This is a genomic window from Paracoccus denitrificans (assembly GCF_900100045.1).
Lineage (GTDB): Bacteria > Pseudomonadota > Alphaproteobacteria > Rhodobacterales > Rhodobacteraceae > Paracoccus > Paracoccus denitrificans.
In genome coordinates this window covers 56374-114044 of sequence record NZ_FNEA01000013.1, presented here as the reverse complement: position 1 = coordinate 114044, position 57671 = coordinate 56374, and the positions used below count along the sequence as shown (strand labels likewise).

49 protein-coding genes and 9 pseudogenes (2 of these 58 only partly in view) are annotated in these 57671 nt (G+C 62.3%); 24 read left to right on the top strand and 34 right to left on the bottom strand.

All coding sequences use genetic code 11. The features are described 5' to 3' along the window. The 4 genes from BLT64_RS13260 to BLT64_RS13245 form a co-directional block, all read left to right on the top strand. Nucleotides 1–511: the final stretch of a tyrosine-type recombinase/integrase gene (locus BLT64_RS13260; RefSeq protein ID WP_011749359.1), read on the top strand. Its footprint begins 644 nt before the window's first position; the window shows 511 of its 1155 coding nt (coding positions 645–1155); its start codon lies beyond the left edge, outside the window; its stop codon occupies nt 509–511. Nucleotides 512–624: 113 nt separating this feature from the next. Continuing rightward, entirely contained in the window at nt 625–1083 is a 459-nt protein-coding gene (locus tag BLT64_RS13255) for a hypothetical protein (protein ID WP_024844882.1), read from the top strand. 302 nt (nt 1084–1385) lie between these two features. Further along, nucleotides 1386–2279, top strand: a complete 894-nt coding sequence (locus BLT64_RS26040; RefSeq protein WP_011749357.1) for a helix-turn-helix domain-containing protein — start codon at nt 1386–1388, stop codon at nt 2277–2279. Between the two features lie 45 nt (nt 2280–2324). After that, nucleotides 2325–2927 carry a hypothetical protein gene (locus BLT64_RS13245; RefSeq protein WP_011749356.1) on the top strand — a complete coding sequence of 201 codons (603 nt, stop codon included), beginning with the start codon at nt 2325–2327 and terminating at the stop codon, nt 2925–2927. Nucleotides 2928–2941: 14 nt separating this feature from the next. Here the strand turns inward: BLT64_RS13245 and BLT64_RS13240 are convergent, their stop codons facing one another. From BLT64_RS13240 to BLT64_RS13220, 5 genes are all read right to left on the bottom strand, one after another. Next, the gene (locus tag BLT64_RS13240) at nt 2942–3997 is read right to left on the bottom strand and encodes a transporter substrate-binding domain-containing protein (RefSeq protein ID WP_197025569.1); all 1056 of its coding nucleotides are present in this window, start codon (nt 3995–3997) and stop codon (nt 2942–2944) included. A 241-nt stretch (nt 3998–4238) separates the two neighbouring features. Next, the gene (locus BLT64_RS13235) at nt 4239–5093 is read right to left on the bottom strand and encodes a hypothetical protein (protein WP_049792383.1); all 855 of its coding nucleotides are present in this window, start codon (nt 5091–5093) and stop codon (nt 4239–4241) included. Between the two features lie 25 nt (nt 5094–5118). After that, on the bottom strand, nt 5119–5526 hold the full coding sequence (locus BLT64_RS13230) for a lysozyme inhibitor LprI family protein (RefSeq protein WP_011749353.1): 408 nt from the start codon (nt 5524–5526) through the stop codon (nt 5119–5121). A 190-nt stretch (nt 5527–5716) separates the two neighbouring features. Next, nucleotides 5717–6085 carry a hypothetical protein gene (locus BLT64_RS13225; RefSeq protein WP_011749352.1) on the bottom strand — a complete coding sequence of 123 codons (369 nt, stop codon included), beginning with the start codon at nt 6083–6085 and terminating at the stop codon, nt 5717–5719. Nucleotides 6086–6124: 39 nt separating this feature from the next. After that, complete coding sequence (locus BLT64_RS13220) at nt 6125–6736, bottom strand: outer membrane protein (protein WP_011749351.1); 612 nt, start codon at nt 6734–6736, stop codon at nt 6125–6127. 329 nt (nt 6737–7065) lie between these two features. Here BLT64_RS13220 and BLT64_RS13215 point away from each other — a divergent pair, with 329 nt between their 5' ends. The 3 genes from BLT64_RS13215 (at nt 7066) to BLT64_RS13205 (ending at nt 12458) form a co-directional block, all read left to right on the top strand. Continuing rightward, nucleotides 7066–10560, top strand: a complete 3495-nt coding sequence (locus BLT64_RS13215) for an autotransporter outer membrane beta-barrel domain-containing protein (RefSeq protein ID WP_011749350.1) — start codon at nt 7066–7068, stop codon at nt 10558–10560. 465 nt (nt 10561–11025) lie between these two features. Then, entirely contained in the window at nt 11026–11694 is a 669-nt protein-coding gene (locus BLT64_RS13210) for a DUF3011 domain-containing protein (RefSeq protein WP_197025573.1), read from the top strand. Between the two features lie 290 nt (nt 11695–11984). Continuing rightward, nucleotides 11985–12458: a DUF4357 domain-containing protein gene (locus BLT64_RS13205; protein ID WP_011749348.1), complete on the top strand. Its 474-nt coding sequence runs from the start codon at nt 11985–11987 to the stop codon at nt 12456–12458. A gap of 4 nt (nt 12459–12462) precedes the next feature. Here the strand turns inward: BLT64_RS13205 and tnpA are convergent, their stop codons facing one another. From tnpA to BLT64_RS26405, 4 genes and pseudogenes are all read right to left on the bottom strand, one after another. Continuing rightward, on the bottom strand, nt 12463–12879 hold the full coding sequence (tnpA, locus tag BLT64_RS13200) for an IS200/IS605 family transposase (protein ID WP_011749347.1): 417 nt from the start codon (nt 12877–12879) through the stop codon (nt 12463–12465). A gap of 441 nt (nt 12880–13320) precedes the next feature. Then, a complete protein-coding gene (locus tag BLT64_RS13195) occupies nt 13321–14397 on the bottom strand; it encodes a DUF2793 domain-containing protein (protein WP_011749346.1) in 1077 nt (358 codons plus the stop codon). Nucleotides 14398–14407: 10 nt separating this feature from the next. Next, a pseudogene (locus BLT64_RS13190) lies at nt 14408–17398 on the bottom strand (baseplate multidomain protein megatron); the annotation flags it as partial. Beyond that, nucleotides 17395–17808 (bottom strand): hypothetical protein, encoded by a 414-nt coding sequence (locus tag BLT64_RS26405; protein WP_011749344.1) that lies wholly within the window; start codon nt 17806–17808, stop codon nt 17395–17397. The pseudogene BLT64_RS13190 and the gene BLT64_RS26405, both read right to left, overlap by 4 nt. Before the next feature lie 170 nt (nt 17809–17978). On the opposite strand from BLT64_RS26405, the gene BLT64_RS13180 reads away from it, so the two are divergent. The 5 genes from BLT64_RS13180 (at nt 17979) to BLT64_RS13160 (ending at nt 24561) form a co-directional block, all read left to right on the top strand. Beyond that, nucleotides 17979–18950, top strand: a complete 972-nt coding sequence (locus BLT64_RS13180) for a Bug family tripartite tricarboxylate transporter substrate binding protein (protein WP_011749343.1) — start codon at nt 17979–17981, stop codon at nt 18948–18950. Nucleotides 18951–19001: 51 nt separating this feature from the next. Further along, a complete protein-coding gene (locus BLT64_RS13175; RefSeq protein ID WP_011749342.1) occupies nt 19002–19472 on the top strand; it encodes a tripartite tricarboxylate transporter TctB family protein in 471 nt (156 codons plus the stop codon). Between the two features lie 10 nt (nt 19473–19482). After that, nucleotides 19483–20982, top strand: coding sequence for a tripartite tricarboxylate transporter permease (locus BLT64_RS13170; RefSeq protein ID WP_011749341.1), 1500 nt, complete (start codon nt 19483–19485; stop codon nt 20980–20982). A gap of 86 nt (nt 20983–21068) precedes the next feature. Then, nucleotides 21069–21941 carry a GntR family transcriptional regulator gene (locus BLT64_RS13165; RefSeq protein ID WP_011749340.1) on the top strand — a complete coding sequence of 291 codons (873 nt, stop codon included), beginning with the start codon at nt 21069–21071 and terminating at the stop codon, nt 21939–21941. A gap of 55 nt (nt 21942–21996) precedes the next feature. Continuing rightward, on the top strand, nt 21997–24561 hold the full coding sequence (locus tag BLT64_RS13160) for an aconitate hydratase AcnA (protein WP_011749339.1): 2565 nt from the start codon (nt 21997–21999) through the stop codon (nt 24559–24561). A gap of 114 nt (nt 24562–24675) precedes the next feature. Here BLT64_RS13160 and BLT64_RS13155 read toward each other — a convergent pair. The 4 genes and pseudogenes from BLT64_RS13155 to BLT64_RS27385 form a co-directional block, all read right to left on the bottom strand. Then, nucleotides 24676–25023, bottom strand: a pseudogene (locus tag BLT64_RS13155) (IS110 family transposase); the annotation flags it as partial. Between the two features lie 202 nt (nt 25024–25225). Next, nucleotides 25226–25648 (bottom strand): LysR substrate-binding domain-containing protein, encoded by a 423-nt coding sequence (locus BLT64_RS13150; RefSeq protein WP_011749337.1) that lies wholly within the window; start codon nt 25646–25648, stop codon nt 25226–25228. A gap of 170 nt (nt 25649–25818) precedes the next feature. Continuing rightward, nucleotides 25819–26718 (bottom strand): DMT family transporter, encoded by a 900-nt coding sequence (locus tag BLT64_RS13145; protein ID WP_011749336.1) that lies wholly within the window; start codon nt 26716–26718, stop codon nt 25819–25821. 103 nt (nt 26719–26821) lie between these two features. Then, the gene (locus BLT64_RS27385; protein WP_231000905.1) at nt 26822–27094 is read right to left on the bottom strand and encodes a DUF2285 domain-containing protein; all 273 of its coding nucleotides are present in this window, start codon (nt 27092–27094) and stop codon (nt 26822–26824) included. Nucleotides 27095–27308: 214 nt separating this feature from the next. Here BLT64_RS27385 and BLT64_RS13135 point away from each other — a divergent pair, with 214 nt between their 5' ends. Together BLT64_RS13135 and BLT64_RS13130 are read left to right on the top strand one after the other, a co-directional pair. Continuing rightward, on the top strand, nt 27309–27563 hold the full coding sequence (locus BLT64_RS13135; protein ID WP_024844905.1) for a ribbon-helix-helix domain-containing protein: 255 nt from the start codon (nt 27309–27311) through the stop codon (nt 27561–27563). A 4-nt stretch (nt 27564–27567) separates the two neighbouring features. Next, nucleotides 27568–27879, top strand: a complete 312-nt coding sequence (locus tag BLT64_RS13130) for a type II toxin-antitoxin system RelE/ParE family toxin (RefSeq protein WP_011749333.1) — start codon at nt 27568–27570, stop codon at nt 27877–27879. A gap of 439 nt (nt 27880–28318) precedes the next feature. Here BLT64_RS13130 and BLT64_RS26400 read toward each other — a convergent pair whose 3' ends face one another. From BLT64_RS26400 to BLT64_RS13105, 4 genes are all read right to left on the bottom strand, one after another. After that, nucleotides 28319–30301 (bottom strand): hypothetical protein, encoded by a 1983-nt coding sequence (locus BLT64_RS26400; protein WP_011749332.1) that lies wholly within the window; start codon nt 30299–30301, stop codon nt 28319–28321. A gap of 95 nt (nt 30302–30396) precedes the next feature. Further along, nucleotides 30397–30591: a hypothetical protein gene (locus tag BLT64_RS13115; protein ID WP_036764897.1), complete on the bottom strand. Its 195-nt coding sequence runs from the start codon at nt 30589–30591 to the stop codon at nt 30397–30399. Between the two features lie 88 nt (nt 30592–30679). Beyond that, the gene (locus BLT64_RS13110; protein WP_011749330.1) at nt 30680–31195 is read right to left on the bottom strand and encodes a hypothetical protein; all 516 of its coding nucleotides are present in this window, start codon (nt 31193–31195) and stop codon (nt 30680–30682) included. A 29-nt stretch (nt 31196–31224) separates the two neighbouring features. Then, entirely contained in the window at nt 31225–33183 is a 1959-nt protein-coding gene (locus BLT64_RS13105; protein WP_157137446.1) for an autotransporter family protein, read from the bottom strand. 24 nt (nt 33184–33207) lie between these two features. Here BLT64_RS13105 and BLT64_RS13095 point away from each other — a divergent pair. After that, a pseudogene (locus tag BLT64_RS13095) lies at nt 33208–33722 on the top strand (IS5 family transposase); the annotation flags it as partial. A gap of 294 nt (nt 33723–34016) precedes the next feature. Here BLT64_RS13095 and iaaH read toward each other — a convergent pair. The 13 genes from iaaH to BLT64_RS13035 form a co-directional block, all read right to left on the bottom strand. After that, nucleotides 34017–35438: an indoleacetamide hydrolase gene (iaaH, locus tag BLT64_RS13090; protein WP_011749327.1), complete on the bottom strand. Its 1422-nt coding sequence runs from the start codon at nt 35436–35438 to the stop codon at nt 34017–34019. Then, nucleotides 35426–36442, bottom strand: coding sequence for a branched-chain amino acid ABC transporter permease (locus BLT64_RS13085; RefSeq protein ID WP_011749326.1), 1017 nt, complete (start codon nt 36440–36442; stop codon nt 35426–35428). Before BLT64_RS13085 ends, iaaH begins: the two co-directional genes overlap by 13 nt. Further along, nucleotides 36439–37317 carry a branched-chain amino acid ABC transporter permease gene (locus BLT64_RS13080; RefSeq protein WP_011749325.1) on the bottom strand — a complete coding sequence of 293 codons (879 nt, stop codon included), beginning with the start codon at nt 37315–37317 and terminating at the stop codon, nt 36439–36441. Before BLT64_RS13080 ends, BLT64_RS13085 begins: the two co-directional genes overlap by 4 nt. A gap of 3 nt (nt 37318–37320) precedes the next feature. After that, on the bottom strand, nt 37321–38019 hold the full coding sequence (locus BLT64_RS13075) for an ABC transporter ATP-binding protein (protein ID WP_197029419.1): 699 nt from the start codon (nt 38017–38019) through the stop codon (nt 37321–37323). 4 nt (nt 38020–38023) lie between these two features. Next, nucleotides 38024–38836, bottom strand: coding sequence for an ABC transporter ATP-binding protein (locus BLT64_RS13070; protein WP_011749323.1), 813 nt, complete (start codon nt 38834–38836; stop codon nt 38024–38026). A 2-nt stretch (nt 38837–38838) separates the two neighbouring features. Beyond that, the gene (locus tag BLT64_RS13065; protein WP_128493035.1) at nt 38839–40146 is read right to left on the bottom strand and encodes an ABC transporter substrate-binding protein; all 1308 of its coding nucleotides are present in this window, start codon (nt 40144–40146) and stop codon (nt 38839–38841) included. Nucleotides 40147–40177: 31 nt separating this feature from the next. Continuing rightward, on the bottom strand, nt 40178–41605 hold the full coding sequence (locus BLT64_RS13060) for an amidase (RefSeq protein WP_011749321.1): 1428 nt from the start codon (nt 41603–41605) through the stop codon (nt 40178–40180). Continuing rightward, nucleotides 41595–42986 (bottom strand): aminotransferase, encoded by a 1392-nt coding sequence (locus tag BLT64_RS13055; RefSeq protein WP_011749320.1) that lies wholly within the window; start codon nt 42984–42986, stop codon nt 41595–41597. The genes BLT64_RS13060 and BLT64_RS13055 overlap by 11 nt, the downstream gene beginning before the upstream one ends. Beyond that, the gene (locus BLT64_RS13050; RefSeq protein WP_011749319.1) at nt 42983–43381 is read right to left on the bottom strand and encodes a RidA family protein; all 399 of its coding nucleotides are present in this window, start codon (nt 43379–43381) and stop codon (nt 42983–42985) included. The genes BLT64_RS13055 and BLT64_RS13050 overlap by 4 nt, the downstream gene beginning before the upstream one ends. A gap of 12 nt (nt 43382–43393) precedes the next feature. Next, nucleotides 43394–44149: an IclR family transcriptional regulator gene (locus BLT64_RS13045; protein WP_011749318.1), complete on the bottom strand. Its 756-nt coding sequence runs from the start codon at nt 44147–44149 to the stop codon at nt 43394–43396. After that, nucleotides 44149–46176, bottom strand: a complete 2028-nt coding sequence (locus tag BLT64_RS13040; RefSeq protein WP_197025571.1) for an alpha-ketoacid dehydrogenase subunit alpha/beta — start codon at nt 46174–46176, stop codon at nt 44149–44151. Before BLT64_RS13040 ends, BLT64_RS13045 begins: the two co-directional genes overlap by 1 nt. Nucleotides 46177–46590: 414 nt before the next feature. After that, on the bottom strand, nt 46591–46875 hold the full coding sequence (locus tag BLT64_RS26395) for a hypothetical protein (RefSeq protein WP_128493034.1): 285 nt from the start codon (nt 46873–46875) through the stop codon (nt 46591–46593). A 40-nt stretch (nt 46876–46915) separates the two neighbouring features. Beyond that, nucleotides 46916–48436 carry an FAD-dependent oxidoreductase gene (locus BLT64_RS13035; RefSeq protein ID WP_011749316.1) on the bottom strand — a complete coding sequence of 507 codons (1521 nt, stop codon included), beginning with the start codon at nt 48434–48436 and terminating at the stop codon, nt 46916–46918. An 85-nt stretch (nt 48437–48521) separates the two neighbouring features. On the opposite strand from BLT64_RS13035, the gene BLT64_RS13030 reads away from it, so the two are divergent. Next, nucleotides 48522–48968: a MarR family winged helix-turn-helix transcriptional regulator gene (locus BLT64_RS13030; RefSeq protein ID WP_197029418.1), complete on the top strand. Its 447-nt coding sequence runs from the start codon at nt 48522–48524 to the stop codon at nt 48966–48968. A gap of 24 nt (nt 48969–48992) precedes the next feature. Here BLT64_RS13030 and BLT64_RS13025 read toward each other — a convergent pair whose 3' ends face one another. Next, on the bottom strand, nt 48993–49838 hold the full coding sequence (locus BLT64_RS13025; RefSeq protein WP_011749314.1) for a quinone oxidoreductase family protein: 846 nt from the start codon (nt 49836–49838) through the stop codon (nt 48993–48995). A 311-nt stretch (nt 49839–50149) separates the two neighbouring features. On the opposite strand from BLT64_RS13025, the gene BLT64_RS13020 reads away from it, so the two are divergent. The 4 genes and pseudogenes from BLT64_RS13020 to istB form a co-directional block, all read left to right on the top strand. Then, nucleotides 50150–51382, top strand: a complete 1233-nt coding sequence (locus BLT64_RS13020) for an MFS transporter (RefSeq protein ID WP_011749313.1) — start codon at nt 50150–50152, stop codon at nt 51380–51382. Nucleotides 51383–51406: 24 nt separating this feature from the next. Continuing rightward, a complete protein-coding gene (locus BLT64_RS13015; RefSeq protein ID WP_011749312.1) occupies nt 51407–52624 on the top strand; it encodes an MFS transporter in 1218 nt (405 codons plus the stop codon). A gap of 184 nt (nt 52625–52808) precedes the next feature. Continuing rightward, nucleotides 52809–52979: pseudogene (locus BLT64_RS27630) on the top strand (DUF4405 domain-containing protein); the annotation flags it as partial. Between the two features lie 41 nt (nt 52980–53020). Then, nucleotides 53021–53485, top strand: a pseudogene (gene istB, locus BLT64_RS13005) (IS21-like element helper ATPase IstB); the annotation flags it as partial. A 117-nt stretch (nt 53486–53602) separates the two neighbouring features. On the opposite strand, the gene BLT64_RS27380 reads toward istB, so the two are convergent. Continuing rightward, entirely contained in the window at nt 53603–54439 is an 837-nt protein-coding gene (locus BLT64_RS27380; RefSeq protein WP_231486813.1) for a recombinase family protein, read from the bottom strand. Between the two features lie 52 nt (nt 54440–54491). Continuing rightward, a pseudogene (locus BLT64_RS27375) lies at nt 54492–54923 on the bottom strand (recombinase family protein); the annotation flags it as partial. A gap of 47 nt (nt 54924–54970) precedes the next feature. Between BLT64_RS27375 and BLT64_RS26865 the strand changes: the two are divergent. From BLT64_RS26865 to BLT64_RS12990, 3 genes and pseudogenes are all read left to right on the top strand, one after another. Then, nucleotides 54971–55402, top strand: coding sequence for a hypothetical protein (locus tag BLT64_RS26865; protein ID WP_028710128.1), 432 nt, complete (start codon nt 54971–54973; stop codon nt 55400–55402). Continuing rightward, a pseudogene (locus BLT64_RS12995) lies at nt 55396–55611 on the top strand (transposase domain-containing protein); the annotation flags it as partial. The gene BLT64_RS26865 and the pseudogene BLT64_RS12995, both read left to right, overlap by 7 nt. Before the next feature lie 29 nt (nt 55612–55640). After that, nucleotides 55641–56087 (top strand): annotated as a pseudogene (locus tag BLT64_RS12990) (IS5 family transposase); the annotation flags it as partial. 260 nt (nt 56088–56347) lie between these two features. Here the strand turns inward: BLT64_RS12990 and BLT64_RS27370 are convergent. Then, nucleotides 56348–56695: pseudogene (locus BLT64_RS27370) on the bottom strand (hypothetical protein); the annotation flags it as partial. An 885-nt stretch (nt 56696–57580) separates the two neighbouring features. Here BLT64_RS27370 and BLT64_RS12980 point away from each other — a divergent pair. Then, nucleotides 57581–57671: the 5' portion of a BCCT family transporter gene (locus tag BLT64_RS12980; RefSeq protein ID WP_011749308.1), read on the top strand. 1574 nt of this gene lie beyond the right edge of the window; the window shows 91 of its 1665 coding nt (coding positions 1–91); its start codon is at nt 57581–57583; its stop codon lies off the right edge, out of view.

The window sequence follows — 57671 nt, the reverse complement described above, 5'->3', positions numbered from 1 at the left end:
CGAGATGGAAACGGAGGGCATCGAGCTGACCTCGGCCATCCTCGCCGCGCGGCTGCTGATCCTGACCGGCTGCCGGTTGAACGAGATCATGACCCTGCAATGGGACCATGTCGATCTGGAGGGCCGCGCCCTGCGCCTGCCCGACAGCAAGACCGGCGCCAAGATCGTTCATCTCGGCCAGCCGGTGGTGGAGCTGCTGCGGGACGCCCCGCGCATCAAGGGCAACCCATGGGTGATCCCCGGCACCCTGCCCGGCAAGCGGCTGAGCGACCTGCAGCCCTTCTGGCAGCGCGTCCGCGCCCGCGCCGGGGTCAAGGACGTCCGCATCCACGACCTGCGCCACACCTTCGCCTCGACGGCCGTCGCCGCCGGTCAGGGCCTGCCGATGATCGGCAAGCTGCTCGGCCACACGCAGGCCCAGACCACCGCCCGCTACGCCCATCTCGCCGCCGAGCCGGTGAAGATGGCCGCCGATGCGGTGGCGCAGAACTTGCGACAATCCTTGGGATAGTTGAGCTCGGGCTCGAAGGATCACGCTATGCGACACAGTCCTGACCGAGGGCGGCGGGATTGATCCGGAGGGGTGATTCCCATCGTCGCGCGACTGACCGGGCCGGCGGGAGCATGGACGCTCGCGCTCGTCTGGACGAACTGAAAGATCCGCGCGCGACGTGCACTGTCTCGTGCTCGTGGTCGTCTCCCGGCGTTTCCGGGCTCCCTTGTTCAGGACCGAGCTCGACGGTCCGGGCAACAGCACGACCGCGACCCGGATCGCGCTGTCTCGCGCATTTCCCGGTCTCGACGCTCCAGCTTCTGGTCACGGATCGCGAGTTCGTCGGGACCGAGTGCGTAAAGTTCCTGAATAATGGCATTATCAAGTTCGCGATCCGCCTGCACGAGGACCGTTTCGCCAAAGGCGAAACCCAGTTCGACCGGGTCACTATCGAGGACGGCTGCGATCTGACGCTCTTCGCCTGGCGCACCACGCTCATGCTGGACCTATCCTGGAAGCAGCATGCCACCTGCCAGGAAAAGGTGTCAGCAATTGGCTTGCTTTTTGCCATTCTCGGCGCCGTGGGGTAGGATGCGAGAATTTCAAGCTTTCGGAGATTTGGCATGACCTGGGTTCGATCCAACCAAGCTGGGCCGTCTGCTCGCCCGACTGACACCGCAAGAGCTTCGACAGGCCGGGAAGGGCGAGGCGCGAGAGCGGGCGAAGGCCACGCGGCGATTTTCGCTGCCCTGCGGCCCATCATGGCTCGCAACGTCGTGCACTGCACGGACGGCCACGCATCATACGAACGGATCGCCAAGTGCGAATGTAGCTACCCAAATGGAACCACCACCGGGATGCCCGGGACGCATCCGAACTGTCTGGATGGAAAATGAAGATTGAGAGCCGGCAAAACTCATCAGATTGCTTGCCTCCCCGAGCGATTGATATTTTTCCCCCGCAATGGGGTCGGAAATATTATAGCCCATACGTTGACCTAATGCTAACACAAACAAGGGAAGGCAAGATAGAGTTTGCCGCCAGCTCGAATTTCATCCTCGTCCTCCTGACGCCGCAGGCACGGAGGAAAACCATGCTGAGCTCATCTCGCCGTCAGGAATATTCCGCATCTCCGGGCACGGTGGAATTGGTGCCAGCCGGAGAAAACTACACAGCAGAATGGTCGGAGCCGAAAGAGAACATACTTCTTTCTGTCACGCCTGAGAAATTGAACAACCTGAGCATCAGGGAATACGATCTTGAATTATCAGATCCCCCATTGTTCAAGGTTGGAGATGTGGATCCAATTGCACACAAAATAGCCATGTTGCTAAGGAATGGAATCATCAATGACGGGGATAATCATCTTTACCTGGAGTCCCTCAGCATGGCATTGCTTTCCCACCTCATCAGACGAATGACCAATGCCGACAACCGAGTGGATCACAACCCGAAGCGAGGCGGACTGGCATCACATATTCGGCGCAGGGTTGTCGAGCATATACACGAAAACATCCATCGCAGGATAACGATCAGTGAACTTTCCGACATATCCGGTATGTCTTGCGGGCATTTTTCGCGTAGTTTCGGCGTGGAGATGGGTGTGTCCCCGCATCAATACGTTATGAAACTGAGGGCCGAGCGTGCAATGTCATCTATTGCCAATACAGATTCGCACATCTCGCAGATAGCGAACGCGCATGGCTTCTCTAGCCAGTCTCACATGATGGTTGTCATGAAGAAATTTTTCGGCACAACACCGGGAGAGTTGAGGCGGAAGCGATAACGACGCCCTGCATATGAGATCATAACTTCATAATTGTGAAATAGCATGAACGACATTCATGGCACGATCAATGGTCCTGAGGTCTTCACTCATGTCCGCATTATTCTTGGTATGGTGTTAGGGCTCAGTGTTAGTCGTTTAATCACGGGGATGACACGTTTCATACAACACCCTGGCCGAGAGAGGATATACCTTCCACACTTCACATGGGCCTTGTTTCTTGTCTTGTTCATCATCCACTTCTGGTGGTTCGAATTCGCGCTCGCTCATCGCCAGGACTGGTCATTCAACATATATATCTTCCTGATATTTTATGCCTTCTTGTTCGTCGCGATGTCGGCCGTCATCTTTCCAGATAAGATGGATGAGTATCTTGGCTTTGAGGACTATTTCAAGAAGCGTCGGCGTAGTTTTTATATCCTGTTGCTGATGTTACTGACAGTTGACGTTGTCGACACCTTGATCAAAGGCGGCGATTATTATTACCACCGATACGGTTGGTATTATCCAATCAGGCAAGCAATCCTGATCGCCGGCACCTTAGCTGCACTGGCATGGAGATCAGACCGCTATCATGCCATTTTCGCCGTATTTGCCATCATATTCGAGGCAATTTGGATTATTAGCCTGTTCGAGACGATTGGCTGATCGTCAGGTGAAGGTCAATTTCTGCTGCCGAAGTACTCCAACCTCAGGTTCCCTAACGTACCGTCTTCCTGAAGGTCCAGAAGCTCCAGTGTAGTCGGTGTCGTCAGGTTGCTTTCATGCGGGAAGGCAAAGCCGTATTTGTCCGGATGAAACAAGTTGCCGACAACCGCCAGGTTATCCTTCTGATGTGTAAGGACATAATGTTCAAGGATGGGCGCGTCTCCCACCACCGCGTCCAGTCGCCCCTCGCGCAGTGCGACAACCGAAGCATCGATATTGACGTATGAACGCGTGGCGATACCCATATCACGCATATATTGCTCAGCAACGCTGCCGGAAAGGACACCAACCGTGTTGCCGGGCAGGTCCGACAGCGCGGAGATGCCTTGGGTCAGTGACACGGTGGTCATGACGCTCGTCACCGAAGAAGTAATATAGGCGATGACCGCGACGCCGACGATAAGCCAGAGAGCCTGCCAGATGCGCCCGACCCAGCCGAACAGGTTCTTGCGCGCAGTTCGTCCCGAGGTGATAATCAACATCACCTGATAGAAACTTTCCGCGATGGATTCACGCCATCGTCTGGGATGATCCGGATCAAATCGCCGATCAAAAAGTGACAGGCCAACAGTAGCGATCAGGATCATTGACAGTAGAAATATGTAGGCGCGGAGGTGGCCGGCATTCTGAAGCCCGTTCAGCATGCCTCGAAACCCGCCCCCCCCCTGACTGGGCACCATGATCCTTAACCCGGCATCATACCACGGCTGGGTGAATGCGATGAGCTCGGCACGTTCACGGGTAATGGTCAGATTGGTAACGGCCGCATCCACCTCGCCACTGGCCGTGGCACGGACCAGTGAGCCGAAGGTTGGATAAGTGGCATAGCGAAAAGCCAGATCCATCCGGTCGGCAACAGTTTCCCAGAGATCGATTGCCATGCCGGAATAGTTGCCATCGTCGTGTTCCTCGACGAAAGGTGGGCTGACATAGACTCCGACCACCAATTCTTCCGGCGGCGCATCCTGCGCGTCGCTGCGCGCCGCAAGTAATGCCAGAAGCAGTGACATGACGACAGGCATCAATATACGCGTCAACCGGCTATCCTCCTCGAGGTCATGAGATCCATCGTGGTCGCCGGGGTCGCTGTGAGCAGTTCCGGGTATCGAAGGACCTGCAAGCAGCCGCCGACAACCATAACTCAGATTTGGTGGTGATCTGTTGGTGGCAGTTCCATTCTGATACGCGTGCGATTGGTTGCGATGAGAAGTCGTGGCCAGAGAAACCGGGGGATTTCCCAAAGCGCGCATGTCATGGCTTCAGCTCGGCATCGACCTCCTCTTCGATCAGCGTGCAGTGCAGCGCGACGGGCATGGACTGAATGACATCGTCAAGTGGGCCGTCAATGAAATCGCAACTTATGAGATTGTCGTCGCCGCTGATGCGAGCAGTGAAAACATTGACATTGACATTAGGTCGGCCCTCTATCCATTCGAGGTCACTTTCGCCAACCTGATTGCCGCTGATCTTAGCGATTCCCGGCGAAGCCGGCACCTGCACGGTCTCCGTGCCAAGGTCAAATCGCCCGACATCATCAGAGAATTCCTTACCTTTTTCAGAAGGATCGCCATAGTAGGAGGCTGATACGACAACCTCCTCATGCAGCGCGGTCAGACGTTCCTCTGCCTTGGTCGAGAAGATCAGATCGACCGTGAAACCGAATGGAGAATCTGCACTATCGTCGAAGCTGACCTGGTCGGCGAAGCAGGTCGCAAGATTATGTGGCGCCCCCAGATCTTCGGCCCATTTTATGACTTGTGGGACTTCGGAAGCTTCGGCAATGCCGCCCCACACATCCTTGAACTGCTTCTTGCCACCAACCTCTTGGAAAAAGAACATTCCCATATCAGCAGTGGGAATGGATGCGTTCACAGCGCTCCAGTGACCGCTTCCCAGGAACGATTCAACCTCGACATCTGAGGGTTTGAAACGCTCGGATGGCTTCAGATCCTTGGAAAAGGCGTCGACGATCAGGTGGGCATATTCTCTGGCGCGCTTATCGGTCAGATTGGTGTCGATACCCGCGCAGGGATCAACCCCCTCAGCCAGGGCAGGTGCGGCGGTTGCGGCAAGGACTATCACGATGCTTGTGAAACAGGCCGTCATTCTCACTGTATACACTCCCAAGCTGTTAATCGGCGAACGGAACGGGACAGGTCATATCGCCCTCTTCGCATTCCAGATACTGTCGCAGTTCATATGCGCGCTTCTGCGTCAGGTCGGCCAGGCACAGATCGTGCGCCATGGGATAGGCGCTGCCACCGGCTGTTGCCGAAGCGGCGAAGGCGCATTCCGCATCGCGAAACGTGATCCAGGCGCGCTGTGAATCGCGCAGAAGATGCCGCGCGTCCACGTCATCAGCCAGTCGCTGTCTGATTTCATGGAAATACTTGTTCAAATCCGCGTCGGATTTCTCATAGGCTTGCGCCGCGCAGCGGTTCATTGAAGCCTGGTCCACCGCCTTATCCATGCACTGATCCGCCTGCGCGGCAGACAGGGATAACGTGCAGAATATCGCTGCCAGGACGATATGTTTCATAGACGTCTCCATATTCTTAGTGACAGCATTCCTCGCATCTCCGGCAAGAGAAATATTAACCCAAGTGATAACCTATAAAACCAGATTAATCGCGATAACGTTAGAGGCTCGCCTCTGCGCAAGCGAGCCTGCGGGTTCTTTGGGGGCCTTCTCCAAGCGGCTTGTCGTGCCTGCCTTGACCGGCTAGGCGTTATGTCCGCTGGAAGACCATTCCGCAATTCTTGGCGGCCGAAACCTGCTCGATCGCCTGCATCTGACCACGCAGTTGTGCAACCTCCGATGTGGTCTGGTCATTCCCGTGAACGAACAGAAGTGCCGGCCAGAACACCACCAGCCCCGCCGCCATAGCAACTTCGTCGCGGGTTTGATGGCGGCGCTGGACATTCGCCGCATCATGCGCGCGATTCGAGACAGTGATAGCCTCGGATGCCAGTTGCTGGCAGGACATGTTCTGATAGGTTGCAGCCGAAGTATAGCCCGCACGAATATTGTCAGGGTTCTCGGCACATGCCGCAAGGGTGCAAGCGACGCCAATAGCGGATAGCATTTTGAGCTTCATCGTGTTTCCTTTCCAAGATGCTCCGCAAGGAGCAAAGTTTCAGAATCGGTAGGACACGCGGAACCGAACGGACCCGCCATCAACTTCCATGTTGTCGGGATCGTTCTTGAAGTCACTGAAACGATAGCCTTCCCAGGACCCGCCGACCAGCCACTTGTCGGATACGGCATAATCGGCGCCGATGCCGAAAACTGCACCGCCGCTTTTTCCATGGGCACGGTCGGCGCCCTCGGTCCGGACATGCGCATAGCCTGCCAAGCCATAGACCAGCCAATTATTATGGGCATACCCCACCTTGGCGCGAACCGTCATCAGACGTTCGACCTGCCAGACATCATTGTCGGCGCTGGAGTGATCGAAGGTAATCTCTCCACCGATGACCATGTTGTTGTGAAGCTGGTGGTTATAGCCGGCATGGATCCCGTAGACGCCGCCGGTCGCGTCATCGACGCCGTCGCGATTTACCGAGAAATCCGAATAGCTCATCTGCATACCGGCATAGAAACCGGTCCAGGTGTTGCTGTGGCTCAGCGCAGGCGCCGCGGGCGCGATCACGGGCGCTTCAATGACCGGAGCCGTATACGAACCAGCATTTGCCGCGCCGCCAATGGCCAGCGCTGCAATCGACATGACACCAAGTCGTTTCATCATTTATTCTCCAAATAGTTAGTATACAGAAACAGGCCGATAGCCCCCCACTCTGCCTTTGTCCGGGCATATTATCCCACAGCATCGAGCCGCAACCTCGAGCACCTGCACAGCCGCCGAATATGTGCGTTCCGTTATAAAATGTGCGAATCATGATAGTCATAGCGGGATGACGACCGCCAGGAATATGTATTGTCTTGCTGGTATGACCGGATCCTGGCTGTGCGGCTGCTGGCGAAGACGATGTTGAACACCGGTGGAAAACCGGGGTGCGACTTCGGGGCGCGTCGCGGCATCCGCGCCGGGTGATTTCGCATAAGGAAAGACGCGACATGGTGACGTGCAATACGATTGGGAATCGCAAGTTCCTGCTCAGACGGCTTGGCGGGTCGACGGCTGGGCTGGCTCTGCTTGTCGGGCTGGGCCTGGCATCATCTCCGGCCTTATCCGATCCAAGGTCAGTCCCACTTGATTACCTGTATGTTAAGGACGACAAGGGGAATGACGAGCTCAGTCGCATCACCATCTGGGTTTCCACAAATGATGGTCAGCGACGGCAGATGCTGTTCGACACCGGTTCGGATAGCGCCAATATGCAGCTCGGTTCCGATGTCAGCGGGGTGAAACCGACACCGGGCACTGAGCCCCGAGGCTATTTCTATGGTGACGGCACCTATGGCTACCTGTTGCAGCAGGTCGATGTAGATGACATCGCCTATCATGCAGCAGACGGCTCCGAGAGCTTTACCCTGCCGGTTGCGGGGCAATCCACCTATCAGGTGGCGCGGATCGTCGATGTCATTTACACGGCCGATTACACGGGGCCGGAAAAGCCGATGCTGAGCGCGGATCCTGTCTATGTCGTTACCAACGAGGATGGGTCGAAGACAGCCTATTATGCCGACCTCAATGCCCGCAAGCAGATGGCACAGGACAAGCCCATTGACGATGGCGGAACCCTTTGGGGAACCTTCGGTGCCGGCGACTACCTGGGCCGCGAATGGGCAAGCACATCGGGGCTGATCGGGCGGGCGACGAAGACGGGCTATGTCATTGCCGCCAACGGCAATACCGAGTCGGGCAAGCAGGGTCTTACACCGGGTTGTTCCCCCTGCCTGATCGTGGATGTGAATTCTGCGGTTCGTGCACAGTTCACCTCGGTCATGCCCTGGGGCGACAAGAATGGCGACGACGCCAAGGGTACCTTGCCTAACTTCCCCGGATCTGGCGCACCTGCCTCTGCCGAGTTCGAGGGGAATTACACCCTGGCATTCGGTGACGATGATGCCGCCCCCAGCCTCACCAAGGTTGCCACGTTGCTGGACACCGGAACACCAGGCGGTGGGCAGATCACCATCAGCACGGCGCGTCTGAATGCCCTTGTCGCGTCCGGGGTCAGGGTCGACATCGACAAGGATGGCAACAAGACGATCCCTTCGCTGAATCTTGTGGCGGGGGAGGGTATGCCGGTCGGTCTTTCCAACATTGATGTCGTCGAGATCGAGGGGAACGCAGACACGCCGGTGCAGTTCATAGCTGGTATGGACTTCTTTGTGAGCCAGTCGGTCATGTATGACCTGGAAAACCAGTCCACCGCCTATACGCCATATTTTGTCAGCGCCAACAATTTCACCACGGATACCCCTGCTGTGGACGAAATCGGGCTGTCGCGGGTAACGGCAGAGATGGGCAGCCCGTTTCCCATGAAGGATGATGACGGGACCGAATACACCGTTGGCTATTTCGGCGCGGCCGGGGTGATCTCGGGCGCTGGCGATCTGACGGTGGCAAAACACGCCCAGTTGCGGCTTTCCAATGCCAACACCTATACCGGTCAGACCGTGATTGAGACGGATGGCAAGCTCGAACTGGCCGGCATCGGCAGCATCGAAACCTCGTCGCGGGTGGTGGCGGATGGCACGCTGGACATCGGCGACAAGGGTAATCGCATCGCATTCTGGGGGGTGTCAGATGCGTATAATGATGCGCGGATTCGCAGCCTGTCCGGCTCTGGCACGGTGCTGCTTTACGACCGCAATCTGGTGCTGACGGCGGCGCAGGACAGTTTCAGAGGGACGATCACCGACCTTGACGCGGAAAACACGCATCACGGCGGCGGCCTGATCGTTCAGGGTGGCGTGCAGACGCTGGCCGGCAACAATCAGTATACCGGTGCGACCAGGATCAATACCGGTGCAGGATTGGTCCTGACCTCGAAAGGGTCGCTTGCCAGTAAGGTTCTTGTTTCCGGCGGTTTTGCCAATGACGGCACCGTGAATGATCATACGACCGTGCAGAATGGCGGCACGGCAGGCGGCACGGGCACCTTCCACGGCTTGACGGTAGCCGATGGCGGCGCGGTAGCCACAGGCGGCGCGGTACCGTTGAAGGTTGAAGGAAGCTTTACCCAGCAGGCAGGCTCGACCCTCGTATTCGGTCCGGTGGCTGGGGGTGCCCAACCCGGTATCGCTGTCTCGGATCAGGCGTTGATCGAAAATGGCGCAAGCGTAACACTTGACCGCGCCACGGCTGGGCGACTGTCGCTGGGACGCGAGTATCTGTTGCTGGACGCAACTGGCGGCGTCTCTGGTGGTTATAACATGCTGGCGGGGGATCTGGTGACGGATGCACCGTTCCTCAGCTTTGCGCTGAACAATTCTCCTGCCAATGTTGTGCTGGAGGTGAGGCGTTCGGATATCGCCTTCGCCGATGTGGCACAAAGCGCGAACCAGGCTTCTTCGGCTTTCGGGCTGGAGTCACTGGGCAGCGGCAACCCGCTTTATGATGAGGCACTTTATCTAGGTGCCTCTGAGGCGGCGAGCGCCTTCGACTCGGTCTCGGGCGAGATCCATGCATCAATGCAGGGGGCGTTGATCGACGAAAGCCACTTTCTGCGCGATGCGGTAAACGGACGTCTGCGCGCAGCATTCGGGACGGTCGGCGCCTCGAAGAGTGGCGTAATGGCCTTGACCGCCGACGGGGCGGTCGATGCCGTCGCCACGATTGATGGGCCGGTCTATTGGGGCCATGCCTTTGGCGCCCGGGGTCGGACAGATGGCGATGGCAATGCTGCGCAGCTTGACCGCAGAACCCACGGCCTTGTCCTTGGCTATGATGCGCCAGTCGAGGATTGGCGGCTGGGCGGCGTGCTGGCGATGAGCGACAGCTCGTATGACGTGGATGATCGAGTTTCCTCAGGATCAGGAAACGGGATCCATCTCGGGGCCTATGCCGGCACGGAATGGGGGCAGACTGCCCTGCGTGCCGGGTTGACCTATTCGGATTACCGCTTGAAGACAGATCGCCACGCCGCCATCGGTGAAATGGCCGCGCCGCTCTCGTCGAAATATAATGGGCATGTCTGGCAAGCGTTTGCGGAGGTCGGCCACCGTGTCGATCACGGCAACATGGCACTGGAGCCCTATGCCGGGCTGGCCCATGTCCGGTTGCGCACAGACAGCTTCGCCGAACGTGGCGGCAGCATGGCGCTTGGGGGTGCAGAAGGGGTGATGAACACGACCTTCACCATGATCGGGTTGCGCGCGGCTACGACGATCAGATCTGCTGAGCATGACCTCGCGGTCAGCGGCGGAATCGGCTGGCGCCATGCCTTCGGTGACGTTGACCCGGAACTGGCAATGGCCTTTGCCGGGGGCGCAAACTTCGACATCGCCGGCGCGGCAATTGCCCGCAACGCGGCTGTGCTGGACCTGGGCGTCGACATGAACCTTGGAAAGAAGGCAATCATGCGACTGGACTATCAGGGCCAGCTTGCCTCGGACGCGCGCGAGCACCGCCTTGGCGCCACCTTCAGTATGCGTTTCTAGAGACGGGAACATCCGAAGGACCGGAATGAGACGCTAACCCAGATGACGCGATAAGACCAGCCAGCGTCATCCTGCTTTCACACGAATACCACCTCAGGAGAACATCAATGCGGACCGGACTTCTTATTGTGCTTTTGGCAATCGCCCCTCTGGCGGCCTGTGACGAATCCAGTGGCTATGACGATTATGATGGCTGTCACGGCGTCGGCTGCTTGGTCGATAACCCCGATGATCCAGACAATTGGCCGATCTGCTCGGACGGGGCGCAGCGCCAAGACTGCCGAAACGCGCCCCTCGGTTACTGAACAGTCGCTTCCAATGCCTCCTCCGCCGATGGTTGGGGGAGGCACGACATGCGGGTGATTTCAGGTTTCCACTGAAGGTGCCACGCGGGGGCGCGGTCAGCAAAGCAGGAAACGATCAGGTGCATGATGGTGCCAGAGCTTCGATCCTGACGATAAGGACATGGAAATGCTACGGAAAAAATCAGCTTCTCTTGTGCGGCGCGATCTGATTGCCCGCTACGCCATTTTTGCGCTGTTGGGGGCGGGGATAAACATCGCCGCAGCCGCTCCAGTGATGGCCGAGGCCACGGTAGAGTGTCATTCGAGGAATCATAAATATGATGAATGCTGGGCTGGACCGCTGAAGAAGCCGCAACTCATCCATCAAATATCGAACGCTTCGTGCATTCTGAACAAGACTTGGGGTTACAATCCAAAAAGCCAATACATCTGGGTTGCCCAAGGCTGCGCCGGCGTCTTTGCCGATGTCGCCGGCTATCATCATGGCCGTGGTGGTGGTCACGATGCAAATGCTCGTGCTTATGACGATCACGGCCATGACGTCGGTGCTGTCGTCGGCGCCGCCGTTATCGGCGCTCTTGTCGGCAGCATGACCAGCGATGAGCACAACCACCGAGGTCACGCCCACACGACCACCAACAACTATTACCAGGTCAATGATTACAGCGGCTGTCACGGGATCGGTTGTTATGTCGACAATCCGGACGCGGACGATGAAATCGACCCCAGGCCGCAATTTGATGCGCAGGGAGAGCCAAACTTTGATGAGGACGGCAACTATCAAGGCTGTCATGGCATGGGTTGCCTGGTCGACGATCCGGACGAATAATACGACAAATGCGCCATCCTGCCTCCCCGACGAAGCGGACGGCAAGCTCCGTGTCGGTAAGCGGATCCTTGCACAGAACCGACGCCACAATCGGACTCAGCCCGATAGCAGCGGTGTGCCGTTCAGGGCGATGGTAGATCAGCAAGGACGAGAACCTGACGAAAAGCCATGCGCGCTATGTCGAGGCCTGCCTGATCCGCAGCACAGGCAGCAATCCACGCTGGTCGCATCCGAACAGCAAGCTTCCCGCCGGGGATGCTGGCAAACTGCCACTTCCCGACCGGGCGGCAATGGACGAATTCGTGGATCAGACCAAAACGCTGGTCGGCGCATTGGGCTGGGATCTGTTTCGAGAGATGAGGGGGCGCATCGCCGACCTGGCGACTATCGCTCCCTCCGTTCCTGCGCTCAGCCCTTCCCCCGGCCTGCTGTTCTTTTTCCGCGGTGCGGGCTTCGCCGCCGAGATGGAGCTCGGGGCCTCCGGTGATTTCGTTGTTCTTGCGGGTTCCCGAGCGCGGGTCGATACAGCCGCCACGATTCCGCGCGGAACCAGTGCCCTGCGCAAGACGCTGCTCGACTCGGGCGTGTTGAAGCAGGAAGAGGATTTCCTCGACTTTACCAGCGATTACAGCTTTTCTTCCGCGTCAGCGGCGGCAGCTGCCATATGTGGAAGCAGCGTGAACGGGCGAAACTCTTGGAAGCTTCCAGATGGCAGGACCTTGCTGATTGGGAGGCGGACCAAGGCGAGGTACCAGAAGCACTGAACGACTACCGGCTGGCGCCGGTAGGATCAGCGATGTGATTTTCGAGGTACTGAAGTACGATGTCTTCGGTGATGGCGCCGTTGGTGGTTGAAAAATAGCCCCTACCCCAGAACCGGCAGCCCCAGTAGCGCTTGCGGATCTGCGGAAATTCCCGCTGCACCCGATAAGACGAACGGCCCTTCATCTTGCGCACCAGATCCGAGATGGCGAGCCTGGGCGGCACCGACACGAACATGTGGACGTGGTCGCTCGACAGCACCCCGCGCAAGATGTCGACCCCGTTCTCGCGGCACACCTGGCGGCAGATGTCGCGCACCCTGAGCCGCAGCGGCCCGATCCGCACCTTGTAGCGATACTTCGTCGACCAGACGATGTGATAGCGATGATAGAAAACGCAGTGCTTGCCGGTGTCATAGTGCATGATCCTATCCTCCCGAAATGAGCCCTTGCCCCGGCTGCGGCTCATTTCGGGAGGATAGGATCATAAGCCGATTCTTCGCGCTGAAGCAGGTCCGACTGGAAGTCGGAGGGTTGTACCCAGACGTGGATACTCAACAGTTCCATAAACTCAGAGAGCACAGGGGCCGATCAATGATATCGGCTTTCTTGCTCTCCTCGTGAATTCACTTTGCTTGGCCACAGAGTCCGAGATCCCCGGCATAGGCAGCCGGGCACAATTGTGCCCGTTTCGACGCGGGACAGACGCGGCATCCCGTGCGATCATCCGCCTGCAGCGAATCCCTGCCGCTTTTTGAAACCGTGAATCCGTGAACCGGGCCGGGCGTGACGCTGCGGTCGAGGCGCCTCATGTCTCCTGCGGAAAGATCCTCGGCCCGTCTTTCACCTATCCCCCTCCCGCCGCTCAGCCGATCTTCGCGCCCCAAAAGCTCGTGTGATCGGCAGCGAAATACCCGTCCGCCGCGCGGAAGGTGCCCTGCAGTTCGACCGTGTCGCCTTGCGCGAGCGGGACCATGGTCTGCAGCCAGAGCGCCGTCGCCTCGGAGGCGTGCGCCCCGGAAACCTCGCCCCGCGATCCCCAGATCTCCGTCGAGCCGTTCAGCACCAGCCGCCCGCGCATGCGCGCATTGGTGCTGGCGTTGACCTTGTAGAGCAGCGTGGCGCCGAAGAGGTAGGTGCCTGCGGCGGGCGCAACGAAATGGTTGTTGCCGGCGTCGAACGCGCTCTGGTCGTTATAGTCGGTGTTGTTGATGCCGATCTTCGTCCAGGTGTCGACGGCGACATAGTTGTCGTAGTTGGTATGGCCCTTGAAGCGCGGCAGCCGGGGCTGGTCGACGATGCCGGTCGCGTTGTCGACGATCAGCCCATCGAAGAAGGTGCTGCCGTCGGCGGAGACCGCGAGCCGGAACCTGTCCGAACCGAACAGGCCCATCAGCGCCTTGGTGACATAGCCGGTCTGGAAGGTAAGCCCGAGGTCGCGACCGGCGGCTTCCTTGTTCATGGTGTAGAAGAGATCGCCCGTGCCGCCTTCCGCGACAGTCTTCGCGGTCCAGAGCGCGGCGTTGAGCTTGGCCGAGAACGGATTGGCCGGGTCGGCCGTGGTGCCCAGCCCCAGCAACGCAAGGTTCTGCAGCGCAGCGGGAGTGGTCCCGACCCAGCCTGCGCCGTCGTAGACCAGCAGCAGCCCCTCGTCCTCGACCCACGCCCGCCAGCCGGTCCGTGGCGGAAGGCGAAGCCAGGCCCCGTCGGTCCAGAGCGCGACGTTCAGGTCCCAGCCTGTCCACGCCCCGATGGCGCCCGACGCCACAATGTAGCGGTCACCGTCGGCGGGGCTGCCGGGAGGCGCGGTCAGATCCCGGTCTAGAACCGAGAGCTGCACGAGCCCGTCGAGCAGCCGCAGCGCCTCGTTGTGGGTGACATGCTTCTGGGCCTGCGCCGCCAGAATGTAGGGCAGCAGGAGATGGGTGGTGGCGTCGGACATGGGATGGCCTTCAGAAGGTGAGGGTGACGATCTGCGCCGCGCCCCGCCCGACGAGGGCGGAGAGCTGGAAGATGCGAATGGTGAGGGTGTTGCCGGGGCCGAGCGGTGCGCCCCAATCGGCGGTCTGCTGGGCGGCGGTGTAGAGCGCGTTGGTGGTGCCCGTGCCGAGCACCCGCTTCACGGCGGCGCCGTCGAGGATCTCGACCTGGTAAGCTTCAACTTCCTCGGCGAGCGGCACTTCGACCGCGCCCCAGTTGTCGGCCGAGAGCACGCGGGACCGCCGCGTCCAGCGGATTGTGAGGTCGGCCGGTGTGCGCGGCGTGCGCCATGGCTGCTCGACATGGGCGACCGAGAACGGCCGCAGCCCCATGCCCACCGGCGTGAAGCTCTGCGCCACATAGGTCTCGTCGCTGACCGGGCGGCTCGCCGGGCCGATGCGCCAGTTCCAGGGGATGCCGAGATCGGCCTCGGCGATGGGCAGCGGTTTCAACGAGGCGTCCAGCACCGCCATGCGGGCACCGGCCGGGGTCGGGTTGCCCATCGCACCCTCGGTGCCGCGCTGGCCGCGCAGGAGCCGGGTCAGGCGGTAGCGACCGGGCGCCAGCAGTTCGGCCACGCCCGCCTGCACGATCTCCCAAGCGCCGGGTGCGCTCTCGACGGCGAGCGCGTTCGCACCGCCGAACAAGGTCAGGTCGGTGACGCTCTCCAGCGTGCCGGTCAGCAGATCGATGACCAGAGCGTTGCCGAGGTCGAAGCGCGACGTCGGCCCCGCGTAGAAGTCCGAGACCAGCGCGCCGAGGCGGGCTCGCGCGCCGAAGCTGGTCAGCAGTTCGAACCCGTCCGTCGAAGGACTGCGGAACACCGCCATCTCGCCCGGCCAGGGCACGGCGTGCGCGCCGACCAGCGGCCGATGCGCGGGCTGGTCCTCGGTCAGCTGCGGCAGGTCCATCAGCACCGCATCCGGCGCCCCGAACACGACAGCGCGCGTCAGCGACGCCGCGCGGGGATCGCCGGGCGGCAGGTCGTAGGTCGCCCGGTCCTGGCGGACCGCCTCGATACCGCGGGCTTCGGCATCCGCGACGGAGACGAGACGGAACTCGATCTCCCGCCCGTCATGGGCGAGCCGGATGACGTCGGCGGGATCGAGCGCAAGCCGCGAGGGCGGCAGGCGGAACGCCGCCGTCTCGCGCCCCACCCACGCCTCCATCAGTGCGCGGCGGCAGCGGCGCTCGGCCTCCTCGGGCGGCACCGCCATCGGGAAGGATTCCGAGGCGATCCGGGTCGTGTCCACCGTGATGCGCCGCGCCTCGACGAGGGCGGCGTCGTAATCCTCGTCGGCACGGGCCAGCTGCCATTTCAGCGCCTGCGGCAGCTCGGTCTCCTGGCCGCGCGTCAGTTCCAGCACGTCGCCCTCGCGTGTGGCGACAAGATCGTCGGGCGCGACGGTCGCGATGGAGGCCCGGCCGCGCATGACAAAGCGGATCACGTCCTCGGTCTCGACGGCATCGAAGCCGAAATGCCGTGCAAGCGTGGTGATCGAGGCACGCGGGCTTTCCAGCGCCCCGATGACAAAGCCCTCGACCGCGCCCCACAGGCCGGTGACGTCGATGCGGCTTTCGGGCAACCCGACGCGCAGGCACAGGTGCCGGACGAGGGCCGCGAGCGAGACCGCGCCCAGCCGCCCGGTGAGCCAATGGCCGAGCCGCCAGTTCGGACCATCGGTCCAGACGCCGGTCAGTGCCGGGAAGAAGGGATAGGGCCGCGCGTCCCAGGTCCAGGCGGCGCATTCGGGGACATGCACCATCCGGCCTCCGTAGACGGTAGACAGCGGGTTGTTCGCGCCCTGACCCCACCAGAGATACGTCGCCTCCAGATAGGCGCGCTGGATGGCGTCGTCGCGCCAGCCGCGCGAGAAGTACGGCGTGAAGCTCTCTGACGACTTCGGATCAAAAAAGACATTCGGCTGGTTGGTGCCGCGGTCGATGGCCGGGCAGCCGAGCTCGGTGAACCAGATCGGCTTCGACTGCGGCACCCATGCCGTCGGCGTGCCGCTCTCGACCCCACCCGGGCGGTTGTAATGCGGGTTAGACCACCAGGCGAGCAGATCCTTGTATCGGAAGACCCATGGCTTGTCGTGGGCGCCGTCGGTAATCGGGGTGCGGACCTGCGCGGTGCGGTCGGCGGCCGAGGAGTAGAACCAGTCGAACCCTTCGCCGCCGGCGATGTGCGCCTGAAGGTAGGCCCGGTCGTAGATGGCAGGCCAGCCATCGGCGGCGTCGGCATGCTCGAACCCGTCGCGCCAGTCGGACAGTGGCATGTAGTTGTCGATGCCGACGAAATCGATCTCGGGATCGGCCCAGAGCGGATCGAGATGGAAGAACATGTCGCCGCTGCCATCGCCTGGCTGGTGCCCGAAATACTCCGACCAGTCGGCCGCGTAGCTGATCTTCGTGCCCGGCCCGAGGATGGCGCGCACGGCTGCCGCCAGATCACGGAAGGCCTGCACGGCGGGGTAGCTGCTGGCGCCCGAGCGGATGGTGGTCAGCCCGCGCATCTCCGAGCCGATCAGGAAGGCATCGACGCCCCCGGCGGCCGCACAGAGATGGGCATAGTGCAGGATCATCCGGCGCAGGCCCCAGTCACCGGCAGGGCCGGTCCAGTTGACGGTTTCGCCAGATACGGAGAAGTTCGCGGGTGTAGCCCCGCCGAATAGCGCCGCGACCTGCGTCGCCGCCGTCGGGGTCTTGTCGACGCTCCCCGCGAACCCCGCAGCCGGAGAACAGGTGATCCGGCCCCGCCACGGGAAGGCAGGTTGGCCGGTCTCGGCGGCGTTGTCGGAATAGGGGTTCGGCAGGGTGTTGCCGGGCGGAACGTCCATCAGGATGAAGGGATAGAAGGTTACCCGCAGCCTGCGCGCCTTCATCTCCTGGATCGCCTGCACCACGGCGAAGTCGGAGGGTGTACCGCCATAGACCGGGCGGTCCTGATCGTCGCGGTTCACACCCCCGGCAAGGCGCGAACCTCGGTCCCCAGCTCCTTGGCCGTCGCCTTGTCGCGCTTGTAGGCCAAGGCGAAGTCGCGTGCCATCGCGGTCAGGTCCAGCCCGTGGTTCGGATCGGTCGGATCCTTCAGCCCCTTGTCGCGGAACTGATCCAGCAGGAAGGCCATGCCCTCGAATCCGTTGCCGCCGTGGCTGTAGCCGGAATGGGTCAGAAAACCGACCATGGCCTTGTTGATCTGGACCCGGTCCGGCGTCTGCGGCCCATCCGCCGAAACCGCGCCCTTGGCACCCTGCGCCGTGATCGACCCTGGCCCGTTTGAGATCAGCAGGCCGATCAGGATCTGAACATAAAGCGCCTCGGTCGGGTCAGGCTTCTTGCCGGTCATGGCGAGACAGCAGATATCGGCCATGGTCCAGCGCGAGGAACGCTCTTCGCGCGGGATACCCCAGTGGCTGCCCGGCTGGTGATGCCGGACCGGTAGAGCCCTTCTTACCGCTCCCGATTTGCATTATTGCATTTTATAATCTCATCATGCATTAATGGAGTCGAGCCGGTTACGGCGACTCAAGGGAGGAAACCATGACATATCTTCACTCCGGGCTGGCGGCAGCCTGGATGATGGCCGCTGCTGCCGTTCTGCCCGCAACGTCGGTGCAAGCGCAGGATCTTGAACTGACGATCACCGCCCCGGCCGGTGCCGGCGGCGGCTGGGACGCGGCCGCGCGGTCGCTGCAAGAAGTGATGATGGCAACCGGCAAAGCGCGCAGCGTGCAGGTCGTCAACGTCCCCGGTGCGGGCGGCACGGTGGGGCTGGCGCAATTCGTCCAGGGCGCCAAGGGCAGCCCGGATCAGATGCTGGTCGGCGGCATCACCATGGTCGGCGCAATCATCACCAACAAGGCGCCCCATGACCTTACCAAGGTCACGCCCATCGCCCGGCTGACCGGCGATCCGCTGGTCATCGTCGTGCCGGCGTCGTCCCCCTATCAGACCATGGCGGACCTGATGGAGGGCATCAGGCAAGATGTCGAGCGCACGATCTGGGCCGGCGGCTCGGCCGGGGGCGCGGATCACATCCTGGCAGCACTTGTGACCCAGGCGGCCGGCATCGACCCTGCCAAGGTGAACTACATCGCCTATTCCGGCGGCGGCGAATCGCTGGCCGCCATGCTGGGCGGACAGGTGACGGCCGGGGTCTCGGGATATGGCGAATGGCAGGGGCAGATCGAATCCGGCGACCTGCGGGCGCTGGCAATCTCTTATCCCGAGCCCATCGAGGGCATCGCCGCCCAGCCGCTGAAAGCGCAGGGCATCGACATCGAGCTGGTGAACTGGCGCGGCATCTTCGCCGGCCCCGACATCAGCGCCGAGGACAAGGCCGTGCTGGAAAAAGCTGTCGGCAAGACCGTGCAGTCGCCCGAGTGGCAGGAACTCATCAAGGCGCGCGGATGGTCGGACTATTACGCCCCCTCGGCCGAATTCGCCGGTTTCCTGACGTCCGAGACCGGGCGCGTCCATTCGATCCTCAATTCCATCGGCCTCGCCGACTGACCGCAGCGGGGGCCCTGCGCCCCCGTGCCCCTGACGATGGGAGGCAACGTCTTGTCCACACCGACCGCCAGCAGCCTGCACAGGCCCACGCTCGTCATCGGCGCAGCGCTTCTTGCGCTGGCCTTCGTCACCTGGCGCGACGCCAGTACCATGCAGATCCGTGCTGGCTATGGCATGGGGGCCGATGCCGCCTCCTATTTCGTCGCGGCCTTCCTTGCACTCATGGGCGCCGGCCACATCCTTGCCGCCTTTCGCTGGCAGGGCGACGCCAGCCCCAGCGACTGGAAAGCGGTGGGCTGGGTCGCGCTCGGCCTTGGCAGCCTGGTCGCAGCGCTATGGTTCGGGGCCGGCTTCATCCTGGGCTCCACCCTGCTCTTCGCCTTCACGGCCCGGGCCTTTGGCCGCAAGGCGTTTCCGGCCGATCTGGCGCTGGGTTTCGTGCTGGCGACGGTCATCTTCCTGCTGTTCAACAAGCTGCTGACGCTGGCCCTGCCCATGGGCCCGTTCGAGCGGCTGTTCTGAGAGGGGCGCCATGGATTCGCTCATCCACCTGATGCATGGTTTCGGCACCGCGCTGGACCCGATGAACCTGATGTTCGCGGCCATCGGCGTCCTGCTGGGCACTGCCGTCGGCGTGCTGCCGGGGATCGGCCCGGCCCTGACGGTCGCCCTGCTGCTGCCGATCACCTTCAAGCTGGACCCGGGCGGCTCGCTCATCATGTTCGCGGGCATCTATTACGGCGGCATGTATGGCGGCTCGACCACCGCGATCCTGCTGAACACGCCCGGCGAAAGCGCCTCGGTCGTCACGGCGCTCGAGGGCAACCAGATGGCCCGGCGCGGTCGCGGCGGCCCGGCGCTGGCGACCGCCGCAATCGGCTCTTTCGTCGCGGCGCTGATCGCCACGGCGGGGCTCGCGTTCTTTGCGCCGATCCTGGTTAAGGTGGCGGTGAAGTTCGGGCCTTGGGACTATTTCGGGCTGATGCTGATCGCCTTCGTCACCGTCTCGGCCACCTTCGGCTCGTCGCCCCTGCGCGGATTGACCAGCCTGGGCATCGGCTTGTGGCTGGGGCTGATCGGTATCGACCAGTTGACCGGGCAGACGCGGCTGGCCTTCGGCGTGCCGAACCTGCTGGACGGGATCGAGGTCACGACGCTGGCCGTGGGCCTGTTCGCCCTGGGGGAATGCCTGTTCGTCGCCTCGCGCCACCTGTTCAACGACGAAAAGCCCATGGCGATCAAGGGCTCGATCTGGATGTCGCGCGAGGATTGGCGGCGGTCGTGGAAGCCCTGGCTGCGCGGCACGGCGGTCGGCTTCCCCATCGGCGCCCTGCCAGCCGGCGGCGCCGAGATCCCGACCTTCCTCAGCTACACGATGGAGCGGAAGCTGGCGGAAAAGCCCGAGGAATTCGGCCAGGGCGCCATCGAGGGCGTGGCCGGCCCCGAGGCGGCCAACAACGCCTCGGCCGCGGGAACGCTGGTGCCGCTCTTGACGCTGGGCCTTCCGACCTCGGCCACGGCGGCAGTCATGCTGGCCGGGTTCCAGCAATACAACCTGCAACCCGGCCCGCTGCTTTTCGTGCAGCATCCGGCGCTGGTCTGGGGCCTCGTCGCCTCACTCTTCATAGCCAATATCATGCTGCTGGTGCTGAACCTGCCGCTGGTCGGGCTTTGGGTGCGGCTGCTGAAGATCCCGCTGCCCTGGCTTTACGCCGGCATCCTGGTCTTTGCCTGCATGGGCACCATCGCCGCCAATCCTTCGGTGGTCGAGCTGATGCTGCTGGTCGGTTTCGGCCTGCTGGGCTTCGTCATGCGGCGATACGACTATCCGGTCGCGCCGGTGGTGGTGGGCCTGATCCTGGGCCCGCTCGCCGACAGCCAGCTACGCCGCGCGCTGCAGATGAGCCTGGGCGACCCAATGATCCTGCTGCAGCATCCCGGCTCGGCCACGATGATCGCCATTGCCACGCTGGCGCTGGTCGCCCCCTTCCTCTTCAAGGGCCTGGCCCGGTTCCGGCAGGACGAGGATTGATCGCAGACAAGGCGCGGCCGCAGGGCCGCGCCTCTTGCATGACGGTATCCCGCCCCTGATATTGCGGGCAATCCGAAGGAGAGCCCATGGCGCGCGTCAGCCTGTCCCCCCAGATCATCGCCCGGATCGTCGATCACGCGCGGGCGCAGAACATGCAGGCCGGCCAGCACCTGCCGGCCCAGCTTCTGGCCGACAGCTTCAAGGTCTCGCGCCAGCCCATCGTCAGCGCGCTGAAGAAGCTGGAGCAGATGGGCATCGTCCAGTCCGAGCCGAACCGCGGCTATTTCCTGGCCTGCAATGCCGATGAAATCCCCGAGATGGACACGGATGCGGCCGCCGATGACGCGCTTTACGACCGCATCGCCGCCGATTGCCTGGCCCGCCGGCTGCCCGACCGGCTCAGCGAGAACGAGCTGATGCGGCTTTACGGCGTGGCGCGCGGGCGGCTGCTGCGCGTGTTGCACCAGATCGCCGACGAGGGCTGGATCGAGCGACTGCCCGGCAACGGCTGGGAATTCCGCGAGATCCTGACCTCGCGCAAGGCCTATTCCGAGGCCTACCAGTTCCGCGCCGCCATCGAGATGCAGGCGCTGCTGCTGCCGAGCTTCCGCATCGACCAAGCGGCCTTTGCCGATGCCCGCCGCCACCAGCAGGAACTGCTGGCGAGCTATGAAAGCGAAAGCCGGCAAAAGGTGTTCGGCACCAATATCGAGTTCCACGAGATGCTGATGACCTGCGCCAGCAACGAATTCTTCCTGGACGCGGTGCGGCGGGTGAACCGGGTGCGCCGGCTGATGGAATATTCGATCACCCACGACCGCTCGCGCCTGCCGCAGCAATGCCGCGAGCATCTGCAGATCCTCGACCTGATCGAACAGCGCGACATGCAGGCCGCCGCGACCTTCCTTTACAGCCATATCCGCGAGGCCGGGAACATCAAGGCGGCGTTGTTTGAGTAATTGCATTTCATAATTAGATAATGCTATCCCTCTCTCATCAGCAGGGAGGAAGCGCATGCCGTTCGCCAGCACGATTCGGGGCCAGAAGATCATCGACCTGCCCGCCGCCGCGGGTGCCGACCTGATCCGCCTGCCGCATATCCATCGCCTGCTGCTGGAAAACGTGCTGCGCAATGCGCCCGACCCGCAGGCCGCCCGTGCCGCGATCCTCGCCTGGCTGGAAACCGGCCGCTCGGAGGCCGAGATCCCCTTCCTGCCCGGCCGCGTGCTGATGCACGACACCACATGCGGCCCGGCGCTGGTCGATATCGCCGCCATGCGCTCGGCCCTGGCCGAGGCCGGGCATGACCCGCAGCTTCTGAACCCGGTGCTGCCGGTCGATGTCTCGACCGATCATTCGCTGGCGGTGGACGCCTATGCCGCGCCCGGCGCCATGGCCCGCAACATCCAGAACGAATACCGCCGCAATGCCGAGCGTTACCGCTTCATGAAATGGGCCACGAACAGTCTGTCGAATTTCCGCGTCCACCCGCCGGGAACCGGCATCATGCACACGCTGAACCTGGAACGGCTGGCGACGGTGGTGACGGAACGCGACGGCTGGATCATGCCCGACACGCTGATCGGCACCGACAGCCATACGCCGATGATCAACGGCATCGGCGTGCTGGCCTGGGGCGTCGGCGGAATCGAGGCGGAAAGCGTGATGTTCGGCATGCCGGTGATGCTGCGCGTGCCCGAAGTGGTGGGCGTGCGCCTGACCGGGCGGCTGCGCGAGGGCGTGACCGCGACCGACCTGGCCCTGACCGTGACCGAAACCCTGCGCCGCATCGACCTGGCCGACCGTTTCGTCGAGTTCTTCGGACCCGGCGTCTCGGCGCTCTCGGCCGGGGATCGCGCGGTCGTCGCCAACATGACGCCGGAATTCGGCGGCAATTCCGGCTTCTTCCCGGTCGATCAGGCGACCATCGCCTATCTGCACCAGACCGGCCGCACGCCCGCACATTGCGCGCTGGTCGAGGAATACTGCCGCCGCCAGAGCCTGTGGTTCGATCCAAGCCAGAGCCCGGTCTTTACCGAAGTGGTCGCGTTGGACCTGGGCGCGGTCGAGGTCAGCGTCGCCGGTCCGCGCCGGCCGCAGGACCGCATCCCGGCCTCGGCCACCGCCCAGGCCACGGCGGCGATGCGCGGCCATGCGCCCCTCCCCGCCCCGCCGGGCCAGGCCCCGGACGGCGCCGTCGCCATCGCCGCCATCACCAGTTGCACCAATACCAGCGACCCGCGCCTGCTGGTCGCCGCGGGCCTGGTCGCGCGCAAGGCCCGCGGCCTGGGGCTGCGCCCGCCCGCCCATGTCAAGACCTCGCTGGCGCCGGGATCGCCCACCGCGCAACGCTATCTGGAGCGCGCGGGCCTGCTGGAGGATCTGGAGGCCGTCGGTTTCGGCATCGTCGGCTATGGCTGCACCACCTGCATCGGCAATTCCGGTCCGCTACCCGATACGGCCGTCGAGGCGCAGGCCGCGGGACGGCTGCAGGTCGCGGTCCTGTCGGGCAATCGCAACTTTCCCGGCCGGGTGCATCCGCAGCTGGAGGCAGGCTTTCTAGCCTCGCCGCCGCTGGTCGTCGCCTTCGCCCTGGCCGGAGACATCGAACGCGACATCCTGCACGACGAGATCGCGCCGGGCGTGGGGCTGGCCGATCTCTGGCCCTCGGGGGCCGAGATCGACGCGGCTCTGGCCCGTGCGCAGGATGCCGACGACTATGCCGCCGCCTATGACCAGGCCGAGGCGAGCGGGCTCTGGCGCGACCTCGACGCCCCGGACGCGCCGCTGTTTCCCTGGGATCCGGCCTCGACCTATATCCGCCGGCCGCCCTTCGCGGGTTTCGCCGGCACGCGGCCGCGACAGATCGTGGCAGCGCCGATCCTGGTGCTGGGCGACGACATCACCACCGACCACATCTCGCCCGCCGGCGCCATCCCGGCCGACAGCGAGGCCGGCCGCTACCTGATCGAGCGCAGCGAAAGGCCCGACGACCTCAACGTCTTCTCCTCGCGGCGCGGCAATTGGCAGGCGATGCTGCGCGGGCTCTTCACCAACAAATCGGTGCGCAACCTGCTGGCCGAGGACATCCCGCCCGGCAGCACCATCCTGCCCGACGGGCGGATCCTGCCGCTCTGGCGCGCGGCCGAGCATTACCGCGAGAGCTCCACCCCGGTCGTCATCGTCGCGGGCAAGCGTTACGGCATGGGCTCGTCGCGCGACTGGGCGGCCAAGGGGGCGGCGCTTCTGGGCACGCGGGCGGTGCTGGCGACAAGCTTCGAGCGCATCCACCGCTCGAACCTGATCGGCATGGGCATCCTGCCGCTGCGCCTACCCGCGGGAATATCGCCGCAGTCCCTGGCGCTGACGGTCTCGGACCGGATCGGGATCACGCTCGATCCGTCGCGGCTGCAACCGCGCGCGCCTGTCGCGGTGGCGATCCATCGTGCCTCGGGCACGGTCGAGGAATTCGACGCCACCGCCGCCATCGAGACCAGCATTGAGGTCGAGACGCTGGCCAAGGACGGTTTGATGCCGCTGATCCTCGACCGCGCGGCTCGGGCCGAGGCGGCTAACTGATCCAACGAAGGGATCCGGTGGTGCGGAGAAGCGCACCATCGCCAGCCAGCGCCGATACGCACCCGTCCAGCCCTTCTTGCCGGGATAGATCCGGCCGTGTCGCAACAGGAAGCCCTGAAGGTGCTGGCGCGCCTTGCCCGCTACCTGCATCGCCGTCGAACGTGCCCGCACCAGATCGCGCATCGCCTCATGCGCGGCATCCGGCACCCAGACCGCCGCCAACTCATCGGCCCGGTGGAGCTTGGCCAGCATCACGGCATCGCGGCGATCGGTCTTCACCCGTTCACCCGCCTTCATCGAGATCAGGGACGGCGCCACCACGATGCAATCGTGCCCCAGCTCGACGAGCTGACGATAGAGGCCATAGCCGCAGGGACCCGCCTCATAGCAGAAATGCAGCCGCTCCCCGCGGGCCGCCAGCTTCTCAGCCAGTTTGCGGACCTGATCAGCACGATGCAGCACCGTCCCCCAGTGGCGGAGCCTCTCAAAAATGCGCTGAGGCCATGCTCGGTCATGGGGTCGCTGTCCGCTCAACCACTCTGCAGCTGGTGCTGCGGCTACTTACATCCTCTTTCTCAACCATCCCCCGATCGACCAGATCCGCAATGTCGCGAAATACGGTATCGTGAAAGCAGGGACAGCGTATCCGCGCCACGGATCGGGCTCACGCCGAGTGTTGCGGTTGTAGCTGGTTCAATTCCTCCCTTATCGCGACGATGACACGATCTCGCACCAGATTTACGCGCTGGAGCGCCCGAGACTGTGCATGGGTCAGCAGCCAGAGTTCGGACTCCGAGCGGAACAAATCGGGCATTCCCGGCGCAAAGCCGGCAGGGACGGCGATGAAGTCGGGCAGCACCGCCCAGCCGGCGCCTTGTCGGACTGCCTCGGCCTGGGCGGCAAAGGATGTAAGGCGCAGTGATGGGCGAACCCCAGGACAATGGCTCGCGAGCCAATTGGCCATGGCCAGATAGGTCAGGTCCTCGGTCCAGCCTATGACCTGGTGCCGATGCAGATCCTCCGGCACATCCGGGTAGCCGTTTCGCCGGACATAGTCCTCCGAAGCATAGAGCCCGAAACGGATCACGGCCAGCCGCCCCTACGAGCAGGGCATCGCCGCCGGAGGGTTCATTCAGGCAAGGACTGCTTCGGATTGATCGCGCAAAGGCGCCTGCGGAAGACAGCGGGACCGCGTCTACTTTCGCCGTCGCAGGATTACCGAGGTTCCATGCCGACGGTTCCAGACGTCCAGCGACATCACGGCGTACGTGGGTAAGGCGGGGTCGATAGGCGCCCCCTGCCCGCACGCTGGTGAACCAGCAGCGAGCCCAGCCCCGAGATCGCGATCAGCACCAGCCCCGCCAGTGATACGAGATCGGGCCAATCGCCGAAGACGACAATCCCGAGTGCCGTGGCCGAAATCAGCTGGCTGTAGACCAGGGGCGCGATCAGACTGGCCTCGGCCTTCCTGCTGGCCATCACCAGCAGGAAGTTGCCCAGGGCCGAGCCGACGGCGCTGACCAGAAGAAGCGCAAGCAGGAGCATGTCCGGCACGGGAAAATCGGATTGCAGGCCGAAGGGCGTCAGGACCACGGCTCCGATCAGCAGTTGCGAGATCAGCAGGAAGCGCGGCCGGAAGGCTCCCGCCAGGGTGCGGGTCATGACCAGATAGGCGCCGTAGAATGTTCCCGCCGCCAGGGCGAAAGCCATGCCGGCGGAGCTGCCGAAACCGGGTTTCACCACAAGCATCACGCCGGCGAAGCCAAGTCCCAGCAGGAGACTTCTCTGCGCCGATGGCCGCTCGCCCAGAAACAGGATCGCCAGGACATAGGACACGACCGGGCCGACGAAGAAGGCTCCGAAGACATTGGCGATCGGTTCCGTCTTCAGGGCCGTCAGGATGCAGCAGATCCCGCAAACGATGAATCCCGCCCTCAGCAGAACGCGCCAGTCCAGCAAGGCCGGCAGTTCCTGCCGGGTCAATCCGCTGAACGGAAGCAGCATCAGCGCGGCCAGGAGGAACCGCGACCATGCCACGATAAAGGGATCCACCCCGCCGCCGGTCAGCAGTTTGCCCGCCGTATCTCCGATGACCACGCAGGTCACCGCGATGAAGACTGTCGCGATCAGTCGTAGCAAATCCGGCGTATTGGTCATGATCGTTCTCGGGAAGCGGAATTGAGGCGGGCATCTGGTTCGGGGCAGACCTTGCGACGTTGCGCGAAGGATTGGAAGGCCACCGTCCCGACAGTCCCGACAGCTACTTCCGCCGTCGCCGCCGCAGCAGGCGGCGATAACCGCCCCCGATCATGGCGCGGGCATCCCTGACGAAGCCCATGACCGCGTCACGCAGCGCGGAAGTCTTCCAGGCCTCTGCGCGGACCCGGTCTGCGCCGTAGATCGCGCCGGCGATCTCGCGATAGCTCGCCCCGCTCAAAGGTCGGTGCGAACACTCGCATTGACCGGGCGGTCGCCTCGGTCGAGCCGTACTCCACTTGGAATGAAGGGGCCGTTCATCAGCGTCAGCGTTCACTTGTTACGCTCGCTCGCGCTGTCTGGGGCCTTCCGGAGCAGGCTGCTTCAATCGGTTGATAGCCGCAGCGCGGCGATTTTGATAGCGTAGCCGAGCTCACTTGCGGAGATTAGAAATGTCAATCTCCGCAGGTGATGCGGAGATTGGCTACATGGCGTGCCTTGCCTACGTGTTCATCCTTGTTTATCTTGAAGACAAGCAGATGGAGGCCACCATGTCCCAGACCACGACCATGACAGTCCGCATCAGCGGCGCACTGAGCGAGTTCGTGGCGTCGAACGTCGGAGAGAACGGGGCCTACGAGAACATCAGCGAATACGTCCGCGACCTGATCCGACGCGACAAGGAGCGGGCAGAGCGGGAGGCGTTTGATCGCCTGAAGGCTGAGCTGACACGCGCCTTCGCTGCTCCGGAGGAGAGCTATCGCCCGTTGACGGCGGCCGAGGTCATCGCCCGGAACCGGGGCTGACCACGTGGCCATTCGCGTCCAGGAGGCCGCATCGCTGCGGCTTGACGAGATCTACAGATACACGCGCGACCGGTGGGGCGCCGAGCAGGCGGATCGGTACATCACCGACCTCTTCGCGGCGTTCGACCAGATCGAACGCCATGGCGTTGTTTCACGCCCCATCCCGGCCGAGTTTGGGGTCGAAGGCTTCTACTTCCGGCACGCGCATCATTTCGTGTACTGGCGGCGTCTGTCGAACGGGGACGTCGGCATCGTGACGATCCTGCACGAGCGAATGCACCAGATGGACAGGTTTCGGGATGATGTTCCGAAGTGACGGATGGCTCCGGCGACGATTATCCGCCCCGTCGAAGGGGGCTCGCAAAACGTTGACCAGGTGTTGACAAGAAATCCAAACGACTAAAGCCGAGCGTTATGCTCGGCTTTGAAGTCTTTGATCTTACGTGTATTTTTTGTTGCGGGGGCGCGCAACCGCCGCAACCTACCTGAGCTTCGATGCGCTGTGTGATTTAGTCGTAGTGAATCCGGCTGTTGTTTCTCACCCAGCACTGAGCCGGCTCAGTGCTGGGTGAGAACCCGCTCGAACTCTTCTGTATTCTCGCTTGGCATCGGCGCCGCTTCAGGTTCACCTGCAAACCACTGGATCAAACAGCTAACAGGATCGAATCCGAACCGTGTCGGCGGCCGCCATCACCGGCATGCAGAATGCAGCCCGAAATGGCTGGCGGCCATGGCCGAGGCGCTCGACGACGAGTTCAGCGGCTTACCCGGTGGACAGCGCTGATCGCGCCATTCCCGGAAAGCTCGCCCCCTTCGTGGACCGTCACCGTGCCGGACACCTGCCCGTCCACGCTCAACTTCCCGTGGACCGAGACATCGCCGGCAAGCTGGCCGGTGACGTGCATTTCGGCGCCGCTGGCCACTTCCGTCAGGCCGGAATAATCATTGTCGCCCGCAATGGTCAGTTTACCTCCGGCAAGCACCAGCCCGCCGCCGAGATTTTTGCCATTGTCATCATAGTCGGTAATCGAACCGCCTATCGTCCCTGTTGCTGCCGTCACGACCAGGCGCCTGGAGCCAAGAACAATGTCACCACCACCCGAAATATCGCGAATAACGGCGTCACCGAAGGATTTATCCACACCCCATTGCGTCATGTAAGCGCCCTTCTGGTCGATAAATAAATTTCCTTCGTTGAAAACATGCGCAGATTTCTCGATACTGCCAAGCCCGGCCAGATGCAGATAACCATCTTTGGCAATGCGTGTTGCTCCGGTATAGGTGTTGATGGCGGTCATGCGCACATTCGAATCTTTTTCGATCGTGAAATCACCCTGCCCGGACAGATTGCCGGCCAGGCCAACCCATCCAACGCTGCCGACATCCCCGTTGACAACACCGAGATGTGGAATATTCACACCGGCGTCAGTTGAAAAACCGCTGGCAGTGACGAAATAAGGCGTAAAGGCGGTTATGCGGTTTTCCAGATCGAACATCATCGAGTTCGACTGAAAAAAAGGCAACCCGATGGTCAGAGAATTCCCGCTGCCCTCATCGGACAACCGGCTGATATCAACATCGTCATATTCCAGATCGTTCAGCTTATCGTCAAAGCCATAGAACTTGATATCAACGGTATCATCGCCATATTTTTCAAGTCGATAACCTTTAGACCGGAATTTCGCCAGCATCCCATCGGAATCAACATAAATGAATTCAGGTGTTCCTGTATCAAAGAGAATGGGCCCACGGAAGTCAATGGCCCGCTTCTTTTTCCCAACCGGAACAGATATTGTATAGCGGTAGTTCCCGTCATGCACATTCGAAGCGTTTGCGCCGGAACCGGGGAACTGCCGCATGGAAAATTCATAGTCCAGCTTTCCCCACGGCATCAGCGCCGTGAATTGCGCACGTATCTGCGGGGTGAGATGCAGGGAAAGACAGGGCGCACGACCCGGCGTCTTACTATCCCCCATATTCGCATTGGCGGCTATGACATAGCCAGTTTTTGTCTGACTGGCGGGGGCCGAAATATAGGTTTTGTCGTCTGTAAAATTTCCCGCGCCGAATGTGCCGTAAAATGGTGGGTGATCGCTTGGCTGATCATGTATTATGCGGTCACGCACCTCCATATCGGCGTAATACGCGACCCCGTCACTGTGCCCGATCGGCGTGGCCGATACCTTGTGATTTTTGTAACCGTCGCTACCCTGACTGTAGACCCAGTCGATGATACGCCCGGCAACATGTTTGCCGGGTATGACCGCCACGGGTTTATCCGGCGCGTCCGGATCATAGTAGGCAATGCTTCCGAACTGGATTTCCTGCATCCAATAGCCATAAGAGCCGTCACCATAGGCATACAGATCGGGCTTGTGCCCCGCCAGCGGCTGCACATCGGACATGGCCTCATCAAACTGCCCGACAAACAAATCAGAGCCGGTATCAAACTGATAAAGCCGCGGATGCGCGTCATTAACTCCGACCATTATGCCAAGTGAATTGAAATCCGTTGCGTCGTCATCCGACGGCACATGCTTCAGCGGAATCCCGATGGGCTGAACCGGATCAGCGCCGGCTGAAAAGGAAAAGGTCATCAGAGCCAGACCGGATACGGCGCAGACCAGAACCGACCGGCCCCGAAGAATTACGCAGCCTTCAGTCCGGGTGCTCCGTATAAGCGCCCCTAGTGCCATTCCCACACCGTTCCATTGTTGCGTGAAATATGCCCCGGGCATGCCGTCTCCTTTAATCGCTTGATGTATTCACCCCGCACCGCGACGACTGCCGCGATACGCCGCCACTCATGGCGACGGCGTATACGCAGGTTTCGTCAATAGCCGAGCGGCGCGTAGCTGCAATCCGGATGCCGCGCACCATCCGAACAGAGCGGCCAGTTATTGGGATCATCGGGATCGTCCACCAGAAGGCCGACACCATGACCGCCGGTATATCCATCAGACCCGGAATCGTCGCAGGCCGCCAAAGGGCCAATTGCAAGCAGCAGAACAAGAAGCCAGTTGCGCATAATATTATTGTCTCCTGTTATTACTATTGAAGGAACTGTCGGTTGCCTCGGTGCATGTTCCGCCCCGTTTCATCTCTGCCTGCCGGAGTCATGGCTTGACCTCGGTTTCCGGGTTTTCCGTGATCAGGCCGCAACGCAGATACACCGGCCCGGACCTCAAGCTGGAAACGGCACCGTCGATGAAATCGCAGGCCAAAATATTGTCATCATGGCTTTTGCGCGAGGAAAAGAGATTGACGTTCACCATCGGCCCGCCACTGATCAGCCGCAGTCGATCGGCGCTGACCGTTTTACCGGTCACATGAACCGTCCGCGCACCGTCTGGAAGATTGATATCCTCGGCTCCCAGATCTACCATCCCCATTGCGTTGGTGTGTTTCTCATCACCGGGATGGGGTTCGCCATAATAAGTGGCCGACAACGAGATCCCCTCATGGGTGGACTTGAGCGCGGCTTCGGCTTTGGACGACAGGCTGATGGCGACATCAAATCCCAGCGCGTGTTTTTCCGTCGCAAAAACCGGCAGGGCGGACAGACCGGCCAGCAAAGCGGCCAGAGGGAGGGAGTACAGCCCCCCTCTGATAGTTATGTAACCAGATGCCATTGCTTTCTCCTTGGTATTCAGACACGGCGTCAGAACTGCATGCCGAGAGTGGCGCCCAGCCGATGCTCGCGCGCATCCGTGGCAAGCTGGCCCTGATAGTCCAGCCTCAGATTGGTATTGCGGCCAAGTTCCATATCGACCCCCATATCCAGCACCGCCGCATTGCGGGCAATCGGCGCCGCCGCCACGTTGAAGCCCGTGCCCCCTGCAAAGGCCATCGCCAGCTCCGGGCGCGCGTCGCCAAAGGCGTGACGCCAGCCGATGCCGCTACTGACGGTCAGTTTGTGGGTCGCCGCCTCGATGGTCGTGGCCGCGCGCACCCCGATTGTGGCGAAGGTCGTGTCCATCTTGCCTTCCGCACCGGCAAGCGCCGTTTCACCGCCGTTTTCGGCGAAACTGTCGGTGCGCATCCAGACATGGGCAAGCCCGGCATAGGGTTCCAGCGCCATCGTGCCATGGTCGAGCCGGTGGCCGACCTCGGCAAAGGCCTGCCAGACATGCCCGTTATATTTGGACGACAGCCTTTCGTTGATCGTGCCAAGGCTGGTGCTGCGGTTCGCCTTCAGCCGAAGCGTCGAATAGACAAGCCCGCTGCGCAGCGCGGTCTGCCCCCATTGCGTGCCGGCATAGACCCCGAGGTGGATACCCCGGCCCGAACCCGACGAGGCACGGCCGTCCAACCCATAGGAGCTGTCGCTCATCGCCAGAACGCCACCCAGACGCCAGTTTTGAACCGGCGCGTCATAGCCCAAAACCACACCGTTGGTCCGGCTGTCACGACGTGCCGCATTGCCGTCGCCATCGGCCTCACCCCGGCCGCCGAAGGCGTGGCCCCAATAGACCGGGCCGTCGGTGGTCGCCTCGGCAGAGACAGGCCCATATGCGGTCAGGGCCTGCACGCCCCCTTTGTATGCGCCAACCGTGCCAAAGGCGGCCCGCAAGCGCCCGTTCACCGCATCGCGCAGGAAGTGTCTTTCCTCGGCCACTGCCCCCAGCATCGCGGTATGGATTTCACCCGAGAGCGAATCAAAGGCCGCAGGCAGATCCGAAGCCTCGGCAGCGGTCATATAGGCAACCTCGTCATGCAACTCATTGCCGCTGCCAAGCGCCTCCAGCTCGTTGGCGACGGCAATCTGGTTGGCGCTGTGCGCAACCTCGGCAAAGACGATATCGGACCGTTCAACCCCCAGCGCGACGCCGGAAGAAGTCTTGTCCAGCGCGAAGGACAGGAAAGGCGCATCGGTGACCAGATCGCCGGTCAGGCTGCCATAGTTGCCGACAAGGCCACCCGCAGCGGTAACCAGCGCATATTCGCGCCCCACCGCCAGCCGACCGGTCGTAACGCGGTCCAGCGTGATGCTTGCCCCGTCTTCGATCACGGCCCGCCCCCCGACAGCGATAGCGGGCTGGATGCCGTTCTCGACCGGCGCGAAGACAAGCGTAGAGCCGGCCTTCTGGGTAAATTCGCTTCCGACCGTCAGGGGCGTCTTGCCATTGGTGGCCACCGTGCCGCCGCCCAGGACCGTCAGCGCGCTATAGCTGCCGGAACCGCCGGTCATACCGCCATCCTGCACGATGGTATCACCCGCGACATCGCCATCGTTGACGAAGCCACCGGAAACCAGCACGTCGCTTGCAAGGCTTCCTGTCGAGGTCAGGACCAGCCCAGCACCGGCGTCGACCTTGGTCGCGCCGAAATAGACATTCGCACCCGACAGCGTCTGCACACCGCCCTGAACCGTCAGGCCGCCTTTAAGGTGCCTCCCCTCGCTGTCGACAGAACTGATAGTCCCGCTGAACGTGTCCTGTGCCGCAGTCAGCACTAGATCGCTATCATAGATAAAGACCGAACCCGACCCGGCCAGATTGCGGATCTTCGCATCATTATAGGCATCCGACACCCCCCAGAACGCGATTTCGTTGCCCTTGTTTTCAAGATCAAGCGCGCCATCCACGATCACCCGCGACGAGTTTTCGATACTGCCCATGCCGACCAGTTCAATCGTGCCGCGGTCCCGCATGCACTGCAAATGATCGATAGCACCGTGGTCCGCGCCCATCATCAGGCAGCGGGCGCTAAAGGGGGACTCCGCGACAGGGTTTTGGCCGTTCGCGTGGTGGCTTCACGACCAAGATCCACCTCCTCGTCAACGCAGCAGGGCTGCCTATGAGGACGGAGATCACCGCGGGGCAAACCTCCGACTATCTCGGCTTCGATCTGGGCATGGCCGACAATCTGCCGACACCAAGTGTTCTGCTGGCCGACCGAGGCTATGATGCTGACAGCATTCGGAAATCCATGGGAAAACGCGATGTCTTGCCCGTCATCCCCATGCGCAAATCACGAAAAAAACGCATTGCCGTCGACCGGTCCTTGTATCGTCTTCGAAACCTTGTCGAACGGTGCTTCAACAAGCTTAAGAACGCCCGCCGCGTTGCCACCCGTTACGACAAGACTGCGGAGAGCTTCCTGGGCTTCATCGATATCACGCCGATACGCCTTTGGGTCCGCCATTTGTCAACATGACCTAAAACTCAGATGTTCCGCAGCAGCAATTGCATAACGCAAGGCGCGAAGATCGAAAGGTAGTCCGGGACCGGGCCACTTCTGCGAACCAGCCCCGGAGGATATCTCATCATCGATTTCCGAAACCATACTCGGCCCACACTATCATCACGTATCCCTTGATAGTAATATAATTATTTTGGCCGCATCTCTTGAAATTAAATTCATGACAAACAATTCATGCGTCATGCCGCACACTCAGCGCCACACCCTTGAGTTTTTTACCAAAAATTCACATTAAAATAACCGACAGACTTACACTTGATTTGAAATTTCACGCTCGATTGAAACTCCAATTCCGAGAACATCCCGATCCGAACCAACCGGCCCGTCAATTTCAATTCCAACCGGCAAACCACTCTGCGTCCATCCAACAGGAATACTCAATCCCGGCAATCCAGCGTTAGCACCCGGATCAGTATTTCGAACAAGCGTATCAAAAATCTCCCGATCTTCACCGTTTATCTTTACTTTTCCGAACGCGCTTTCGATGTCGATATATGTTGCTGGAATTGGAACCGTTGGAAAAATCAAAGCCGCGAGGCCATTTTTTTGAAACGCTCCATCATAAATCCGGCACAGCTCAGGACGATAATTTTGAATTGCATCACGATAATTTTTGTCAGAGCTTTCCGAGGTTACAACCTCAAAAGCGGCTCGCACATCAGGGTTCACAATCTGACGAAAAATATCCATGATAGAGATGTCTGATCGGCCATTTGCAGCGAGCCAAACGGGAATATCTTCGCGCGGCTCATGCAGCACAACCGGCGCGGATACCTGCCGCCATACATCACGGAGCCTAGGCAGGCTAACAGAAACCAGCTCAGCCCCCGCCTTCGCGAGCTTGCCACATAGCTCACGGCAGACACGTTCAACATCAGGATCAAGGTCGATCCAGAAACAATCGGGGACGCCCAAGCGCACGCCTTTGAGCGATTTGGCAGTGACCGGATCAGTTCCAGTTATTACAGCGTCCAGAAGCGCCAAATCTTCGACAGACACCGCCATCGGGCCGGGCGTATCGTTGGTGTGACTGATTGGCAGAACCCCCTGCGAGGAATATCTGCGTTCAGTGCCTCCCGCGCCGACCGATGGCCGAAGGCCCGCGATACCGCAAAGCGCGGCAGGTATGCGAACAGAACCAGAGGTATCTGTTCCAAGCCCGGCAGAGACAATACCCGCCGCAATAGCGGCAGCTGTACCACCCGAGGAACCCCCGCTAATCCGGGCCGGATCATGCGGATTTCGGACCGCCGGTATAGGGGTAAAGTTGGTATTCGTGACTCCGAAAGCCAGTTCGTGCAGATTGGTTTTACCTAGCAGAACTGCCTGAGACTGAAGCAGCTTCTGCAAAACCGGCGCCGTCGCCTTTGCACGCAGCTGGGCCAATGCGGGTGTGGCACCGCTAGTGACCCATCCTTCGACATCGATGTTATCCTTCACACCGATCGGAAGTCCCGCCAGTATTGGCATCTGCGCCCCCTCTGTTCTCGCCCTATCGACGGCTCGGGCTTGTTGCAGCGCCAGGTCAGGCTCAACGGTCAAAAAGGCATTGAGATGACCTAAATCTCCGGCCCGCCGGATCGCGCGGGTCATCATGGCCTCTGCAGTCGTCTCACCGCTGCGCAGCTGGCGGAGCTGCTCTGTCATGGTCACGGGCTTCAGCGCTGACATGATTTCTCTCCTTCGGTCCCAGATGACTTTGCAAGACGTGTCGAGATGTCGTGGAACAGGCCGGTCAGGCCCCTGGGCATCAACACGACACAGGCAACGAGGATCAGCCCCATGCCGATATCGCGGAAGTCCCCAAGTTCGCGCATAGCCTCATCCGCCAGCATCAGCACGGCCGCGCCAATCACCGGCCCCCAGACCGTGCCTATTCCGCCCACGATGATCATCGATAGCAAAAAGAGCAGGTGCTGGAAGGAAAACACCACCGGGCCGACCACGCCCGTATTGACCGCATAGAAGGCACCGGCAAGGCCGGTAAAGAAGGCCGAGAGACCGAAGATCCAGAGTTGATAGCGGAAGCGGTCAACGCCCCGGGCAGCGGCATAGACCGGGTTGTCGCGCAAGGCCCGGAAGGCGAGCCCCATAGGACTGTGGATGATCATGATCGAGAAGAGGATCGCGGCGCTCAGCAACAAAAGCCCAACATAGTAGTTGCCGACATAGAAGCCCGCGCCCAGCCAGTCGCGAAACCCCAGATCGCCAAAGCGGGAAAAGCCGCGCACCCCGCCCATCAGCGGCATACAGCCCGCCGGCGGATTGGTAAAACAATCGGTATCATTCACGATCAGCACATAGAGGACCTGCGAAACGCAGATCGTCAGCAGCGCGACATAGGGGCCGTAGAGCCTCAGGCAGGCGATGCCGAGGATGATACTCGCGACCACTGCCACAACCGCGCCTGCAGGCATTGCCAGCAGCATAGATGTACCGAGGTAATAGCCAAGCATCGCGGTCACATAGGCGCCGATGGCAAAGATCGCGACCTGGGCCAGCGAGAAGATCCCGCCGATCCCGAAGACCAGATTCCACTGCACCACCACCGTGGCCCAAATAAAGAAAAAGGTGGTCTGGGTTATCGAGTAACGCATCCCAGAAATCATAGGCCAGAAAAGCGCAACACAGGCGAAGAGGCCGCAAAGAAGAAGATCACGACGCATGGCAGTCATAGACGAACCCCCTGTTGGCGCCCGAACACGCCCTGAGGCTTCCAGATCAGCACCACGATGACGAGAAGAAGCAAAAGCGCAAAGCTGAAGCGAACCCCGATTGTATATTGCACCACTGCCTCGAAGAGACCGATGAACAGGGCAGCGATCACACTGCCAGGCACCCTGCCAAGCCCGGCGACCACGCAGATGATGAAGGCTTTCAGCATCGGATCACCCCCCATATTCGGCAGGAGGCTGGACAGCGATGACACGGTGATTCCGGAAATCGCGGCAAGCCCGCCGGAAATTCCCAGCACCAGCGCATAGACCACACCAATCCGCACCCCCATCAGCCGCGCGGCATCACGGTTCTGCGCTGTGGCGCGGATCGCCCTGCCGATCCGGCTCTTTTGCAAAAGCAGCGCCAGCGCGGCCATCAGCAGCATCGACAGCACAAGGATCAGCAGATTTTGGATCGGCAGATGCACCCCTGCGAGGGAGAACCCGCCCTGCACCGCTAACGGTTGCGGCTTTGGCTGCGGCCCGAAGGCCATCAGGATTACGCTCTCCAGCATGGCGCCAAACCCGATGGTCGCGATGAAGATGCGGGTCTCGAACCCCTCGGACTGCAGCATGGGCTTTGCGATCAGCAGATAGATCAGCACCCCCACCGCCGCACAGACCAGCACCGCCGCGAGCATTCCGGCAACCGGCGGCAGGCCGAAACCGGTCACCATGAACCAGGCCATATAGCCGCCCAGAGCCATAAGCGCGCCATGGCTCATATTCAGCATATTCATCGCGCCGAAGACCAGCGCCAGCCCAACCGTGGAAATCGCATAGACCGCGCCCAGCGTCAGGCCCGAGGCGAGAATCTGTAAAAGAACATCCATCGCTCATACCCCCAGATAGGTTTCAAGAAGCTCGGATCGGCCCGAAAGCTCAGCGCCGGTGCCGCTCCAGGCGAGAGTGCCATGGTCCAGCAGATGCACCTGATCGGCGATGACAGCGGCCCGCATGGCGTTTTCCTCGACGAGGAGAATGCTGCGCCCGGCGCGGCGCAGACCCGCGATGACTTCGTAAATCTGCTCAATGACGATGGGGGCCAGCCCCAGCGAGGGCTCATCCAGCATCAGCACCCGCCCCGAGGCCATCAGCCCGCGCCCGATGCCAACCATCCGCCGCTCGCCGCCCGACAAAGTGCGCGCAATCTGGCTCTGACGGTCGCGCAATTTCGGAAGGAGGGTGAAGACCTCCTCCAGCACGGATTTTTCCTGCCTGGCGGCCGCAGGTAGAAAGGCGCCCATGCGCAGGTTTTCCAGAACCGTCATATCGGGAAAGAGCAAATCGCCCTGTGGCACATGGACAATCCCGCGCGCGACGATGGTTTCGGCGCCCAGCCCGGAAATCCGTTCCGCCCCGAGGCGGATTTCACCGGACTTCGGCCGGATCAGCCCGGAAATCGCTCTTAAGAGCGTGGTCTTGCCATGGCCATTGGGCCCGATAAGGGCGGTCAGCCGGCCCGCCTCTGCCCGCAAGCTCAGATCCTGGAGGACAGACTGATGGCCATAGCCGGCGGTCAGATGCGAGATCACAAGTTCATCCGGCATGGCGCGCCTCCGTCCGGTCTGCGGCGAGGCGCGCGACATCCTTGCCGGCGCTCTGGCCAAGATAGACCTCGACCACATCCGGGTCGCGGGAAATACCCGCCGCATCGCCCTCGTAAAGCTTCCTGCCATGGTGCAGGATCATCACACGGGTGGACAGCTGCACCAGAAAGCGCATGACATGTTCGATCAGAACGACCGTCACCCCATCCGCCGCCACCTGGCCCACGACATCGGCCACCTGGTCGATCTCGCGCTGTGTCAGCCCGCCGACGGGTTCATCCAACAAGAGGAGTTTCGGTGACATCGCCAGCGCTCCGGCGATCATCAGCAGCTTGCGGTCGATCACCGGAAGCTTGGCCGCCGCGCGATCCGCGCTTGCCTCGAGGCCCACGCGGCACAGCGCATCCTGCACCTGGTCGCTGACCTCTGAGGGCACCCGAAAGCCGGGGATCCGGCGCGGGGCCCTGCCGTAATAGGCCGCGACCAGCACGTTCTCGCGCACGCTCAGACTGTCGAAACCGGTATTTAGCTGAAACACCCGGGCCAGTCCGGCATGGCAGCGCCCGACAGGCGACAGCCCGGTGATATCGCGGCCCTCAAGCGCAATCGTGCCGGATGTGACAGCGGTCTGCCCGGAGATCATCTCGAAAAGCGTGGTTTTTCCTGCCCCATTCGGCCCCCCGATGCCAAGGACCTCACCGGCGGCAAGGTCGAAGCTCAACTCGCTGACAGCAGCCAGCGAGCCAAACTTCTTCGTGACATTCCGGCAGGACAGGAGAGGTGTTTCCCTGACCTGAAACATTCTCACCCCCTGATCCAGGGCGGCGTGATGAAACCGGCCTTTGCATAGGGCCAAGGGGCGATCAGGACCGGCTCTGCAGTATGGTCCTGGATCTGCAGGAACTGATGTGGCATCCCAAGCGAAGGATCATCCGTGCCGCCCGGATAAGAGGCCGCAGCCTGCTCGCCGGGCATGAAACGTGTCGTGCCGTTCGGGCCACGGTGAATCATCGCCCGGATGCGTTCGGCCACTTTGCGGTTCTGCTCCTCCTCCCCCGGGGCACCGGAGCCACCGGCGAGTGCCGCCGCAGCCGCCCAGATCCAAGCCGCATTATAGGACTGGACCCCGGAATTATGCCCCGCGTCATCGCCAAAACGCGCCTTGTAGCGGGCTTCGAAATCAAGGCCGATCTCGTCCTGCAGCGCGCCGATCACGGTCGAGAAGACTACCCCTGCGGCGGCCGGTCCGGCGATGTCGCGGAAGGATTTCACCGAGGGGCCATATTGCATATAGATCAGGCTCGGCGTCGGATTGGTCATGAACTGAACCATGAACTGCGCCAAATCAGCCGGGAAATAGTGCGTGACCACGATCACGCCGGGCGGGTCCTGGCGCAGCTTGGACAGCGTTGGCCCCCATTCCGAAATCGGCACATTTACAGTCTCATAGAGGCTGACCTCCCAGCCAAGCTCCGCCGCGCCCTCTCGCACCACATTGGCAATGTTCGAGGAATAGGTCCCCGCTGAAAGAATGATCGCCAGTTTGCGGTTGGCGGGCGCGAATGTTCCGCCATCGGTCAGGGAGGATAGAAACTTCAGCAGGCCCGAGCCATACCATGTTTCCGACGGATCGGTCTGGAAGGAACCGAAATAGCGCTCCGGGTCAGAGCCGATCAGCACCCCATGCCCACTGGAGGTGTCATTGTGCATATAGATGATGCCGGCATCCGCAATAGCGTCCTGCACTGCAGACCCCGATCCGGTATTATAGCCGTTGATCACGGCATGAACGCCGTAGCGGTCGATCAGGCGCTGCACGGCCTGCACATTGGTTGCGTCGCCCATCTGTTTCGTGTCTTCGAAATGCGGCTCCAGCGGGCGGCCAAGAATGCCGCCAAGCGCGTTGATCTCGTCGCAGGCCATGATCAGCCCGTTGCGGAATTCCACGCCGTCAGCGGCGGCGAAATCGGTCAGCGGCGCAGCCTGACCAATGGGGACCGGCTCGCCCGAGGCCTCTGCCCGGGCGGCATTCGCGCCCGACAAGACTGCGGCAGCCCCGGCCAGCCAGGCCGACCCTTTAAGCATGCCTCTCCGATGGATGCGATGACCCATGTTGTAACTCCCTGTTGTGTTTGGTTTTTGCTTAGATCTTGTGCCTAGGCATCGCCCAGGGGTTTGCGGCTTCAAGCTGCGCTGCGAGGTTGAAGATGAGCGCTTCGTCATTCAGCTTCGCCGTCAACTGGATGCCTATGGGAAGCCCCTCATTCGACACGGTCATCGGCAAGCTGGCAGAAGGCAGGCCGGTGACATTGGCGGGCGCAGTGAACATGAAGGAGTCGAGCACCCGGTTCCAGGCCGTTTCCCCGCCCAGGACACCCGCATCAAAATAGCCAAGCCGGGGCGGCGTGAAGGGCAGGACCGGCGAAAGCCAGATATCCTGTGTGGCAAAGAACTGCCCCATGGCCCGCGCCATTCCCTGAAAGATCACAAGATCCCGGATGTAATCTACCGCCCGGCGCGAGATCCCAAGAGCGAAGAGATGCTGGTTAAAGGGCTCAAGCTCGCGCAACAGAACTTCGGGGTCCGCGTCCCGGGCCTCCGCAATCGCGCTGAGGCCCCGGGTCACGGTCATCGGCCAGAAGGTGGAGAGCGCCGCGCGGAAGGCGGCGCCGTCGAAGGGCAACGTGACCTCCTCGACCTGATGACCAAGATCACGCAAGAGCACCGCCGCCCGCAGAGCCGCAGCTTGACATTCCGGCGCGGCGCTGGTGCCGTCCGGCGCATCGAGCGTCAGGCCGATCCGCAGCCCCTTGCGCGGTCTGGCGATGGCGGCAAGGAAGCCTTCCGGCGGCTCGGGGGCGATATAGGGGTCTCCCGGCAGGGCTCCGGCGGTGGCGTCGAGCACCGCCGCACTGTCCCGCACGGATCGCGAAACCACATGTTCCGCCGTGATGCCACCGATGGCCTCGCCAACATCCGGCCCGAGCGTGACCCGGGCCCGCGAAGGCTTCAGCCCGAAGAGACCGCAGCATGAGGCCGGGATGCGGATGGATCCGGCGCCATCATTGGCATGGGCCACCGCGACATATCCCGCCGCGACCGCCGCCGCCGAGCCACCCGAAGACCCGCCCGGCGTATGACCGGTATTCCAGGGGTTACGCGTGGGGCCGCGCCAGACCGGCTCGGTCGTGCCCATGGTGACCATTTCCGGCACATTGGTCTTGCCGAGCGTCACAAACCCCGCCTGGCGATAGCGAGCCATCAGTGCGCTGTCATGGTCGATCAAGTTGTGCTCCAGCAGCTTTGCGCTGCCGGTGGTCGGGGTTCCCGCCATATGGCAGTAAAAGTCCTTCACCAGAAAGGGCACGCCGCGAAACGGCCCCGGCGGCAGATCGGCTGATGCCATATCGAGCGCCTGATCGAAAAAGCGCTGCGTCACCGCATTGAGCACGGGCTCCCCGGCCTCGATCCTCGCAATCGCGGCGCGGGCCAGCTCTGCCGCGCTGACATCGCCCTTCGCGACGGCCGCAGCCTGCGCTGTCGCATCGAGATCAAGAATGTCACTGATCATGCCGGTCCTCCACCTGGCTCGCGGCGGTTTCAAGGGCCAGAGCATCCAGCGCCTGTCGCAGGCGGTTGAAAAGTAGCTCCAGTTCGGCTGTCGTGACGATCAGCGGCGGGCAAATGGCTATGGCGTCGCCCAGATTGCGAACAATCAGACCTTGATCCAGTGCCAGCGTGACCAGACGCGCGCCGATACCGGCTTCTGACGCGAAGGGTCGGCGCGTGGCGCGATCCGCAACCAGTTCCACTGCACCGATCAGGCCGACAGCGCGGGCCTCGCCCACAAGCGGATGCCCAGCCAGCGCGTTGATATGGTCAAGAAAGGCCGGTGCCCGCGCCCGAACCTGTGCCAGCAGATCCATTTCCTCGTAGATCTTCAGCGTCTCAAGCGCGACCGCGCTGGTGACGGGATGCCCGGCATAGGTGAAGCCGTGGCCAAGCACGCCCAGACGGCTGGCTTCGGCGCTGACCACATCGTGGATCTCCGCGGTCAGCAAGGTTGCCCCGATCGGCTGATATCCCGAAGACAGCGCCTTGGCGACGCTCATCATATCGGGCCGAAAGCCGAAGGTCTGGCAGCCGAACCATTCACCGGTGCGTCCGAAGCCACAGATCACCTCATCGCTGAGCAGCAAGATACCTTTCTCGCGCAGCAGCTCCGCCAGTTTCGGGAAATAGCCGGAAGGGGGGATTATGACGCCGCCCGCCCCCATGACCGGTTCTGCGATCATGGCCGCAATGCTGCCAGCCCCCTCGGCGGCGATGAGAGCCGCGACTTCGGCCACCAGTCGGTCGACGAAGGCCTCCTCGCTCTCGCCCGCTTCTGCGCAGGTGTAGAAATGGGGCGCCTCGGCAAAAATCACGCCCGGATCCGGCCAGGCAAAGGCACCACGCATCGAGGGCAGCCCGCTGAGCGTCGCCCCGAGAACGGTGCTGCCATGATAGGCGCGGCGGCGGCTGATGATCTTGCGCCTTTCTGGCGCACCGCGCCCGCTATGGTAGAGCCAGGCCAGCTTGATCATCGTATCGACCGCTTCCGAGCCGGAATTGGCGAACAACGCCTTGCCATCCGGCATCGGAGACAACGCCAGAAGCCGCTCCGCCAGTTCGATCACCGCCGGATTCGAGCGCCGGTTAAAAGTGTGGTAAGTACCAAGGCGGCTGATCTGATCAGCCGCCGCGCGGGCCAGACGCGGCTCATTGAAGCCAAGGGAAGCACACCAGAGGCTGGACATCCCCTCCAGATAGCTGCGCCCGCTGCTGTCAGTGACAAAAACGCCATCGCCACTTTCGAGGATCAGCGGCCCCTGCGCCACCAGCGCGGCGGGGTCGGTCTGGGGATGCAGCAGGCAGTTCAGATCGGTATGGGCCAGAGAATTGCGCATCATTCCGCCCCGGTCCGGGCCGCAATACATTCGATCTCGAGTTTCCATTCTGGCCGCCCGAGCGCCTTGACCAACACCAGAGAGGCCGCTGGAAAGGGCGCGGGGATCAGACTGTCGCGCACCGCACGGATTGCAGGGAGATCTTCAGCCTCGACAACAAAGTAGTTCATTTTGACGATGTCGCTGAAAGCAAAGCCCCGGCTTTCTAGGATAATCCTGAAATTCTCGAAGATGATGCGGGTCTGTTCTCCCGCATCACCGGGGATCGTGCCATCCGGGCGCACCCCGACCTGACCGGCCAGATGGATGGTGACGGCACTTGGCGGAATGACCACGCCATGCGCGTAATTCCCGAAAGCGGCGGCGACATCCTTACAATCAAAAAGCGTGATGGTCATGGGATCTGTCTCTCAGTTGCGCTGAACCAGCGCGGCCAGTTTCTGCTGGTAGGTTTCACGGAAGGCATGAAAGCGCTCGGTTGGTGCGGACAAGGCCAGAGCATAGGGGGCGGTGCCAGCTTCCAGCGGCATCGCCATGCAGGAAGTACCGCGGGCGAATTCCTCATTGTCATAACCGATGCCCTCGGCCCGGATACGGGTGAATTCGGCCTGGAGGGATTTGAAATCGGTCATGGTATTCTCGGTCAGCTTTGCCAGCGGCTGATGATTAAGCAGATATTCCGCCATGCGGGCCGTGGCCGCATAAGCGAGTAGCACCTTGCCCGCTGCCCGCGCATGGGCATGCAGATACTGGCCATGCGGCATCTCGGCTGCGCGGATCGCATTGGCACCAGCGGCCACCTCGATGATCACGATCTCGCCCTGCCACCAGCCGACGACATAGCAGGTCTCGCCGGTTTCCGTGGCCAAACCGCGCACCAGCGGTAGCATATAATCAGGGGCAGAAAACTGTCGGCCAAAAGCCTCGGCGAGCGCCCCGACCCGCAGGCCAAGGCGGTAATTACGCTGATCATCGCGAGCAATAAATCCTGTATCTTCAAGCGTATGTACCAGATGATAGGCCGTCTGCCGCTCAACCCCAATGGCCTCGGCAATTTCGCGCACGCTCAGCCCCTGATCGCTGCGCGCGATGGCGGTCAGGATATTGACCCCGCGCACCACGGAGTTGATCTGGAGACGTCCGCTTTTCTCTTTGCTGCCGGTCATCAGACATATTCCTCGTTCTGGGGCAGGAGATTCGACTGCAGAAGATCCTTCGCGGCGGCCATGATCTTTGCCGCATCGGGCAGCAGCGCGGCCTGAAGGACCGGCGAAGCCGGCATCCGCACATCCGGCGTCGCGACCCGGCGGAAAGAGAGCGCCCCTGGTCCCAGCCGTTCCGCCAGCCCGGCGACGATTTCCGCGCCGAAACCGCCGGTCAAATTGGCCTCATGCACCACCACGACGCGACCGCCCGTTGCGGAAACGGTGGCGCAGAGCTGACCCCAGTCCACCGGTGACAGCCAGCGCAGATCCAGAACAGAAACGTCGATGCAATTCTCGGCCAGGGCATCGGCGGCAGCCTCGACCGCGGGCATGACTGCGCCCCAGCCGAGCAGGGTCACGCTCGTCCCCGCGCGGCGCAGGGTCGCCCCTGCGGTGGCCTGACGCGCAGCATCCGGCCAGACCGTCCCTGTACGCTGATAAAGGGCACGGGATTCGATGATGACGGTCGGATCCGCGCCATGTATTGCGGCGCGCAGCATGTGATAGGCGTCATCGGCTGTCGACGGCAGCCCCACCCGCAGGCCCGGCACATGGGCCAGCATCGCCTCCAGCGATTGTGAATGCTGCGCGGTGGAGCCGGGCGTCGCGCCCTGCTGAACGCGCACGACAATCGGCGCAGTCCGGGTGCCGCGCGTCAGATAGCGGATATTCGCGGCCTGATTTATGATCTGATCCAGCGCCACCAGCAGGAAATCGGCCCACATGATTTCCACCACAGGCCGCTTGCCTTCGAGCGCCAGCCCGACCGCCGACCCCAGAATCGCGGCTTCGGCAATCGGGGTGTCAAAGACCCTCTCCGCGCCAAAATCCCTTTGCAGATAGCGGGTTGCACCGAAGATCCCCCCTGCATGGCCGACATCTTCGCCAAAAACCATCACTTCGGAGTGCTCGGTCAGCTCGCGCTTCAGGGCCTCATTCACAGCCTGGATATAGGTGATCTCGCGGCTCTCCCCCTGCTGATCCGGCGCGGACGGGGCGGCGGGGATCGGTGCCACAACATGATCTGCGGCAGAGGCGGCATCGGGCAGCGGCATGGCTTTCACAGTGTCCAGAACCGCGCTCCAGTCACGGTCGAGCCGCCCCCGCAGAATCGCCAGCTCTTCCGCGCTGCTGGCACCGAGAGCGCAGAGCCGGGCCTCCAGCAGCGCCAGCGGATCGCGGGCGCGGCTGTCTTCACGGTCGGATTTCGGCCGGTAATGCTCGATATCGCGGTTGTAATGCCCCCAGAGCCGCGGCACCCGGCATTCGATCAGCGCAGGCCCCTTGCCGCCAAGCACAGCCGCCCGCGCAAGGGCAATGCTGTCCTTGACCGCCATCGGGTCGGTGCCGTCAATCGTGGCGGATGCCATGCCATAGCCATTCGCGCGCCGGGCCAGACGGTCGAGCCCCGTGATTGAAAGCGTCGGGGTCATCTCTGACCAACCATTGTTTTCACAGACGAAGATCACGGGAAGCTTATAGGCGGCGGCGAAGACGAAAGCCTCATGCAGAGCGCCCTGGCTGGTGGCCCCGTCACCGAATGTCACAAGGCAGACGCGGTCCGCGCCCTCCATCTTTGCCGCCAGGGCGATGCCACAGGCAATCGGCCCGCCCGCACCGACTATAGAGTTTTCACCGATAAAACGCTGATTCGGCGCGGTGACCAGGGCAGAGCCACTTCGTCCACCATTCACACCTGCCTTACGGTGGCAAAGCTCAGCAAAAAATTCTTGGGCGGGAACGCCCGTTTCTAACGCCCAGCCATGACCTCTATAAGTTGCGATAACGCGATCACACGGGCCGAGTGCGGCCATTGCACCGACAGGCACCGCTTCCTGACCGGCGCACAGATGCACCGACCCCGCGATAAGAGCTTCCTTGCTGGTGCTAAGATCAAGCGCAGACTGCTCGAACTGACGGATGCGGTACATCCGCTCGTAAGAACTCACAAGAAATTCGATGTCAGTATCGGTGAGAGGTGCGGGCAACTCTATTCTCCCTGCGCCGAGCTTTCAGTTAACTTGATGCTAGATGCCCACCCCAAAATGGTCAATATATTTATATTGTTATCACTATTTTATAATTCTATGTCTTTGCTCTCTCTGCATGCTGACCTACCCCCAGAAGCTCCTTCGCTGCGACGTAGAGCTTGCGGGACATCCGAGAGGGAGCGGATGACATGAAAGCAGTTTCACCGAGACGCAGATTATCGGGATGATCAAAGAATGGGGGGGCCGGTCTGCCGAAAGCACGAGTTGAGCCTCGCCGCACTCTACAAGCCGAAGGCGAAGTTTGTCGGCATTGTTTTGCCCGACGGCAAGCCGCTAACGCGGCTCGTGGACGAGAAGGAGTAGCTCAAGAGCCTAGTGGCGGATATGGATCAAGCGACGGCAAGCCATTAATCACGGCAATGTGACACCGCCGATTTCCCGCTGTGGTTTCCGATCGATTGCTTCCGATATGCTTCCGGGCTTCAGGAAGCCCAAATGCAAAAAGCCTCCCGAGGGAGGCTTAACACGCTGATATCTTTGTGTTTTCTGGTTGCGGGGGCGGACAACCATCTTCACTTGCCACCAAGCACTCTCATCTTTCCCATGCTCCGCCAGGTTGAGCCAGAAATACTTCGAGAGATATTTCGAACAGCCGCGTAGGCAAACGCCCATATTTGCGCTCGAAACCACCAGCATGAACTGAATTTCAAGCGATCAATGTCAACAGATCACGGGGCTACGATTTCAGGTCTCCAGAGCGTGCTCCCGCCACTCCTACCTCGGCAAGGAAACTCTCCAAAAGAGCCACATCTTGCATGGACACGATCGCGGCGACATAGCCGTCGGGACGCACCAGCACCCATTCGCCGGGTGCCAGGCCATAGGCGGCGTGCAGGTGGCCGTCCTCGTCCTCAAGCTCCTGGCCGGGGCCGACCCGGTGGATGTGCAGCCCGCCTCTCGGCGCAATGATGTCGCGCTCAGCCTCGAAGCCGATCAGCGTCCAGTGAGGGCCGCTGAACAGGTCGAACAGGCGGCGGGACAGTCCAGCAGCGCCGCGTAGCGGAGCGTCGGGCGCGCGATCCCCGGCGAGCAGGATACCGGGCCGTCCGGAGGGATCGAGGGCCAGCGGCGACTCGGGGTATCCGATGTCGAGCTGGCGGGTCTCGCGGCCGCGCCGCGTCATTCCGCGTTTCATCGCGTCAAGAAGGCCGGTCGCAAGCCCCAGCATCGCTTCGGCCACCGGGCGCCGCTCCGCCTCGTAGGTGTCGAGCAGCCCATCCGGCGCGCCATGCAGCACGGCTGCCAGCTTCCACCCGAGGTTCCAGGCATCCTGCACGCTGGTGTTCAGGCCCTGACCGCCGGTCGGCGGATGGATATGGGCGGCGTCCCCCACCAGGAACGCCCGGCCGACCCGGTAGCATTCGGCGAGCCGCGCGTTCATGGCATAGGCGGAAGCCCAGGCCACGGAATGCACCCGGATATCGCTGCGGCCTGTCCGATCCAGTATCATTCCCTCCAGCGCCTTGGCAGAGAGATCGGCTTCGCCCTCCGGCGGGATGGGCGCCTGAAGTTGGAACAGGTCGGTCCCGGCAAGCGGGCAGATCGCCACCATCCGCTGCATGTCGCCATCGTTGAACTGATGCCAGGCATCGCGTCCAAGGCCGGTCAACGCGACATCGGCGACGATGGCGCGCACGCCCAGCGTCTTGCCGGGGAACTCCACCCCAAGCGTGCGCCGCACGAAGCTGCGGCCACCATCGGCGCCGACGAGATAGCGGGCGGTTAAGGTCTCCTCGCCATCCGGACCCACCAGCCGCGCGGTGACGCCCTTCTCGTCCTGCTCGAACCCGACGAGTTCGGTGCCGAACTCCACGCGGTGGCCAAGCTCGGCCAGACGCTCGCGTAGCACCCGCTCCGTCAGGAACTGGGGAACCATCAGCGCGATCTGATAGGGCTCGGCGGGCGTCGGGTCATGCCGCTCAGCCATGTCTTTCTCGATCCAGGTGCCATCCGCGCGATATTCCCGCATCGACGGGTAGATACCGCCTGCCGCCACCACACGGTCGAGGACGCCCAGATCCGCGAACACTTCCTGCGTCCGCGGCTGGATGCCCTTGCCCCGCGAGCCGGCGAAGGGCTGGTCCATCTTCTCGATGATGCGGAAGGCCACGCCACGACGGGCCAGATCGACCGCCAGGGTAAGACCCGACGCACCGGCGCCACAGATCAGCACCGCAACAGGGTTTTGCGCTTTCATCGTTCTCTCCAATGTGTATGATGCACATATTATGGAGGGTCTGCGCGTGTCAACGATAAAAGTGCATCATACACATATCAGGAAGATGTTGCCCGAGCTGCATCGGGCGCTGATGGACATCGCCAGCCTGATGAACCGCCCCGAGCGGGATGCGCAACTGCTGGAAATCGCGGGGCTTACGCTGGAGAGGGCGCTGTTTCCGCTGCTCGTCACGGTCGAGCGGCGGGGGCCGATCGGGGTGGTCGAACTGGCCGATGGTGTCGGGCGCGACTACACGACCGTAAGCCGCCAGATCGCCCGGCTGGAGGAGATCGGGCTGGTCGAACGCCGCGCCTCCCCCTCTGACAAGCGGGTGCGCGAGGCAGTCATCACGACCAAAGGCAAGGCCGCGACGGACGCGGTTGATGCCGCGCGGGAGAAGATGGTGCTTTCGCTGTTCAAGGACTGGAAACGTGACGATTTCGACGAGTTGATCCGGCTGATGAAGATGCTCGCCGACAGCATGAGCGCCGAGCCTACCCGAAGCGAGTAGGATAGGCCCGGAGCGAGCCGGATGTCAGACCACGAACACCGTGCGGTTGCGGCTGTCGTCCCGATCCCAGGCTCGAGTGCCGTCTGATAGCGGGACTGCGTGGAACGCGATTTTCAGGTTCGCGGGCGCCACCGCCTTCAGCAGCGCCTCCACCGCCGCAAGATGACGGTCGAGCGGGACGGCGCCATGACCGGCGCCCATGAGTTCGATCGCGGAAGCCCGCAGAACCGCGCTCGGAAGGGTGATGGTCGCGCCGCTGACCGAGCCGATCTGGATCACGCGGATCGGAGTGCCGGGCCGTCCGGTCTTGGCCCCAGCGATCAGCAGGCATTCCGCGCTCATCCCCCAAAGGTAGTCGACGACCACATCGACGCCTTGCGCGAACTGCTCTTTGAACCTCTCCTCGAGGGCAGCCGCATCCTCCGTAAGCGGGATCGTCACGTCCGCGCCCAAAGCGGCGACCTCGCGCAAAGCCTCGGCGTCGCGGCCGGTGGCGATGATCTTCCCCGCCCCCAGGTGCCTGGCGATCTGGACGGCAAGCCTGCCCGAGGTTCCGGTAGCGCCGTTGACGAGAACGGTCTCGCCAGGCTGAAGCCGCGCCCGCTCGGTATAGGTGACCCAGGATGACATGCCCGGGTTGGCGATGGCCGCCGCCGTCAGGTCATCGAGATCGTCCGGCAAGACAAGGCACTGCGCCACTGGCACCACCGTCTGCTCTGCCATGCTGCCAAAGGGATCGCGCGGCAGGACGAACCAGACCCGGCGCCCGTCATCAAGGCGACCAACACCGTCGATGCCAGCGACGAAGGGCAGCCCGCCCGATGCGCTGTAGTGGCTGCCTGCGGCCCGTCCCTTGACCACCTGGCTCATCGCGGCGGCGTTGACGGCAACCCGAACCTCGCCCGGCCTACGGCCGGATCGGGGAAATCGGTATAGGCCGGCGACCGGCCGTAGTCCTGCACAACCAGAGCCTTCATGGCGGCTTCCTTTCTTGATGTGTGTATAAAGCACATATCATGGCGGGAAGCGCTGCGTCAATATAATGTGCATGATACACGTTTTCTGTTGACGCCGGAGGCATGCCACATTTATGTGCATGATACACATTGAGCGGGCGGCAGCAACCGACTTCCCGACGCTCATTCGCGACGCAGATGCGCGCCAACAGAAGGAATCGCGAGATGAACGACGCAGCAACTGCGGACGATGCCGCCCCGGAAAGACTCGATTGGCGGCTGATGCTGCCGGTCTTCCTGGTCGTCAGCCTTTATGCTGCCAGCGCCGCCTCCACCCTGCCGATCCTGCCATTCTATATCCAGGAGATGGGCGGCACACCGCTGATCCTCGGCATCGTCATGGGCACCGAGGCATTGACCCACCTGGTCGCGGCACCGCTGATCGGCCAACTCTCCGACCGGCTGGGGCGCAAGCGGATCTTGCTCGCCACGCAAGCCACAGCCTTCGTCAGCCTGCTGCTGCTGGGCCTGGCTCAGGCCGTTATCCCTGTCCTGCTGGCAAGGATGCTGTTCGGCTTCACCGGCGGAACCTTTGCCGCCGCAGCCGCCTATGCCGCCGACCACAGTTCGCCCGCCAATCGAAGACAGGCGATCGGCACCCTCCACGCTGGGGTAGGGCTGGGCGGCATCGTCGGGGCAGGCATTTCCGGCTATCTGTCCGACATCTCGCTGACCGCACCGATCTACGCCGCGATGGTGCTGTCTGCTGTCAGCTTCACCGTCACGGCACTCTGGCTGAAGCGCAGCCCGGCCGCATCGCAAACCCCCGACGCATCGCGCGAGGTCTCGTTCAGGTCAATCGTCGGCTCGCCGCTGATCCGCGTGCTGGTCGTCGTGCTGCTCTGCTATTTCTTCGCCTACGGGATGTATAGCTCGCAGCTTGCCAACTACCTCCAGGCGAGTTTCGTCACACCGGAAAATCCCTTCGGCCCGCGCGAGCTTGGCTATGTGCTGGCGGCGGACGGAGCGATCAACATCCTCGTGCAACTGTTCCTGCTGCGCTGGCTGGGACGGTTCTTCACCGTACGTCGCCTGATCATATTCATCTGTGCCATCGTCGCCACCGGCTACATGACGGTGGGTCTTGCGACAACGCTTCCGGTCCTCGTTCTCGCTATCCTCTGCGTCAGCTTCGGCGATGCGATGGCGCGCCCGACGTTCTTCTCGGCTCTGTCGGTCCATGCTCCGCAGGAACGGCAAGGGATCGTCATCGGCACCACCCAATCCCTGATCGCGCTCACCGATGTCGCCTCCCCGGTCTTCGCCGGGCTGTTGATAGGACAGGCGCTCTACGGCCTTTGGACCGGCGTGATCATCGCCCTCGTCGCACTGACCGCAGCCATCGCCTGGCGACATCTGCCGGCGGTGGACCCGGAAACGGCGGCGCGGGCCGACTGATCTCCCATGCAAGGAAACAGTCCGATGATGCCCGAGGAGCCCGCCGCGCCGGATCGGAGTCCCCTGCCCCCGATCTTGGCGGTTGTCGCGGTGGAAAGTGCTGGTCTGGGCATGATCCTGCCCCTGCTGCCGTTCTACGCAAGCGAGTTCGGAGCCACGCCCCTGACCATCGGCCTGCTGCTGGCCAGCTTTTCGCTGTGCGAGTTGCTGGCCGCGCCGATCCTCGGGAAAGCCTCCGACCTGTTCGGCCGCAAGCGGCTGCTGGTGGCCAGCCAGATCGGAACCTGTGCGAGCTTCCTCCTGCTCGCCCTGGCCCCCAATCTTGCCGTCGTGTTCGCCGCTCGAATCCTCGGCGGCCTGTCGGCAGGCAACATCTCGATCGCGACCGCCTATGTGTCGGACCGGACTGCGCCCCACAAGCGGCGACAGGCCATCGGCTTCGTCAGTGCCGCGATGGGTGTCGGCACGATGGTCGGACCGGCGCTGGCAGGTGTTCTGGCACCGATGGGACTGGCCGTGCCGTTCGGAGTCGCCGCAGTCGTTTCCCTGGCCAGCATCCTGGCAACCTGCCTCCTGCTTCCCGCCGAAGGACAGCAGCCGATCCACAAGCCAGCGCCAGCACCTTTCCTGGCGCAGATCGGCGGTCTTCTCGCCTTGCCGCAGGTGAAGCACCTTCTTGCGGCGCTCGCCCTGCTGTTCATGGCGTTCAGCCTGTTCGGATCGCAATTCGCCCTGGTGCTGCACGCCCGCTTCCAATGGCAAGGCCGGCCCTTCGATCCGACAGAGATCGGGTTCGTGTTCGTTGCGGCCGGAGCGATCAATATTCTGGTGCAGGTCGTCGTGATGCCGCTCCTTGGCAAGGCCCTGCGCGAGAGGACGCTGGCCATGGCCTCCTTCAGCCTCCTCGCCATCGGGTTCATGATCATCGGCCTTGTCGGCACGGTCCCGGCGTTGGCGGCCGGAATAGTGATGGCCGCAACAGGCATCGCCTTGGCCCGGCCCACGCTTGTCGCCGCACTTTCACTCATCGTGCCCGCCACCTCGCAGGGTGCTGCGATGGGGATGGCCCAGTCCATGGCCGCGCTGATCAACATCGTCGCACCGATTGCCGGGGGGCTGCTGATCGAGGGCCAGCATTTCACCGGGTGGGCCATGGCCCTTGTCGGGCTGGCCTTGGCCGGTATTGCCGTCGTGGCACTATCTCCGGCGGGATCGGATTCATCAAAGAGAGCTGACCCGTGATGCCACATATGCGTATTTTGCACGTTTCAGCTTGACGTGGGCCGCATGCTCAATTATGTGCATAATACACAATAGGCGGTGATAAATAGCGAGGATCGCTGCGGATGGCCCATCCGCAGGACGGGAAAGGCTGGCCTGACGCCTGCTCCCCGGCCTGCACCCGCCCAACTCGAAAGGTTCCGACATGGCCGAAGCCATAACCATGCGCCGCTGGGCGACTCCGCTGACCATCGGCGCCTCGGTTCTGATGTTCGGAACCGGCGTCATGATGTTCTTCGACATCGTGCCCGGCTACGTCACCTTCGTCCACGAATGGCTTTCGTGGTTGTTCGTGCTGGGTGCGGGCGCCCACATCGCCGTGAACTACCGCCCCTTCCTGCGGCATCTGAAATCGGGCTGGCCAGCGGGGAATTCCTCAGCCAGCAGCGCAATGTCGTGCTGGTCGGCGGCACCGGGACCGGCAAGACCCATATCTCCGTGGCGATCGCGCGCGCTGCCATCCGCAACGGCGCTCGCGGCCGCTTCTTCAATGTTGTGGACCTCGTGAACAGGCTCGAGGCCGAGGCCCGTGCAGGGCGGGCGGGCCGCCTGGCCGAGCATCTCATGCGGCTCGACTTCGTCATCCTCGATGAGCTCGGATACTTGCCATTCGCACAGTCCGGCGGTCAGTTGCTGTTCCATCTGGTCAGCAAGCTCTACGAGCAGACCTCCGTCATCGTCACCACCAACCTGGCATTCGGGGAGTGGCCGACCGTCTTCGGAGACGCGAAGATGACCACCGCGCTGCTCGATCGTCTCACCCACCATTGCGACATCGTCGAAACCGGCAACGACAGCTGGCGCATCAAAACACGAGCTTGACCGCCCTCCAAAACGCAGGCCCGCGTCGGCTGCGCCAGCTGGAAAGCTACGCCGCCACGGGCCTGCTCACCCGCGCGCCAAAGGGGTCACTTTTGGACGCCGATAAGGGGGCACCATTCAACGCCGATTGACAGCATAGCGCCGTTCCGCCAGCGAAGCATCGTATTCTGACTGCTGCAGGTCGAGTTCGGCTACGCGCCGGCGCTCGGCCTCTCCTTCCCTGTGCATCCGCTCCGCCTCCAGTGCGGCCTCGATCGCCATCGGCTCGACCACGCGCAGTATCTCCGATGCGATCGCGGCGTCCACACGGGATCCACCGAAGCTGAGACAGCGCGGCAGGCCGAGCATGAGATTGGGCCGATCGCAGCGATAGGTCGGACGGCCGGGCGGGGCGCCGACATAGGCGACGGCCAGACCGCGGCCACAGCGCCCGCAGGTCAGCATGCCGGCAAGAAGAGCACGGCCGCCCCGCCCGGACTTCTGTCCTCCCGCACGTCCATAGGCGTTGGCTGCGAGCAGCATCTGGTTCCGCTCGTATTCCGCCCAATCGATATAGGCGGCATGATGATCACGGATCAACACGTCCCACGCCTCAGGCGGCTTGCCATGGCCGTAGGTCTTACGCGCGCGACCGTCGACCAGTTCAATGCGCTTCTCACTCTTTCCATAGACATAGGCCCCTGCGTAGAAGGGGTTCTTCAGCAGCCCGATGACGTTGCGATAGCGGATCGCTGTCCAATCGAAGGAGGTCAGGCGTTTGCCGTCCGAGGGGCGCGGAAAGAACACCCCCTCCGCCGCCAGCGACAGATGCGTCTGCCGTGCGCTGCCGAGTTGGCGGAATCGCTCGAAGACCAGCCGGATGACACTGCTGGAGCCGGAAGTCGGGATCGAGGCCGAGGCCGGCCTCGCGATGCCAGATATAGCCGATCGGCACGCTGATCCGAAGTTCGCCACGGCGCGCCTTCGCCCGGGCGGCGTCAAGCATGCGCGCCCGGATCACCCCAAGCTCGAACTCGCTGATGCTGCCCTTCATGCCGAGCAGCAGGCGGTCGTTCGGCAGGCAGGGATCGTAGATGCCATCGAGGTCGATGACACGCGCCTCGACAAGCCCGCACAGTTCGAGCAGGTGGTGCCAGTCCCTGCCGTTGCGTGCCAGCCGCGAAGCGTCAAAGCAGAGCACGGCGCCGACTTCCCCGGCGCACAAGGCGGCGACAAGCTTCTCGAAGCCGGGCCGGGCCACCATGCCGCTGGCGGAGCGGCCAAGATCGTCGTCAATCACATCCACGGTCCTGAAACCACGACGACGCGCGATCTCGACCAGTTCATACTGCCGTCGCCGGCTCTCGGTGTTGAGCTCCACCTGGGCCGGGGTCGATTGGCGCACATAGACCACCGCCTTGCGCTGCAGGATGGCCGGTGGAAGAACATCACCGTCCATCATCGCCTCCCTCCAGCTCGCTCGCTCCCGCTGCTTCGGCCAGCAGAATGGCCAGGCGCGTCAATACCTGCTGGCGCTCCCGTGGGCTCATTCCGCGCAACCGCTCCGAGTCGAACTGCATCTGCAATTGCCTGGGGCGCGACGGCCCGGTGGGCAGGTCTTGCATCGGTCTGTTCCTTTCCGGCGATGATATCACCGGAAGAGCTTCGCCGAAGACCGCGCCGAGTCAGAAGGTCATCGAGATCCGACAGGGCCGCGAGCGATACGCGCGGCGTGCCGAGGTCCATTCCGGTGCAAGCCGCCGGGTCGAGCATCCACGCGGCCACGACCATGAAGATGCCAGGCAGAACCTCGATATGGACAAACTGACCGGACTTGCGTCGGTCGACACGCTCAACCCGAAACTGTCGGCCAAAAAGCGCGTGCCACCGGTAATGCACCTCAACAAATTGCCCGACATGGGCAGAATGAACGGGTGATGGCCCTCAATCGCAAGAATGCACTCTTCGCCGGTCACGACGAAGGCGGCATCGCCTGGGGCCGCATCGCCTCGCTGATCGAAACCTGCAAGATCAACGGCATCGAGCCCTTCGCCTACCTCAAGGCCACGCTCACCGCCATCGCCAGCGGTCATCCGCAAAGCCGCATCGACGACCTGCTGCCCTGGAACTTCAGGCCGGCAAGCTAAGCCGCCCGTGATCCCCTGCAAACGCTTACGTCGAGGTCACCTCCAGCAGTGTTGGCGATGCGCCGATGCTGCCGGACCTGCTTGCCCAGATCCCGGCGGAGGAGGAGATCGCCACCGTCACCGCCGACGGTGCCTATGACACCCGTGCCTGCCATGACGCCATCGCCGCCCGCGATGCTGCAGCTATCATACCGCCGAGACAGAATGCGAGGCCATGGAAGCCGGACACAGCCGGAGCCCGGGCGCGCAACGAGATCCTGCGAGCATCGAAGCGCTTGGGCCGGGCGCTCTGGCGGAACTGGAGCGGGTATCACCGCCGCAGCAGGGTCGAAACAAAAATGAACTGCGTGAAGCTGCTCGGCCAGCGGCTGATGTCGCGAGACTTCGACCGCCAGGTGGCAGAGGTCCAGATCCGCGCGGCGGTCCTCAACCGCTTCACAGCACTCGGTATCCCGATGACCGTGGCTGCAGGATAGGTGTGCCCGGGGAAAGGGGAAGTCCGGTCATCGGCTGATTTGCGCAACAGCGCCGTCCGGTGGGGCGGGGTCTTCGCGATGATCAGTGTCGTATCGGGCTCCCTTAACCCGGCCTGCAATGCCGCGAACATATCGAGATAGGGGCTATCGAACGCCTCCTGATATTTCGTAGACCGGGGGTAGATCAGGACGGGTGCGCCGTGCTCAAAATCCATATCCAAACTGCGGAAGACGTGGTCGCCGACACGTCTCCAGTCGACAGAGCCATGCAGTTTGTAGAGTTGGAAGACACCGTCGACGAAGTCTGCGCGTGCGGTGCCGTTGCGCCGGCGGACGATATCATGATCGAAGTTGTCTCGATTGTATCGCTGCCGCGCGCTGTGCGAAAATCCATCCACGAGAACCGCATTGAGCCGGAGTGCCGCCTCCTCGATACACAAGTCGTAGTTCGTCGTAAAAATCTTGACCCGGGGCTTGTCAGCACTCCTGCGACCGAATTTCGTAAGAAGTTCCGTATGCGCCGAAAGCTCCGTCGTCGCATTCACGAAGCCGACCTTGGTTAGGACCGCTTCCTCTGCCAGCGACACGAACGCTGAGAGACTTTCCATTTCCGCAACGGCGGCGGCTTCCTCTGGCCCGGGATCGTCCACCAGCGATCGCGCATTCTTCAAGGTTTCCTCTTTCACCGACAGAAGCTCGAGGCGCATTTTGCACAGGCTGAGCAGTCGTTCGATGTTGCCAGTCTTCGGGTTGCCGTCCGGATCTACTCCGGGTGCCGTTCCAACCAGCGCCCTCACTACCGCATCGAATTCACCGGCGCGGTGCGCTTCGCAAGCTGCCCGCACCCCAACCCATAAATCCCGCATGCCCGGAGCATTAGGACCTGTCGTATTTCGCGCACAAAACGATGCGCCTGAGCCGAGCAGGATGATCACATTAGTCGAGTGCAAGACGTCCTGAAGTGCCTGCGTCACGATGGAGCGGCACCCGCGAAGCCGATGCTCTGGATCCGCCGGCATCGGTTCTTCAGCATCTGCCCACGCCTTCCAGGCACCCTCATGGGTCAACAGCCGGAGGTTGTCGGGCCGTGCCTGTCGGCCATTCCAGTAAGACGTCATTGCTTCCCTCAGAAGTGCCTTCGCCTGACTACAGCAAAGCCCACCGCCAATCGCAATCCACTATCGCCTGGGCTACGCTGCGGTCCTCCGGAGCTTTCGGCGATCGAACGCCTTATTTTGTCAGCCGGTCCCATATCCCCAAGGCTAAATACCGATTCCTGGGACGAACCACCTCGCGGATCTCGAAGAAACGACGATCTTGATCTGCCAGCGGAAGAATTTCGAATGATGCAAGCATCGCCATGTCCCAGTTCAACTGTCAGGCGGCTGCGGATGGCAATCATAAAGAAACTGTGAAACTCTGGGTCCCCAGGCGCATTTCGCGTCGAGTCGAAGCTTTCGGCGCCCGATCGAACCCAAATGAGAAAGGGACGCATGTCACAGATAAGCCCATCCGAACCGTTGATCGCCGACGCCGGCATCGAGGCCCTGCCGCCGCCCGAGGGCCCGACCCAGATCATCGCGA

Coding starts and splice junctions, on each gene's coding strand:
- BLT64_RS13180 (WP_011749343.1), top strand. CDS start 17,979: ATGACATATCTTCACTCCGGGCTGGCGGCAGCCTGGATGATGGCCGCT.
- BLT64_RS13165 (WP_011749340.1), top strand. CDS start 21,069: ATGGCGCGCGTCAGCCTGTCCCCCCAGATCATCGCCCGGATCGTCGAT.
- BLT64_RS13240 (WP_197025569.1), bottom strand. CDS start 3,997: ATGTCACTGCTTCTGGCATTACTTGCGGCGCGCAGCGACGCGCAGGAT.
- BLT64_RS13105 (WP_157137446.1), bottom strand. CDS start 33,183: ATGGGCAGTATCGAAAACTCGTCGCGGGTGATCGTGGATGGCGCGCTT.
- BLT64_RS13220 (WP_011749351.1), bottom strand. CDS start 6,736: ATGATGAAACGACTTGGTGTCATGTCGATTGCAGCGCTGGCCATTGGC.
- BLT64_RS13210 (WP_197025573.1), top strand. CDS start 11,026: ATGGAAATGCTACGGAAAAAATCAGCTTCTCTTGTGCGGCGCGATCTG.
- BLT64_RS13085 (WP_011749326.1), bottom strand. CDS start 36,442: ATGACTGCCATGCGTCGTGATCTTCTTCTTTGCGGCCTCTTCGCCTGT.
- BLT64_RS13065 (WP_128493035.1), bottom strand. CDS start 40,146: ATGGGTCATCGCATCCATCGGAGAGGCATGCTTAAAGGGTCGGCCTGG.
- BLT64_RS13035 (WP_011749316.1), bottom strand. CDS start 48,436: ATGAAAGCGCAAAACCCTGTTGCGGTGCTGATCTGTGGCGCCGGTGCG.
- BLT64_RS13020 (WP_011749313.1), top strand. CDS start 50,150: ATGAACGACGCAGCAACTGCGGACGATGCCGCCCCGGAAAGACTCGAT.
- BLT64_RS13245 (WP_011749356.1), top strand. CDS start 2,325: ATGAACGACATTCATGGCACGATCAATGGTCCTGAGGTCTTCACTCAT.
- BLT64_RS13230 (WP_011749353.1), bottom strand. CDS start 5,526: ATGAAACATATCGTCCTGGCAGCGATATTCTGCACGTTATCCCTGTCT.
- BLT64_RS26400 (WP_011749332.1), bottom strand. CDS start 30,301: ATGCCCGGGGCATATTTCACGCAACAATGGAACGGTGTGGGAATGGCA.
- BLT64_RS13025 (WP_011749314.1), bottom strand. CDS start 49,838: ATGAGCCAGGTGGTCAAGGGACGGGCCGCAGGCAGCCACTACAGCGCA.
- BLT64_RS13160 (WP_011749339.1), top strand. CDS start 21,997: ATGCCGTTCGCCAGCACGATTCGGGGCCAGAAGATCATCGACCTGCCC.
- BLT64_RS13235 (WP_049792383.1), bottom strand. CDS start 5,093: ATGACGGCCTGTTTCACAAGCATCGTGATAGTCCTTGCCGCAACCGCC.
- BLT64_RS13215 (WP_011749350.1), top strand. CDS start 7,066: ATGGTGACGTGCAATACGATTGGGAATCGCAAGTTCCTGCTCAGACGG.
- BLT64_RS13110 (WP_011749330.1), bottom strand. CDS start 31,195: ATGGCATCTGGTTACATAACTATCAGAGGGGGGCTGTACTCCCTCCCT.
- BLT64_RS13205 (WP_011749348.1), top strand. CDS start 11,985: ATGGACGAATTCGTGGATCAGACCAAAACGCTGGTCGGCGCATTGGGC.
- BLT64_RS13080 (WP_011749325.1), bottom strand. CDS start 37,317: ATGGATGTTCTTTTACAGATTCTCGCCTCGGGCCTGACGCTGGGCGCG.
- BLT64_RS26395 (WP_128493034.1), bottom strand. CDS start 46,875: ATGCTGGTGGTTTCGAGCGCAAATATGGGCGTTTGCCTACGCGGCTGT.
- BLT64_RS13030 (WP_197029418.1), top strand. CDS start 48,522: ATGTTGCCCGAGCTGCATCGGGCGCTGATGGACATCGCCAGCCTGATG.
- BLT64_RS26865 (WP_028710128.1), top strand. CDS start 54,971: ATGGCCAGGCGCGTCAATACCTGCTGGCGCTCCCGTGGGCTCATTCCG.
- BLT64_RS13060 (WP_011749321.1), bottom strand. CDS start 41,605: ATGATCAGTGACATTCTTGATCTCGATGCGACAGCGCAGGCTGCGGCC.
- BLT64_RS13145 (WP_011749336.1), bottom strand. CDS start 26,718: ATGACCAATACGCCGGATTTGCTACGACTGATCGCGACAGTCTTCATC.
- BLT64_RS13135 (WP_024844905.1), top strand. CDS start 27,309: ATGTCCCAGACCACGACCATGACAGTCCGCATCAGCGGCGCACTGAGC.
- BLT64_RS13050 (WP_011749319.1), bottom strand. CDS start 43,381: ATGACCATCACGCTTTTTGATTGTAAGGATGTCGCCGCCGCTTTCGGG.
- BLT64_RS13055 (WP_011749320.1), bottom strand. CDS start 42,986: ATGATGCGCAATTCTCTGGCCCATACCGATCTGAACTGCCTGCTGCAT.
- BLT64_RS26405 (WP_011749344.1), bottom strand. CDS start 17,808: ATGGCCGATATCTGCTGTCTCGCCATGACCGGCAAGAAGCCTGACCCG.
- BLT64_RS26040 (WP_011749357.1), top strand. CDS start 1,386: ATGAAGATTGAGAGCCGGCAAAACTCATCAGATTGCTTGCCTCCCCGA.
- tnpA (WP_011749347.1), bottom strand. CDS start 12,879: ATGCACTATGACACCGGCAAGCACTGCGTTTTCTATCATCGCTATCAC.
- BLT64_RS13015 (WP_011749312.1), top strand. CDS start 51,407: ATGATGCCCGAGGAGCCCGCCGCGCCGGATCGGAGTCCCCTGCCCCCG.
- BLT64_RS13195 (WP_011749346.1), bottom strand. CDS start 14,397: ATGTCCGACGCCACCACCCATCTCCTGCTGCCCTACATTCTGGCGGCG.
- iaaH (WP_011749327.1), bottom strand. CDS start 35,438: ATGTCAGCGCTGAAGCCCGTGACCATGACAGAGCAGCTCCGCCAGCTG.
- BLT64_RS13115 (WP_036764897.1), bottom strand. CDS start 30,591: ATGCGCAACTGGCTTCTTGTTCTGCTGCTTGCAATTGGCCCTTTGGCG.
- BLT64_RS13225 (WP_011749352.1), bottom strand. CDS start 6,085: ATGAAGCTCAAAATGCTATCCGCTATTGGCGTCGCTTGCACCCTTGCG.
- BLT64_RS13045 (WP_011749318.1), bottom strand. CDS start 44,149: ATGACCGGCAGCAAAGAGAAAAGCGGACGTCTCCAGATCAACTCCGTG.
- BLT64_RS13170 (WP_011749341.1), top strand. CDS start 19,483: ATGGATTCGCTCATCCACCTGATGCATGGTTTCGGCACCGCGCTGGAC.
- BLT64_RS13255 (WP_024844882.1), top strand. CDS start 625: ATGGACGCTCGCGCTCGTCTGGACGAACTGAAAGATCCGCGCGCGACG.
- BLT64_RS13070 (WP_011749323.1), bottom strand. CDS start 38,836: ATGTTTCAGGTCAGGGAAACACCTCTCCTGTCCTGCCGGAATGTCACG.